Genomic DNA, 57,671 nt, shown 5'->3' on the forward strand with positions numbered 1-57,671 from the left:
CATTGGTCATCGGTTAAGCGTTAGGGAATCACTCTCGCATGTGTTTTTATAATAATAATCTAAATATTAGTGCATCTATGTCTCCTCGTCCCCCACCTACTCTTGAAGACTCTCTTCGGGAAATGTTTCCCGAAGAGTGGTTAAGACAAACTGCCAAAGAAACTGGCCTTATAAAACGTGAACGTAAAATTGATCCTGTTGTCATCTTTTGGGTTTTAACTCTTGGTTTTGGTGTACGCTTGCAGCGTACACTTGCCAGTTTGAAAAGAGGATACGAAAAAGAATCAAATAAGACCCTAAGCGATAGCAGCTGGTACTATAGATTCACTCCTGAACTTGTTGAATTTCTTCATCAGTGTGTTATTCACGGCATAGAAGAGCTTGCAAAAGAACCTGGTAGAAAACTTAGCAAAAAACTCGAAAACTTCCAGGATATTCTCATTCAAGACAGCACAATTGTTCGTCTTAACTCATCTTTAGCAGACAAATTTCCAGCAGCAAGAGCAAGAACAGTAGCTGCTGGGGTAAAAGTGGGAGTTATGGTAAGTGCAGTTGCTAATGGACCTAAAACAGTTGCTCTGTATTCTGAAAAAACAGCTGAGATCAAAACATTGAAAATCGGTCCATGGATCAAAGACCGTATTCTTCTTGTTGATCTTGGTTTTTACAAAACTCAAATGTTTGCAAGAGTTGAGGAAAACGGAGGATATTTTGTCTCAAGAATAAGGAAGAATATGGATCCGATTCTTGTTTCTGTTGAAGAGGGACTTTCTAAGACAAAAAGCAAAGAGTTCGCGGGAGAACCTGTTAGTGAGTGTATTAAACAACTCTCTGGAAAAGATATTGATGCAGTTGTAAAAATATCATTCAAAAGAAGAGCGTATAAAGGCAAACAAAAGCGGGATGAGATGCTTGTACGTCTTGTTGCGGTATATAATGATGAGGATGAAAAGCATCACATATATATCACAAATATTCAGAAAGATGTTTTGAATGCAAAAGACACTGCAAAATTATATGGAGCAAGATGGGACATAGAACTGCTGTTTAAGGAATTGAAAAGTAAATACGCTCTTGACGTTCTTGAAACAAAGAATGTGCAGGTAATTGAGGCTCTAATATGGATAGCAATGTTGACACTAATCGTTAGCAGAAGAATTTATTCTCTTGTAAGAAACTCAACAGCTCATCCTGAAAAAATGGCTCAATATACGCAGTTACGTTGGAGCACAATATTTGCAGAGAATGCATCAGATTTGTTGACCGTAATTCTGAATAGATGTGGAATTCAAAGAACTTTTGAAACGATAATGAGTGTATATGAAAGTCAAGCATTGGATCCGCATGTAAACAGAGAAAGGTTTAGAGAAGAATGGTTTTAATGAGAATGAGACATGAAAAACACTATTGGTAGATGGAAATAAGTTCTTAACCGATGACCAATGAAAATGGTTCTGATTCTCAAAAAGAGTCGGAAAATTCCGGCAATTCTATGTTAATTTGAAAAGAAAATGAATTCTACGTTAATTAGACAAGAAAATGAATTCTACGTTAATTAGACAAGAAAATGAATTCTACGTTAATTAGAAAAGAAAATGTAATGAAGGGAGATTTGAATTATTCTCCCTTTATTATCCTTGCAATGTCGTCTCCGACATCTGAGGTGGTGCTCTTGCCGCCCATGTCGTAGGTTTTGACTTTGCTGTCCAGGATATTTCTCTGGATTGCACTGACTATGTTGTCTGCAGCTTCCTTTTCTCCAAGCTGTTCTATGAGCATTGCGCCTGCCCAGATTGTGGCAATCGGGTTGACTTTGTTCAGGCCTTTGTATTTCGGAGCTGAACCGTGGATTGGCTCAAACATGCTTGTGCCGTTCGGGTTGATGTTTCCGCCCGGGGCAAGGCCGAGGCCGCCCTGGATCATGGCGCCGAGGTCGGTGATGATATCTCCGAACATGTTCGGGGTTACTACCACATCGAACCATTCAGGGTTTTTCACAAACCACATTGTAATAGCGTCAACGAAGTTGAAGTCCGTGGTAACGCCGGGGTGCTTTTCAGCAACCGCGCTGAACTCTTCTCTCCATAGGCCGTAGATGTCGGAAAGAACGTTTGCTTTATCAACAGATGAGACGTGTTTTTTCTGTTTTTCTGCAAGGTCAAAGGCGTACTCGATAACTCTTTTTGTACCTTCTTTGGAGATAAGGCCGATCTGGTACCCAATTTCCTCGCTGTCGGTCTCGATATCAAGGCCGAATTTTGCAGAGTATAGTGTCCTTTTGACTTCAAGGAGGTCTTTACTCTCTCCTTTTTTTGCCCTGCCGCCGATTCCTACGTAAAAGTCCTCGGTGTTTTCCCTGACCACGACAAAGTCGATGTCTTTTGAGGTCTTATCCTTGATTGGGGTCCAGACTCCTTCGAGGAGTTTTATCGGGCGCAGGTTGACGTACTGGTCAAAGTAAAAGCGCGCAGTTAATAAGATTCCCTTTTCAAGAACCCCGGGGGCAATCCTCGGGTCTCCGATGGAGCCAAGGTAAAGGGCAGGGTAGCCGGATAATTCCTTTAAGGTCTCTTCCGAAATCAGCTCTCCCGTTTCCAGGTAGTGATCTGCTCCATGCGGGTATTCAATCCATTCTACATCAAAACCGAATCTCTCGCCTGCGGCATCAATTACTTTTCTGCCTTCAGCGATGATTTCTGGGCCTATCCCGTCTCCGGGAAGGACCGGAATCTTATACTGCGTCATGTTTGTACTCCTTTCAAATTTACAGGCAAAACTGCCTTTTTACTGCGAGATGTCAAACGTGGATCAGGTCTGTCTTTGGACAGGTTTCCTGTTTTTCAGCGCTCAGAGACCAGTTTCCGGGCATACTCTATAAGCCCTCCCCCATCTACGATCTCGCGGACGAAATCCGGGAGGGGGGTTGCCTGGTAGGTCTCTCCTTTTGTTTTGTTTTGAATAACCCCTGTTGCAAGGTCTACTTCAAGTTCATCTCCGTCGTCGATCTTGTCCGTGTCCGGGCATTCAAGGACAGGGACTCCGATATTGATAGCATTCCTGAAAAAGATCCTTGCAAAAGACTTTGCGATTACACATGACACCTTTGACCCTTTAAGGGCAAGAGGGGCGTGTTCGCGCGAGGATCCGCAGCCGAAATTGCTTCCTGCGACCACGATGTCATTTTCATGAACATTTTTTGCAAAATCAGGGCGTACGCCTTCAAATGTATACTTAGCAAGCTCTCCCGGGGTATTGAAAATCAGGTACCTTCCGGGAATTACTGCATCCGTATCCACGTCATTTCCGAATTTCCAGGCTCTTCCTTTCATGAAATCACCGTAATTTGCTGTAATTAAACGCTGTTGATTAAATGTTCACGATCTCTAAGGTAGGATGCCCGTTACTTCAGTGGCGGGAGGTATTCCTTCCACTTCCAGGTATTCCTTCCACTTTGTTGGATTTCTCCACTCTGCTTTGGAAACGAATTTCCTTTGCAGGTAACACGGTTTTGGAAAACCGTCTCCTCTCGCCAATGTTGGACATGCTTGTTGTGTGTAACACATCGCCCCTACCTCTCAGGACTTTTGATGCTACACGATAGGGAAGTGGACTGAGGAAGCATCCAAATGTATCATGACATATCCAACGGAGTCAATTAAGACTTAGGCTGGTCAATCAAGGCTTGCCGAAACAAGCCTCCCACTTTAATGGAGGGTTATTGACTGCCTGTGACTCAGCTAAACTCACAGGGTTGAAGTATCACAGGTAATATTTAAATTATTTTCTGACAGGTTATAAATATGGTTAACAATTCCTACCGTTTTACGGTTACTTTTGCCCGGAAAACTTTAGTAAACAAATACTCTGCCTTAAGCAAATTGCTCCGGGGTTTGAGCTGTTGTTTCTTCTTTTTCCTCTCTTCAGGGCTCAAGAGCACTTGGCTCTCCTCCTCCGTGCCAGCTCCTCCTCGGGTGAATGCGTACCATATGGACAGATTCTGAGTGGTCATCTACTATCAATGCAGCTCCCCTTTCACTCCCCATTTTCTTCAGGTAAGCCCTGAGGCTTTCCTGCATATATAGGGGCCGGGAGGTTTCAAGGGCAAGTATATCATCACTTGAGGTGAGGCGGTGGCAGATCAGAAGGTCGCTCTGTGAGACAACATCAGGGTGAAGGCTTGCAGGTCTCTGGGTTGCCAGTACCAGGGAGAGACCGGGCTGCCTGCCCTGCCTGAGGCAGCGGTTAATAAGCACTTCCGAAGCGAGGCTTTCCCTCCCCGCGGGAACGAAAATATGAGCTTCATCTATGAAAAACCAGACCATGGGGAACTCTTCTCCTTCCGTTTTTTCTCCCATCTGCTTTTTTTCATAGGCCCTTCTTGCCTCAAGTCTCTCTGCATAAAGCCTGCCTGCAAGAATTGATACTGCCGCAGCGCAAACGTTTTCGTTTTCAAGGGCGCTTACATCAAGGACTGTTGTCCTGCCCCCTGATATTAGTTCTGATAGAGGCGTCCCTTCCTTTGAAAACAGACCCCAGGACTTCACAGCCCTGAAATAGTTTTCAGCAGCCCCCTTAGATGCTGAATCCGAACGCGTATCCAGGAAGATCTCACTGATAACGTCTTCAAAAGAATATGGTTCGCCTTTTTCCCGGAGGGATTCAATAGTCCTTACGAGCATAATTCCAAGAGGAGAAACCTCTTCAATCTTGAGGACCCTGCACCACTGGCTTCCGGAGAGCTCCCGGATTGAAATCGAAAAAGGCTTTACCTCTATGTTTCGCCTCTTATAGGCTTCTACCTTTCCTGCCGGCACGAAAACCTCGATTTCGAGTCCTGTGGGTACAATGTCCCAGTTTTTTAGTCTTCCTGCCTCGGAAGCATTCGGATAACTCATTGTCCAGAAAATTCCCATGGTATCGATAATAAGGGATGCAAGTTTTCCCTTAATGGCGGGAGGGAGAAGGGCAAGTTCTTCCAGCATGCACCCCATCGTATAGGATTTCCCGTACCCTCTTTTCCCACAGATCAAAACAGCATGAGGTTTAAGGGCATCCAGATAAACGGCAGCTCCCCTCGAATGGTCAAGTGCCATATAGTTTCCAAGAAACAGGAGCCCTTCTCCATCATTTTCTTCGTTACCAAGAATACGCAATGTCCCGCTGAATTTTCCTCCAAAAGCAGGTCTGAACTCTTTATTTTCCCCTTCAGGCATCCTTGATAGTATCGGACTGATAACTACTTAAAATAATTTGTTTAGATTGGGTAAAATAAAAGTCTCTATCTTTAAGTTTTTCAGGCTTGGATCTCGTTTTGAGGATCCTTTTTAAAGCTCTTCGCTGTTTTGTATGGATTGAAAATAATTGTTCAGTTGGGAAGCAACCACACCAGAAAGATAAACATTTATCTTGAATGTGATTTCCCACTATAAATTTTTTCAAATATTATCTGTGTTGCATCTCCGGATTCAGGAAGTGAATATAAATTATCCACTTGAAATAGTGATGAACCAAAAAATCTTCTATTTGAGAAAAAGGGGTAATCAGGGATTGAAAGACCATTCCAACCCTGAATATCTAATGAAAAATTGAATCATTTGAAAGTTTCTGAAGATTTCAGTAACTTCAAAATACTTCAGTAACTTCAGAATACTTCAGTAGCTTCAGGTTATTATCTTATCCAGCTGGTTTGTCTGGGCTGCCTTTTTGATTTCCTGAGCTATTCTCCGTCCGGTCGAGAGGTCTTCCTGGATCAGGTCTGCGTAAGGGGAACCTGAAACGTAAAGGTTTGTTCCTGCAACAATCCTGGCTGAAATCTCAAATACCTTAATTTCAAGCTCGTCCGTAAACACCGTTTCAAGGCAGAAAGCCCCTATCATCCCGCCGAAAAGGCCAAGGGATTCTTCAACCACTCTTTCTCCAAGAGAGAAGATCAGAGGCAAGAGTGACTCCCTTGCGACGAGGGGTACGTTTCCTGTAACCACATATGTCGGGCGGATACCTGCTTCTATAAGTTCTCTGGGAGAGCCAAGCCTGAAGATCTCATCAGCATTGGATTCTACCCTGCGGTCCATGCTCAGAAGTTCAAGGCTTCCTTCGCTTAAGGTATATCCTTCGTTTCGGATCGGGGAGTAGAAGTAATGCAGGTAATAGCGAGTTCCTGTAATGAACTCCTGGATAGTGTGTTTCTGCGTGTGGTCAACGAGTTCCTCGAATTCCTCGTAGGTTTTTGCAACGAAGAAGCCTTTTCCTCCTCTTGCTCCGTCGTACTTAACCATCACAGGCCCATTGATATCATGAGGATCATCTATTTTTCCGGGCATGTGGATGCCTGCCCCAAGGAGCCATTCCCGTTCTTTATTCCGGTCAGACTCCCACTCCAGTACAGCCCTGTTTCCGAAGGTAGGCACAGCCATCTCTGCAAAATTCTCCGTGCCCAGGTAAGCTACAAATGAACCGTGCGGGATAATGATGGTGTTTCTTTTTCTGAGCTCCTCGGCCTTATTCATGATATCTGCATAACTGTCGACAATAAGGTACTCGTCGGGTTTTGCTTTGGGAAATGCCTCGTAGAATTTGGGCGGTTTGCCAACGCAGATCCCCAGAGTTCTGAAACCTTCTTTTCTAGCTCCATCAAAAATTTGAAGGCTTGAGTGAGAACAGACGGTTGCAATAGTAATGTCTTTTAAATCGTAATTTTTCAGAAATTCAAGAATCTGCTGTTTTGTGATCATAATTGCTACCAGCGGAAAATTTAGATTAGAATATACAATGTTATATTTAAGGTTAAGGGAAGGATTCTATATATAAATATAGTAGTGGATCTATAATAACCCGCGGAAAATAAAACTTTATATCAAGATCGGTGCAAAGTAAAATATAGAGTATAATTTCAAAACTGATAATAAGGTTTATTAACTCAGGAAATACGCATGAACGGGCTTGAAGACAGAGAAGGTTTATCTGAAACCGGCGAGCCTCCCCAGGGGCCTGGATCCGGGGAGCAGGATAACAGGGTGCTTGTTCTCCCTGTAAACGGTGACTCAAGAAAACTTACCCAGATCCTCTCCAACGAAACATCCGTGAAGATCCTTGAACTTCTCGGAAAGAAAAGCATGTCTGCAACCAATATTGCAGAAGAGTTGAACCTCCCCCTTACTACGGTCAAATATAACCTCGATTCTCTGGCCGAATCCGATCTGATTAAAGTCAAACAGATTAAATGGAGCCAGAAGGGGAGGCAGGTCAAAATCTATGAATCAATGGAAAAGCTGATTGTCCTCGTCCCTTCAAGAAATTCTATGGACAAACTTTCCATTATAAGTTTGCTGCAGAAATACATGGGAGTAATAGGGGCAGCTTTCTTTGCAGCTGCAGGAATAGAGTATCTCTCAGTCTACCTGCGGGCAAAAAGTATCATCGATGCCACTGATACTTTGCAGAAGGGGATAACGGGACCCGCAAATGAGGCTTATCCAGAAGCAATGATTATGGGGGACGTTGAAAACGAAAGCTTGAGCCCTAAAGCAGAGGTTTATGAGTCTACTTTTGACCAGGCAGTGCCAGAAGAGGAGGCAATGAACGCAAGCTATGAGCCTTTTGCTGGGCAGCAGGTAATGGAAGGCGGGAACGCTGAAAATCTGTCTTCGGGGGCGGAAGTTCTCCAGGAAGAAGTGGTTGCGGAAGTCTCTGTCCCGGAGACTCTGGACTCAACTCCGGAACTGCCTTCCGTCCCTTCCGAAGGGCTCACACACTTCGGAGGAATCCATGGGCTTTATGATTCCCTTTCTCTTCACCCGGGGGTCTGGTTCCTTTTCGGGTGCATCTTTGTAATATTTTTGGTGATTTTAAGAGAAGTCTATTATAAGAAAAAAACCAAGTAATCAGGGATCGTATGAGAGTCGCTTTAAAGCTTGCATACATAGGCACCGAGTTTCATGGATCCCAGATCCAGCCGAATGTCGAGACCGTGGAGAAAGAACTCTTCAAGGCTCTTCGGAACCTCAGGATTATAGAAAGCCCCAAATCTGCTAATTATACTTGTGCGGGCAGGACTGATGCAGGAGTTCATGCCTTCGGACAGGTCATCGCTTTTGATACGGATAAACCGAACCTGGCAATTCCCAGAGTCGTCAACTCCGAACTTCCTCCAACCATATGGGCATGGGCTCATGCGGAAGTCCCCTGCGACTTTGACGCCAGGAGGAGTGCGGTTTCCAGGCACTACCGCTACGTGATGAGCGGTGAAGAGTTCGATATTTCAAAGATCAGGGAAGCTTCAAAACTGCTGCTCGGAACCCATGATTTTGAAAATTTTTCCCGATCAGACGGAGAAAAAAGTACTGTTCGTACTCTGGAGAGAATCAATGCCCGTGTAGATGGGGAACTTACAACGATTGAAGTCGTTGGCAATAGTTTTCTCTGGAACATGGTCAGAAAAATAGTGACCGCCCTCTCAATGATCGGAAAAGGGGTGCGTGATAATGACTGGTTGCTCCAGATGCTAAATCCCGAGATTTATGAAGAAGGAATTGAACCGGCTCCTCCCTATGGATTAACCCTTATGGGAGTAAACTATGGAGGTAATATAGAATGGATTGAAGATAATTACTCAATCAAGCGGGCAGGTGAGCAGAACCGCAAACGCATTCTCAGGTACAGGGTAATGGCTGAGGTGCTGGAAGAACTGATTTCCCATGAGTGAATAATATTTTAAAGGTGAGAAGTCACCTTTCTATCTTCCCTTCTATTTTCAAACAACTTTTACCTTACTTTATTCTATCTCAATAAGGCGTGAGGACCCCTTCCTCGGCGGCTCTCAAGCCGACAGGGAGGAGTAGTTCACATCCTTCTGGAAAATAGTTATTATCCGTGTGAGACTCCTGTGTACTCTCTGTACATAAATCTCAAGAACCTTAAGTCCTGCCTTCTCTCCGTATTCTAATGATGCCTTGTCCGAGACAACAATCGCGATGCCTCCGGGTTTTAAGACGCGGTGGATTTCTTCAAGGGCGCCGGAATATAGTTCTTCTAAGGATCCGGCAAGGATTGCTGCCGACCTTCCGTAGGGCGGGTCGGTGACGACGGTATCGATTGTAGAGTCCTTTAGCGGGATCCTGCAGGCATCTCCCTCCATCAGGATGTAATCCAGTTCATAGGCTTCCAGGTTCATGTGAGCCCCGAGGACAAGTTTTTCCTGGGCATCTATCCCTATGACCCTTGCACCCACAAGCCCGGCTTCTACAAGTATGCCTGCAGTGCCGCAGAAAGGGTCAAGGAGGAGCTCTCCCGGCTTTATCCCGGAAAGGTTTGTAAGGGCGCGGGCAACTCTTGGCATAAGTACGCCAGGGTGAAAAAAAGGCTTGTTCTGGGGGGTCCTGGCTTCATATGCGCTCCTGTCAACCGAGGACAATAGAGTCCCAAGTACAGCTTTTTCACTCAGGATGAGCCGGAATTCTACATCAGGGCTCTTCAGGTTTGCCCTGAACCCTTTCCTGTAGATGAATCCTCCAATTTTCTGCTCAAGGGACTCGCACGGAAAGTCAACGTGGTGTTTGATCCTTTTTGCCCTGACAACAAAACTTTCTCCTTCCTTGATATATTCTCCAGGTTCAAAGGCTTCCGCAAGCTTCATGACCGCATCAGGATTGTTTTCGGTAATCCCTACAACTTTCAGTATATGGTGGGTCATTGCCAGTCTTTCAGTTACAGGACCTTTAAGGGCTCTTTCAACATCCTCTTCTCTGCCTGCGATATCCACTACAAGACACTGGTCGACTCTTGCATGGGGCCGGAAATCAAGCCTCTCAATTTTGAGGCAGGCAAGGATTTCGGCAGCTGGCAGTTCTTCGTGCTCTCCAGAGAGTTCAAAAGCGTATAACATTGATGATCAGAAATAAGTTGATTAATATAGTTCAAAATGATCTTCAGGCAGATTGAAATAGTCTAACGAAATTCAAAATAATTTCTTGCAGGTTAGGGAACAAAATATAAAATATCATATATTTAAAAGTGTGTTAAGCCTGTGTTTTTATTTAAGTTTGTTTTTTCATTTGTGTTTTAAGAAAAAAGTTTCCTGAACAGGGGGCAGCCTGTAAGAGATCAATATATGATAGGTCCGCGTGTAAGAGATTACATTCAAGAGGTCTGCCTGTGAAGCAGGTTCTATCCTTCAAAATATCCTTCAAAATATCCTTCAAAATATCCTTCAAAATATCCTTCAAAATATCCTTCAAAACATTTTTTCCAGGGCTTCCCTGCCAGTCATTCCTATCTCAATTCCAAGATCTCCGGCAAACTTTGTTACCTCGACAACAGTGGCTTTGAGCATATCTTCAAAACTCTGCACACCTTTCACTTTTGCTGCCGTATCCCCGAGTGTCTCAGCGGCACTGACATTAAGATAGCCGCACATCAGAAAACCCTTCTCTGCCCTTATAACCAGCAGAGGATATTTCTGCATCTCAAATCGGAGGCCAAGTGCGCACCCGTTTTCAAGTGGAATCTGTTCAATGAGCATGTTTTTCTGAATAAGCTTCAAGCCAGATTAACTTTTGGGCTCGGTTCCGGTTCCGGCTCCGGTTCCGGCTCCGGTCAGGCTCCAATTTATTTTTTTGAGGATGTTTTTGAAAAACCCGGAAGGTTGACTGACTTCAGCTTTTTCTCCAGCAGTCAGGGTCTTGTTTTCCCCTGCTCCGTTTTCGTTCTCCACACTTTTATTCTCCGCACTCTTATCCCTATTCATTTCCATAGCCAGCATTTCGGCTTTAAGGCTTTCATTTTCCGAAAGCCATAGTGTAATGTTTTTTTCAGGGCCGAAGTTTCCTCTCAGTAATGTACGGTTATTTTCAAATTCAAGGCTTTTGTTCTCAAGACCTTCCGTTAATTCTGCATCAAGGCCCTGCGGGAGAGTAATCGTAACCTTTGAGTTCGGAGTGCCCATCAGCCATATGTCTGTTCCGGGGCCTGCTTCTTCTTTGAAACTATAGGTTACACTGGCGCGGTTTGTAATTGACGAGGTTTTATCAGTCCTTCCGAGGGTTTCTTTCGAGACCCAGAACTCAACGTCTCTTAACTCAACAGTATCCGAAGTCGAGTTGAGCCTTACATCAGGTTCTTCTTTTATGGCTTTCTCCATTTTGTCCCTTAAAAGAACCTCCATTTTATGGATTTCCCAGGCATTAACAAAATTGTCATTGTTGCCCGTTTCTCTGTCTATGAGATTCCTTAAAAAAATAGCTTCGTTATCTGTAGTTTTCTCGTCGTAATTCCACGTAATCCCGTCCCTTTCCAGTGTGATATTGTTTCCTGGAATAAAAGCAGCAGAGCAGGGTTCTGCAAGAAGGGCAGGGATGAGGAAAGTTGCCAGTAAAAGACTGGCTAAAAGGAGGTGATGCAGTTTCAAGGCTGTCAACTCTTTTTTATTCGTTCTTCATCTTATTCGTTATTCTGTTTTTTCTTTTTCCAGGACTTATTTTGTTGTGACTTCACATCCGTCCTGGGTTATTATTACCGTATGTTCTGCCTGGGACACAAGCCCTCCGGCACTTTCAATAAGTACGGGATAAGAGTGGATAATTCCGGCTTTTTCAAGCTGGATCAATGAAAATTCAAGTTTGTCTGAATTGAGCCAGCGCTTTGCAAAGGGGAGTTCCCTGTACTCTTCTACCTGTTTCAGGACGTTTCTGATTGCTGGCAGACGTACAGGCTTTTTCCTTATAAGGCTGTATATCTCTGCCCAGCTGCCGTCGTGTACAAAGCCTGTTCCGTTAGTTGCAAAAGGTTCGATTGCAAGTACATCACCTTCCTTCAGGACAACTCCACCTTCTACGTGTTTGTTGGGCACTGAGGGGTTGTCATGGGCCTCATACTGAGAAAGCCCATGGCCTGTGAGGTTCATAATAGGATTTAAGCCGTAGCTGCGGATACTCTCCTCTATTGCAGCTCCTATTTCCCCTGTGCCGACCCCCGGCTTCATGAGGTCAATAGCTGCTGCAAGGGCTTCTTCCGAAGCTTTTACGAGATCTGAATTGCCTGAAAGGTCCACAGTTACTGCCGAGTCTGCTATGTATCCGTCCACATGGACTCCGAGGTCCAGCTTCACTATATCTTTTCCAAAGACATCCTTATCCCCTGCTTTGGGAGTTGCATGGGCAGCTTCCTGGTTTCTTGAGATATTGCAGGGGAAGGCAGGCCTGCCTCCAAGCTCTATGGTTTTCTTTTCCACAAATTCAGCAACTTCAAGCAGGCTGTTTCCGACTCTCACCATATCTACGGCTTCGGTCCTGACAATCTTCAGAATCCTGCCTGCTTCTCTGTACTTTTCATGAATATCTTCTCTGTTGTATACATTATCTGTCATGTTGACCTCAAACTGAATGATTTCTCATAAACGTATCCAGGCTATATACTGGCTGTAAGCCTTATTATAGCAATATTATGCCATTAGTCCTGGCTATGAAATCCTATCTGTGCAAACCTGAGTTATAACCCCTTATTTTGGTCGATTTCTGCCGTATTACTTCTTATTTCCTGTAATACTACTTATTTTCTGTAATAATGCTTATTTCCTGTATTTCCGGGCTATATTAGGCAAATTTTGATTACAATCTGGTTGCTTAATTTATATAAATGATTTTAATACAAATTTCTTTTCTAATCCTGTAAGGTTTTCACATCCTGTTTCGGTTACCAGCACCATATCCTCAAGCCGGATTCCCCCAATTCCGGGATAATACAGTCCGGGCTCGATTGTTATCACATTACCTGCTTCCAGAAGCACACCATTTTCTCCTACGCCGGGAAGTTCATGGATGTCAAGCCCGACCCCGTGGCCTGTAGAGTGAGTGAATCCGGCTTTTGCCCCGCTTCTGTAAGTATGATAGCCTCGTGCTTCAAAAAGGTCACAGACGGAACTGTGTATTTCAGCTGCCTTGACTCCGGGTTTAACCATTTCCAGAGCTTTTTGTTGGGCTGCAAGTACAGTTTCATACATTGCCTTTAGTTTTTCCGAAGCCTCACCCCTGATCACGGTACGTGTCATGTCTGCAAAATAGCGCTTCTTTTTGCTCCTTGGGAAAATATCCAGGATGATCGGAGCATTTGCCCTGAGAGGTCCATCCGTAGTTCCGTGAGGGTTTGCAGTATTCTCTCCGCAGGAGACAATTGTCTCTTCGGCTTCACACCCAAAATCCAGCAGAGTATGGTCAATGACTGAATTCACTTTAGCCCCTGTAAGTACCTGCCCTTCAAGGTAGAGAATGCCGTCCCTTTCTTCTGCTCCTGCTATCAGGGCAATTGCTGCCTTCATAGCCATTTCCCCTGCCATCTGGGCGTACCTTATGGCTTCAATCTCTTCCGGTCTCTTCAAGCTCCTCATTTTCCTGAATGGGCTTTTTATAGGCACTACGGTAAAACCTGCTTCTGTAAGATAGTTTGAATAAAAAACCGGAAAATCGTAGGAAACTGCAACTTTTTTTACCTTTTCTCCAAGAAGCAGTTCGGATATGCAGGCTGCATAGGCAATAGATGCATCCTTTTTCTCCTTGATTTTCTCGCGGTACCCAAAGTCCTGAGTGGTTTTTATAGACGAGACCCTTGACTCGATTTCAGCTCTTCCGCGCTCCATTTCCGAAATGAAAAGAACTTCTTTTCCGGCTCCTGTTTGCAGATAAATGAAATCGTCCGATGCCAGGAAGCGGGTTGCATAGTAAATATCGGCATTATGAATACCCCCTGTCATCAGGTAAGCATCTGTTCCTGCTTCCTCAAGGGCTTTTTTTATGCTGAAGTCTGGCTCTGTCATGCAAGGTAATTCTTGCGTTTGTAGATAAAGTTGTTATCGTCGGCTTGCATGCGTGCATGTATATGGATCCTGAGCATGGGATACAAATTTTCAGGGGGCATTGCTCATTTAAGTGTCGGCTTGCTTTCGTTTTTGTATGCTAACTTTTTTATCTTCCCTTTTCATCTCCCCTTTTCATCATCCTTTTTCATCATCCTTTTTCATCATCCTTTTTCATCATCCTTTTTCATCATCCTTTTTCATCTCCCTTTTTCATCTCCCTTTTTCATCTCCCCTTTTCTTTATTCTTCTTTTCTATCTCCTTCAGCCCGTTTCCAAGAACTAAAAGCTCCTCAAGCATCGTGAAATAGCGGTTAAGGGAAGCCGTCATTTCATCCGAAAACCTGAGAATACATACATATTTTCGTTTTCCCCGCTCTTTTACCCACACTCTGTCCTCTGGATTGTCATCTTTCAGGTCGGCGAAAATCTCTGCTGCGCAGCCCAGAATCATTCGAATGTTTGATGTCAGGTCCCTCTTTATTCTATCTTTTTTAAACTCAAGGTAGTCGCGGGATATGTCTGTCTGAAGTAGCTGGTTCCTGTGAACCCAGTACTCATTGCGGTTGATGTGCTCTTCGACAATATCCTGTATGCGGAAGGGCAAGTCCTCAAGGCGTGACAGTTCATTAACCTTTTTTTTGCCAGTTTCTGCTTTTCCTGAGTAATCTTCGCTTTTCAGAGGAGGCACGTTTGCTTCTATTTCCCTTTGAATCCATTCCAGAGCGAAACTTTTGGTGGCTTCGATAAAAATGAGAGTCTCCTCTTCCATTTTTTCTCTGGTACTCTTCATCTTCTTGCAGAGATCGCTAACTCTGCCGGCGCTTTCTTCGGAACAATCTGGAGTATGGGGCCCAATTCCCATTTTTGTAACCTCCTGCTTCAGCTTTATTCCTTTATTCTTCTTTCTTTACATGTTTTTTTCGGGAAAAGTTTCCAGTGCTTCAGATCATGGTTCTGACCGTGAATGTGGAAGTTAAAAGGGTGTTCAGAGAAATCATGAGGGCCAGATTAGGAGATAACAGGTAGAAGTTAAAAGGGTTCAGAGAAATCAGGAGGGTCATAGCAGGAGAATAACATGTAGAAGTAAAACAGGTAGAAGTAAGGTCCTCAGGGTCAGGAATTTCAGGATTGATTAACATAAAAGCTGGATCAACTGATCAAAATTACACATTATGAAAAGCAGGTTTGGAAAAAGTATATTAAAACAAATTATGTAAAAGCAAATTATGTAAAAACAAATTATGTAAAAGCAAATTATGTAATAACAAATTATGTAAAAACAATCTAATTAAAAAAATAAAGAAGCGCCCGGACCGGGATTCGAACCCGAGTCGGAGCCTCGACAGGGCTCCATGATAGGCCTCTACACTATCCGGACACTTCGGTCGTTTTAGTTGCTGTTTTGCCCGCGCTGCGAGCAAACCTTAAATGTCTCTCTAATATATAAATGTTCCCGTTGACTTGAGTCTGTTCTGGATTAAGTTCCAGGTCCCGCCTCCCAGACTCGAACCGGGGACATCGCGGTGCCTGCGCAGAGATGTACGGGGTATTTCCCGCACGAACCGAACTACAGCCGCGCACTCTACCACTGAGTTAAGGCGGGACGATGATACTGATCCAGTGTTGCATTGTGCTACACTGCCTCAGTGCACCATCTCCATATATGGTGATGGTATTTATGTTTTTCGCTGGTGCAGGTGATAATTGCTGACATTTATATCATTTTTCATATTTATCAAAAATACTTTTGTATATTACAGCGAACATAAAGCATAATTACAGTAAGAAAATGAACAGATTTCACAATATGGAAGGGGTAGGGAATATGGTCACCCAAATCTTTACGAACGCCAATAGTTTTGATACGGTCAGCATCAACCTTGGAGACACTTTTGTGGTAAAACTCAGGGATCAACCCGGAGAGCACCTGTACAGTAAGGATAACCCTGTTGCCGAAACTGTATGGAAGATGGAAGCCGAGGAGGGGCTCAGACTGCTCCGGGAACAGTTTACTCCGGATGTCCCGGATACAAAGACTGTTCCAGGGGTTCATGAATGGGAATACGAGGCTGTAAAAACAGGCACCTGGGAAATTGAAGGCAGTTATACTATTTTCCGCTTTGGGGGCGAGGAGAAGTTCAAACTAATTGTTAAGGTTATATAAAAATTTCCTTGAATTAAAATATTTTTATTTTTCGGAGGCTCCCTGAGAATATTAAAAAACTGCCTCGAATGGCTGAAAATATAGTCTTACCAGTTGAGGATTCTTAAAATACTTGAGTTCGGCAAAATACCTGAAAGGTTGAAATACTCCTGAAAAATCCTATCTGCATGGCAAATCCTGTTTAAAAATCCCATTTTAATATCGTGAACTGTTAATGGATTGACTGTTGATGGATTGACTGTTAAGACAGGTACAGTAAAAAAGATGTGAAAAGAACCCGAAGGTCCCCCTCGATATTTTTTTGCCTCAGATATTTTTGGTTTTATTAGAAGGTGTTCAGTTCTCCCTTGATAACCATTTCTGTGATTTTTGTCACATTGGAAAGCCAGTCGTCAATTACAACTTCAGCTTCCGATTTGACCGTTGCAAAGGAGGTGCCTTCTTTTGGAATGATCTGAGCGCTTGCCACAAGCGGCTGGTCAATGGGCTTTCCGATCTGGGAGAGCAGCCTTATATTGACGTCATGTACGTCAGGAACCTGTTTTACTATATCCCGGGCCATCTGTGTCGAGAGGAGGTTGTAGATTTTTCCGATATGGTTAATCGGGTTCTTTCCACTGGTTGCCTCCATACTCATAGGCCTGTTAGGTGTGATCAACCCATTGCAGCGGTTTCCGCGTCCTACAGAACCATCATCTCCCATTTCAGCTGAGGTTCCGGTGACTGTAAGGAAGATACAGCTCGTTTTCAGGTTATCGCCTGTGTTAATCTGGACCTTCACGTCCCGCTCAGTATAGTGCGTTGCAAGCTCTTCCACATAGGTCTTCATTTCTTCAGTCATGCTTATGTAGCTGTCCAGATCGTCAATATACCTCCCTATCATGCCGCTGCATATCGTAAGGGTTATATCTTCCCCATCCCTGAGCCCCATAACCTTCATGTCTTCTCCTATTGCAGGCATGCGGGACTTCAGATCGGTAAGGAGCTGCCTCTCTGTATTGTAGACAATATTTTCAAGTTCTGAAAATGGGGCATGTCCAACTCCGAAAGAAGTATCATTTGCAACCGGTACCCTATCTCTCTTGAAGACATCTCTGAGGTCTGAAGACCCTGTCCCGAGTTTGCAGTCCATGATCACGTCTCTCTCAAGATCCATGTTCACCAGGGTATTTTTCAGGTACTTGCGAGCAGCCTGGAGGGCTACGGACTCGGTGGCAAGCTCGGTGCCTTCGAACTCTTTAGTGGCTCTGCCCACAAGGAGCATATATATGGGCTGCAGTACCTCTCCGCCTCCGAATCTCGGGCTGGATCTTCCGGCTACAATCTGGGTTTCATCAGTGTTGTGGTGGAGTATAGTTCCACATTTGGTTATGTATTCCCTGCATAGCGCTCGGCTTACGGCTTCGGCAAGTCCGTCCGATATGCTGTCAGGGTGCCCTATTCCTTTGCGTTCTACAAGCTCTATCCGCTGCTTTTCAATCGGGGTTTGCAAAAGCTCTTCCACTTTTATATTTCGGGCCATTTGGATCCTCTTTTTTCAAAATGATGGATACTTTTATTACTAGATGTCAATATTACCGCTTTATTAATCTTTAGTCTGTTGGCGTAAGCAATATACTTTCTTAGTGGTAAGTTTCAAATTAAATACTAATGTAATCACAACATTTATAATATTATTTATATGACTCGATAGTCTGTTTCTATTAAATTACTACGGCTATATAATAGTTCCCATGTATTCATTACCTGTAGTAATATTCGCTTTATATAGGCTGTCTTTCGGCTTTAACATCACAAAATTAGTCTATTTTCATCATATTAAAATTTATTTCACTGTTGGCTGAATTATCCTTATCAACAGGGTTTCAAGAAAAAAGGTTTACATTGAGCTTCACCGTGAAGTCTATATTATACAAGAGTATTCTGAATAAATGTTTTATACGGAATGAGCATACCCGGGGTAAGCTTCCCGGCAGATCACTTAGATCACTTAGATCACTTATTAGAGGACAGAGCAGATGATTCGCATTGCAATACCCAATAAAGGGCGCCTTCACGAACCCACAATGTCTCTTTTTAAAGATGCAGGGCTTCCCATTAGCGGAGGAGCCGAAAGCCGAATACTCTTTGCAAAAACTACGGACCCTGAGATTCATATTCTCTTTGCCAGGGCTGCTGATATACCTGAGTATGTACAGGACGGAGCTGCAGATGTAGGTATTACAGGAATGGACCTGATTACGGAAAGAGGGGCAGATGTTGAGGCTCTTCTGGACCTTAAATTCGGGAGGGCAAGCCTTGTTCTGGCGGTCCCTGAGGACTCCACTTTCCAGAAAGCCCAGGATCTTGAAGGCAAAAAAGTGGCAACCGAGTTTCCGGAGATCACGCGCCAGTACTTCAAAAACCTTGGAGTTAACGTTGAAGTTATAAAGGTCAGCGGGGCCTGCGAAATGACTCCTCATGTGGGAATTGCGGATGCCATTGTAGACATTTCAAGCTCAGGGACAACTCTCCTGATAAACCACCTGAAAGCTATCGACACAGTCTTTTCTTCCACTGTCCATCTAATCTCTAACAAAAAAAGCCTCAGGGAAAAGGACAAAATCCTGGATATAAAAACTGCACTAGAAAGTGTGCTCAATGCAAAGAATAAGCGATATTTGATGATGAACGTTCCCGAAGCTTCCCTTCAAGCAGTAAAAGAGGTCCTTCCGGGAATGTCAGGTCCAACAGTCATGAAGGTCGAGTCCAGCAAATCGTCTGCAGAATCGTTCCTTGCTGTTCATTCAGTTGTGGATGCAGACCTGATCTTTACCCTGGTAAACAAGCTCAGGAAGGTCGGTGCAAGGGATATACTTGTTGTTCCCATCGAAAGGATCATGCCCTGAAAGGAAAATTTCCTTGAAAAATTAAAGACATAAAAATAACCGAAACAGAAGGATGGTTTTCTTGCAGATATGCCGGAGATGTGGTTTTCTATGGTTTTTGAAGTGATTCCTGCAGTGGATATGAGGGGAGGAAAGTGCGTTCAGCTGGTGCAGGGTGTGCCTGGCAGTGAGCTCGTATCCCTTGAGGACCCTCTTGCAGTTGCCCTTGACTGGGTCGGAAAAGGGGCAAAGACCCTTCATCTGGTAGACCTTGACGGCGCAATAGAAGGGGAACGAAAAAACGCTCCCATTATCGAAAAGATAGTCAGGATATGCCGGGAGAAAGGCGTGAGTATCCAGGTTGGAGGAGGCATCAGGAGCTTTGAAGATGCAGCTTCCCTTCTTGAGCTTGGGGTTTCAAGGGTAATTCTCGGAACCGCCGCCCTCCAGAATCCTGAACTTGTAAAACAGCTTTCCAGTGCCTTTGGAAACTCATGTGTAAACGTTGCGCTGGATGCAAAGAACGGGAAAATCTCGATCAAAGGCTGGACTGAGGAGTGCGCGCAAACTCCTGTCGAAATGGGCAGGAAGTTTGAAGAGCTTGGAGCTGGAAGTCTTCTTTTTACAAATATCGATTCCGAAGGCCTGATGCAGGGGGTAAATCCCCTCCCGACAAAGGAACTTGTAGAATCGGTCAGCATCCCTGTAATTGCATCCGGAGGGGTAAGCTCTCTGGAAGACCTTCAGGTCCTGAAGAAGACCGGAGCTGCTGGGGTTGTGGTAGGCAGTGCCCTTTATATGGGCAGGTTCACTCTCGAGGATGCGATTAAGGCTGTCCTCGGTGACTGATCAGGCTGCTTGTTTTTACCTCTGAAGAGGCCTTATTCATCAGCCCATTTCCTTCTTTTTTCCGGAGCAAACCGAATAATCAGGGACAGGTAAGCAAGGAACAGGTAAGCAGTTAGATACAAAGTATTTAATTATTTTAAAAGAGAATGTGATGGTGTATGAGAACCGGCAGAATCTCCCGTAAGACAAAGGAAACCGATATCCAGCTTGAGCTTAACCTTGATGGTAATGGCATTGCAGATGTCAGTACAGGGATTGGATTTTTTGATCATATGCTTACTTCTTTTGCAAGGCATGCCGAGTTTGACCTTAAAGTGCGTGCCGAAGGCGACCTTTATGTGGATGAGCATCACCTCATTGAGGATACGGGAATAGTCCTTGGAAAGGCTCTTGCCGAAGCTCTCGGGGATATGGCAGGAATAGCCCGTTTCGGGGAAGCCAGAATCCCAATGGATGAAGCTCTTGCCGAAGTTGCCCTGGATGTCGGTGGGCGCAGCTATCTTGTCCTGAAAGCCGATTTTGTTGCCCCGCAGGTAGGGCAGTTCAGTACCCAGCTGGTGCGGCACTTCTTCGAGACGCTCGCCTCAAATGCGAAAATTACCATACACGCCAGTGTCTACGGAGATAACGACCACCACAAGATCGAGGCTCTCTTCAAGGCTTTTGCCTATGCCATGAAACGGGCTGTAAAAATCGAAGGCAACGAGGTAAAAAGCACGAAAGGAACTCTCTAACACCCGAATTGCGCTACCTGAGTTGCGCCACCCGAATTGCGCCTCGGGAGTACGCAGTCCTTTTCACTCGCTTCGCTCGCTCAAGAGGACTAACTTGGCTTAGTTTGGCGGCAATTTTCTTAACGTTTAACTCGTTTCACTTTTTGATTTGTTCGTTTTGACCCGCCACTCATTTGCAAATACCAGCATTGATTCCGGCCTTAGCTGGCCAACAAGGCAAATGTTCGCTGTTTTTGCAGCCTCGACTCCGGAGTCAAAGGGCATGGCTTTGGTGGCGACAAGGGGGATTCCTGCACGTGCTGCTTTTGTAATCATGTAGGCAGGCTGCCTGCCTGTGGAGAGCATATAGAGCTGTGACAGGTCAAGCCCTTTCAGGAATGCGGTTCCTACCACCTTGTCCGCGGCGTTGTGTCTTCCGATATCGACAATCTGCGCTGCAAGCTTTCCTTTTCTGTCTATAAGGGCTGCAAGATGAGTTCCTCTGGTTAGCTTGTATGTCTCAGATTCGAGATGATCCGTACCAGCAAAAAGGGCTTCTGGATCAAAAACAGCATCCGAATCTACGAAAATCTGTGCCCTGGCTGCTTTGTCTCGCGGGGTTCGGCTTTCCTTTTGAGTCAGGATATGGACCTCATTACCTTCCATCCCAATTCCCGCAATCTCTCCGTAACTGATAGCCCCCTCTGTTATCAGGTGTCCGACTGCGAGTTCTTTTAGCTCAAAAGGAGAGGAAAAAAGGGTCGTAAATGGTTTCCCGTCCAGAAAAAGTTTAACAGGGACTTCCCTTGCAAGCAATACTTTAGTGTCTTCGGCCCTGCCGTCGGAATGGATTCTTCTGGCAGGGTAAGGAGTGGTGTATCTCTCAGGCATTTTCTTTCTAATATTCCGATACGTTTTCCAGACTTATTATTTCATTGATAGGAATCCATTGTTTATTGCCTGTTTACCCTTTAGAATGCCCCTGCAATTTCTTCTTTTTCTCTTAATTGCTTATTATTTCATAATCTCCACTGCAGTCAAAGTACGTTTCATCAGTATCGAATGTCATTGTTAGGAAGTTATTATTGGTAGGCGATGGTCCTATATTGTAAAGGTTTACTGCTGAGTCGTTATATGGCCACCAGCTAATCAGGGTATTTCCGTCAACCTGTAATTGAGTGCCGGATAAGTATGATGGAAGTTTGTAAGTTAAAGTTGATTCATAGCCTGAATAATCTTTTACCCATATTCCTGTGACTTTCCCTTCATCCTCTAATTTCTCATTAATATACATTTTAACATTAAATCTGAAGTTTGTGATCTGGTTAGCGCTCATATCTGCAGTTCCGGACGTCTGGTCTCCATCTATTACAAGCTTTACAATGTCATTCTTTTTAAGTTTCGTTTCCGAATCATCAATTTTAATCCAGTAATAGTTATTATTTCCACTATTTCCATTATTTTTAAATTGAATGTAAGTTCCCGAGGAAATAACTCCCCCCTTCTCATTTTTGTTTAATATTATTCGTCTTCCATGAATCCGTTCACTCCCTGATTCATCCTCATCTTCATCGGATTCAGAATCGTCAGCCTCTCCAATGTCCAGACTGCCTCCAGCTCCAAGTTCCGCACAGAGTACAGTTTTATTGACGTAGATGCTGTAATTATTGCCTGTGGGGAAGAAAGAAAGGCACACGTAGTCATCCGTGGAGTTTATGGTGTAATCAATGCCATATTCAAGTTCTTTTTTTGCCGTATTGTTAAGGTAAGTGGCCCAGGCATCCGTATAGTGGGTACAAATGGTCAGGTTGAAAGAGTCTATGGGTCCGTCAGCTACGGTGTACACGTCACTGTTGAGGACAGTGTCTATTGAGTATCCGGTAAGGCGCAGGGCAGTGGGGGTGCTGGATGATATTGATTCAGGTTCTCCTGTAAGGTTTATGGCATTAATGGTAACTGTATAATTATCGTTCGTTTCATTTTTCTGTATCTCGAAGGAAGGTTTTCTTTTCATCTGAGAATTCTCTCCCTGAGCGAGAATAAGGGCCCCGTTCTCATATCTGAAAACCTGATCTGGGTATTGCCTGTTTTCTGAATAATAGGTAACGCCCCCACAGTCAACTGTGTGGGGGTCATCAGGATGCTTGGCAAGAGTTATATTCATTGTACACTCTTCGGTGTTTACTGCAAGCTTACCGTTAGATTTAGAGGGTTCGAATACCGGGACATCTCCCCCTCCCATGCTGAAAGGAACAGTTGCGGAAAGACCATATGGATAATTGATGTCCGAACTCATGAACCGGGTGAATATGTCTGCCCTGGTTTTCACGTCCTCCATATTGCTCCATGCATCATAACTATAGTCTCTTTCCGCATCAATTTTCCATTCCGGGACATGGCTTAGTTTGACCACAGAGATTATAGTGAATGCAAGCCCCAAAAGCAGCACAGCTGCAATAGCAATTGCAGCTGCGGATTCGGATTTCAATAGGCTTTTCCGAGACATTTCTTCCTTTCCCCTTGTTTCCTGGTTCAATATCAGCTTAGATTCCTATTCCCGGTTCTACATTTACGATTGTCTTACTCACATAGAGCCTGTTCAGGTTCTTTCCACCTGACTCGGAAGGGAAGGTTAAACTCACGCTGTTATTTGTTGGTCGTTTAAGGTCATAGTTTTTTATCCTTGCATCTATTATTGTTTCATTGAGATACAGCTCCCAGGCATCAGGGTGGTCAGTATTAATCGTCAAAGTGAAGGAGCTTATGTTGCCTAAACTGTCCTTATCGCTGTCATAGAGGGGCTTAAACTTTTTGCCAGTGAGGCGCAGAAAGCATCCTGTATTCGAGGATATGACGTCGGCTGGTGAATTTATACTTTTAGCGATCTCCACAAAGTGTATCGACACATTATATCCATTTGCCGGCGCTCTGGAGAAGCGAATCGAAGGGTAAAGCATCATCGAAGACCTTTCCCCCTGGGAAAGGATCAGAGCTCCTCCTTCGTAAGTAAAGTCCTGGTCTACATAATACCTGTTTTGTGAAGAGTAGCTTACAGTACCGTATTGGGTTGTATTGCTCCAATTCCCCGATTCGGATACTGCAGTTACCTTCATTTTGCATTCTTCCTTGTTTACTACCGAAAGAGTCCCGCTGGACTTTATAGTCCCGATAAGCGGGACATCTCCCCCTCCCATATGGAAAGGTACGTTCATAGTAATAGTGTTCGAGGAATCTGGGTCTGATGCCAGGACTATGGTCATTAAGTCAATTTTTGATTTGAGATCTGCCATGTCCTCCCAGACATCGTTCATATGGGAATACTCTGCATCGTTCTTCCATTCCGGGATGTATCCAATCCTGACTACCGAGAATACGCTAACTATGATTGCCAGTAGCAACACTGCCCCCACAACGGTTGATGATGCAGATTCCGAACGGAGAAAAACGGGATTGCTTACCTGTGAATTTTTTGAATTTTTTTCTTTCATATGACTTCAAACCCCCTGATTCGGATGCCCTTCTTCATGAATTAATACTCTAGGTGGATACCTATGAAATCAATCCAGCCCTCTTTATCAGCTTGATTAGCCGCATTCGGTGTAGTTGATATCTTTACTACGAGATTTTCTAGATCCGTGGCGTTTTTCACGTATGGAGTTATGTCGAATTCTTTTTCTACAAATTCGCCGTAATCGAGAGATACGTCGCCCTTTTTAGTGAGATTAAAAGTGACCGCTGGAGATCCATTATTAATTTCCATTTCCAGTTTCGCACTCTGGTCATGTATTCTATAGACAATTTTCAGGAGAACTTTGGAAAATAATGTGTTTTCTGGAATGTATAGATCATCTAAACTTCCAAATGTAAAATTTTCATATATATATTGCTTTTGTGGAAAGTCGTTCACTGTAAACTGTCCATCACCGGTTTTATCAACTAATTCCTGATCCAGCCATTTCCCCGTGTAACTATCATATACACTTCCATAAGGATAAGGGGTTATCCAATCGGGGAGATCCCCGAAATCTCTCCAGAGTATTGTCTTCTGAATCGCCTGGCCGGATGCCGTGTGCACGAAGTAGAGGTCGATGGCATCTGCATCTGTAATCTCAACCTTACTGCTGGTGTCGATTACAATGCAATCCCTGAGAGATAAGACGGTATCAGAGGAGTTTTTGCCTTCGGGGTCAAGGACTTGGAATTCAGACATATTGAATTCTACATGCTGTCCGTCAACGTTGAGTATTATCTTGATGTCTTCAAGATCAATTGGCTCGCCCCCACTGTGGAAGATCTGTATGGTGTCTTTTGATCTGTCGATGCTTTCCTGTAGGTTGGTATGTGGAGTATGCGGGGGGTCCATTGATCCCTCATCCGAAAACACTGTAAGAGCGACTGCAGAAAAAGCTAGCACAACAATAGCTATCATTAACACCGCTCCCATTACCTCTGAGACTGCCCGGCAGTCCTGACCAAGTGCCCTGCACTTTTTATTCCCCCCCGCGATAAAAGTCACCCTCTTCAAAATTATACACTGTCTCCTGCATTGTTATTTATTGGATATTAACTTGTCTCTTAAATGACCTCTTAAAAATAGCAAGAAATTTTTAACAATCCCCTAACTTTCTTCAGAGTATTGCCTTCTTAATCACCTGTCTGGACTCCGTGTGCACGAAGTAGAGATCGATGTCATCCCCACTTTTGAGATCTATTTTACTGCTGGTATTGATTTCGATGTAATCCCCGAGCGTAAAAACATCTTTAGAAGACAGCCTGTTGCCTTTGTGGTCAAAGACTTCGACAATGGGGTCAGACATATTGAACTCAGCCTGCGTTCCATTGACGCTGATTATGACCTTGATGTCTTCAAGATCAATGGCTTCCCCTCCGCTGTGAAAGATCTGCACCGTATCTGCACTTGTATTGATCCTCTCCTGCAAATCAGTACGAGGAACATGCGGGGGATTCATTGCCCCATCATCTGAAAACACTGTAAGAGCTATTGAAGAAAAAGCCAGCACAACTACAGCTACCATGAGCACCTGCCCTATTACCTCTGAAACTGCCCGGCAGTCCTGACCAAGTGCCCTGTATTTTTTACCCTCCACGATAAAAATCACCTTCTATAAATTTCTTGCCTAACTTCCTATAATGTTGTTGATTGAATATTAATCTGACTGTCTTAAAATAATTATTTTTGCCCGTTGAGCTCTTCAGGAAACATTTATAAAAAACAAGTAACATAGTTACTGAATAATATATGACAGTCTCGGAAAAAAATTTATATACGAATGAAGAATATCTTTGAGTGCAGTTATAAAAAGTATTAATTGTAAATATGTGTATTAAAGTGTTAAAATTCAGACAGGCTGTCCTGTCTGGATGTCTTTAATTCAGGAGGGAGTAACATATGGATCTCAAAAAAATATTTAGGAACGATAGGGCAGTGTCCCCGGTAATCGGTGTCGTGCTGATGGTTGCAATCACCGTCATCCTCGCCGCCGCAATCGGCTCATCTGTCTTTGGCCAGGGACCTGCCAAATCAGCACCACAGGCGAACATAGATATTAAGGCAATAAACGCCACAAGCAATGGGTGGATAAAATTCGAACACCTTGGTGGCGATCCAATTCATTTCGAGAGTGGTAACTCTACAACAAAGGTCATGGTGTCTGTTAATGGAGGGAACTCTATTGACTTGAATGCTACCGCCATTGGTACTTTTGATGTCGGTGACATACATGTGATGAATCTCAATACGAACACTTCTGTGAAGTCGGGTGAAAGTCTCAACGTCAAGATCATCGATGTACAGACCAAGCAGCTGATCTGCGACAAGACTGTAAGGTTCTAAACTCAAATGGAAAGCACCTTCTTCAGGTGCTATCCTTTCTCTTTTCTTTTGTTATTTTTTCTGGATTAAGCTTCCTTTTGTGCCTCATCAGATTTTTGAAGGTCTGATTGACGGCCTCTGGGAAAATATTGTGAAACATCATATTGTGATGGCTGAAAGCCTTTGTTTTCAGAATTACAGACTGCCGCAGAATGTATGAAGATTATTTTTGGTTCTTCGTGGGATCTCAGATCTTTGATTGTGATAATAAAATGTTTAATCCTGTGTAGCTGCCCGTTTTAAAATCACTTTCCTGAGCACAGGGGCACTTTCTTTGGTGCAACAGTATTCTAAACTTCTTTTGTAGAGAACAAATGGCGGGTTAAAATACTCAAATCCAAATAAAATTAAAATCGCGCATATATTTTGTTAATAAGTGAGTGTTCTTTTTATACTCCTAAGTAAAGCCTCGTTAGTCTATCTATCAATTTTTCACATGTTTACTTATATTATATATTAATCCAAAAATACTCCTTCTTTCAGTAACTTCTAGCGAATGATACATAATATTGGATCTTCAATATATAACGTTTACAAAAAACATTCTAAAAATATAAATAATAATTTTCTTTTTTTAACTGAAAATTTTTAAGTATGTTCTCAACTTATTAAATCCCGGATTCGATTTTTATCATGGCATTATAGGCTTTAAAATTGATAGTTCTATTATTTTTCGGGGGGAGTGAAAAGGTGACCATGTGGGGGTCGGTGCTGAGGTCGTAGTCCGTGCCTTTCTGGAGGGTATTCTCTTTGGCTAAATCTTCAAAATACTTTTCCCAGGCTTCTGTGTTTTCTGTGTAGATTGTAAGGTTCACGGAGGTGACGTTAGCTTTTAAAGTTTCGTTTCCATTAGTAAATAAGTCGTCAGAGTCATGGAGGTTTACGAAGTCTTCGGAAGTCAGCCTTATGTCCTCTATGGTGTTACTGGCCATTACACCGCGTTTTCCTTCGAGGGTCACAGCCCGTACTGAAAGATTTACGGAGGAGATGCCGGTTCCATTTTCGAGCACAATTCCCGGAGAAAGTTTCATCATGGACCTGTTGTCTCTGGCGACGATCAGGGCTCCATTTTCGTAGCAGTAAGTTTCGTCCACGTAATGGATGTTAGTCGGATGGTATGAGACCGAGCCGGTATAAGATAGAGTATTATTGCTGTTGTATCCCACCTGATCATCAGTCACGACTATCCACATGCCTGACACGTCGTTGTTTACGGCAAGGGTCCCGCCTGTTTTCATGCCTCCTATAAACGGCACATCAGCCCCTCCCAGCTGGACAGGGTTGTTCAGCACGATCCTGGCATTAGGGTTCATCTCGAGCCCTGCTGCCAGAATGTCAACGTTAGACTTGAACCTGGTCATATCCTGCCAGACGTCGGACATGTGGGCGTATTCTGCGTCCTCTTTCCAGACGGGCACATAGTGGAGCTGGATTGTTGTCATAGCGGCAACTATAATCCCGAGCAGCAGGGCTGCGGCAACAGCGGCTGCAATTCCTGATTCGGACTTTTTAAATGCTTCAAAACCCCTCGTTTTCATTCTTTCCCCTTCTCCAGTTTATTTTTTAATTTACATACAACGCCATGTAGTCTACGTTAAGGTCATTTCCGGAATTTTCAGTTCCTGTAGTCACCAGTTTTACCTTGAAAATTGCCCGGTCTGTGGTGTTATTTATACATGCAGATATGTCGGTTTAATAAGCCTTGATTGAATCATGCTTCGAAAGGCTCTCTTCATACCATTTTTCTGAGTTTTTCTCAGGGCGATAGCTGCAAGTTCTGGATAACTTCTTTTGAAGGAGTATCGATAAGGTACACATTTATTTCATCTCCTTCTTTGATGTCGACTCCCCATTCTCCCGATGTGTTAATCTCTATTTCGTCTCCCAGCTCCCATATGCTCCGGTTTCCCAGATTCGCATATATCTGGGACGAGTTGTAAGTGTGCCGACTCCCATTGATGTTTACCGCTATTTCAAGAGATTCAGTATCGATAAACTCTCCTCCGTTGTGTTCCAGGTAGATTGTATCGGCCTGTGCATCCATCCATTCTTTAACCTGAGTGTGGGGGACGTCAGCCGGGCCGTCGTATGAAAAAATGGACACGGCAATTGAACTGAGAAGGATAACTGCTATTGTCGTCATCAGCACCTCCCCCAGAACATCCGAAACAGCACTGGAGTTTTCAAAGAGTTTTTTTACATCTGACAAGCCGATTCCACCATCCCATATTTTTTAATTTTTTTAAATCGTAATAAGTCTCTTTTTTCAAAGCCCCGTTTAAATCCGGTCTCGAAATTCTGTCAAGAATCTTACTCACTTTCTTTGTTATCTTCTTCTACCCATAACCCCATGTAATCGATCATTATTTCTTTCTCCGAATTTGCCTGGTTATCATCTCTTACGGCTTCAATCCGTACCTTGAAATTAGCCAGGTCGGTTGGGGTGTAGATATAATCTGTCAGGTTGATAAGCTCGGGCTCAAAGATAGAATTGTGTTCTGGAAGATCTTCTTTGTAGTATACCCATTCCCCATGTCCATGCTCGTCGGTGTCATAGAATTTGAGTTTAAAATTTGAATAGGAGGCGTCATGTGTATAGTAAACGATAATAAGGGTCACGTTTACGAAAGTGTCCCCTGGCCTTATCCCATAGGCAGTGGGCTTGATCCCGAAATCAAATTCTTGATATATGCTGGTGTTTATCTCTCCCTCCATAGGAGGATAATAAGTTGTGCAATTTCTGTTTTCTTTGTCTTTTTGTATCTCTTTATTTGGGTTACTCTCGCCATCTGGAATACGACTCTGCCATTTTTTGCCATACCCTTTCTTTGATTCGTCTTTTGCTGATGAGGATGTATCCGTTATTTCTCCCATCGGGGTGAGTGTCATTGCGAATTTTGGCTCTTTTTGAAACCTTGTCGTAAGCCTGCTTTTCTGGATCAACTCATTTGATGGGGTATCGACCAGAAATAACTCTACCCGGTCGTTATTTTGTAGGTTAACTGTCCATGTGCTCATCGTATTGATTTCGATAGTGTCCCCAATTTTCCAGACGCTGTTGTTTCCCAGGTTTTCGTAAATTTGTGAGGAGTTGTATTCATACTTCCTGCCGTTAATATTTACTATTATCTCGGCATCCTTAGTGCTTATGGGTTCTCCTCCACTGTGTTTCAGGTAGATCGTGTCAGTGGAAATGTCCATAATTTCCTGTACATTCGTATGGGGGACATCGTCAGGCCCATCCTGTGCAAAAACAGAAACACCCAATACGCTGAGCATGATCACTACTATGCCTACGAGAAGGACCCCCCCCATTACTTCCGAAACCGCCTGCTCGTCAGATGTCATCTTTTTTTCAGTTAGGTTAAGCACAGAAATCCCCCTTCCCTTTATACCATGAATGTAAAGACCGCGTAGGTAATTATCATCATACTGACACTGTACTTCAGGCCCATGTATACTGAACCCTGCCCCATTTTTCCGGCAATAAGCCCGGAAGCAAAAGCCTGGACAAGAGCTGAGTGGTACATGAGCATCGTGTACTCCTCTATGTTGAAGTAGCCGTTTCCTATTCCTCCGTATCCCACTCCCTGAGATGAACTTTTGAATGATGCACTTTCCGGGAAGAAGTATACAGCCAGGACGTAAACGATGAAAAGGAAGACGAAAAAGGCTACGTAGATGGTGACGACGTAGACCACCATTTCCGAAGAGCGCTCTTTTTTCAGCCTCTCATCACCTTTTACCTGTTCTGCGGTAATGGAGAGCACACTTTTAAGGTCGCTTGTAGATTCGTTTGCTTTTATAAGAGTATGGAGAACCCTGGTAGATGTAGCGGTCCTGATGCTGTTTTCCAGCTTCATGAGGGCTCTTGATGTAGAAGTTCCCCAGGCGAGGTCTTCCTTCAATTTTTTAAGCTCCTTGCTAAGGATGCCCATCTTGGATTCTGCCATTATTTTTAAGGAATTTGAGAGCAAGATTCCCGATTCGTTCATGCTTGAAAGGTTCCTCAGTAAATCAGGCATTCTCTCGTCAATCTTACGCATCCTCCAGGCCCTTATCTCATAAAAGATGATAAAGGGAATCAGGGCAATGACAATAAAGATAATAATGTAATCATCAATTCCGGTAATTAGCTGGATGCTGGTGTCGCTGATATGGGAAAAATTCGGATTAAAGTGGAAGTTAAAACTTAGTTTGTCCTTTATTGTCTCCGGCAGATGGGCAAGATAGTAAAGTCCAAAAGGAACTCCAAAGAAAAATGTGTATCTGGGTTCTTCCCGGATAGTCCTGTAAGGGTTGAACACCAGGTCTCTGATATTGTAAAGTTGTCTGTATAACTGGAATTTTTTGTTCCTTTCTTTCTCTTCTTCGACGCTGAGCCCGGAGTCTATCTCTGGAATATCGGATATGTTCATGGAAAATCCGGATGTGCCGGACTTTTCCGGGCTCATGGAGAGTTCTCCCACGGTATCAAGGAGCACCACAAAAAGCAGACTTGAAAGAGGTATTATCACGTAAATAAGCATGTAAAGGATCTGAGCTGAAGCCGGCCGGAAAAACTGCAGCACTACAAGGGTTGTCATTATGAATAATGGGCCTGCGACAAGCACGGTCACATAGACTTCTGCAAGGACATCCAGCCTCTTTAACAGGTTACGGTTTGCCAGTTCCGCCATATCCTGGTACTGCTCGGACTTATTTCTTATGTATTCGGTTATGATCCCGCTGCTTGAAACAAGGATCAAGCCGTCAATAAAATCCTTGAAACGGTCCGAAGGGGTGCGTTCCTTTGCTTCCTTAAGGGCACTTATAAAATCCTTTCCCAGGTAGTCCATATCCCGCACAATGTAGGAGATTTCTTCCGCGCTTGTGCCAAATATATGGGTATACTTACTCAGAGACCTGAAAACATCATAGATTGACATTCCGCCCCTTGTCAGGGCGTACATGTAAGTTACCGCCGGCAGCATGGACTTATCTATACAGGCGTTCCGGATATCTGCCTGAAAATAAGGATATATGTATGCCACACCAAAGACTGTAAGACAACTTATAATAAATACCAAAATAGCGACTAAAATCGCAAGTAAATAAATGTACTCTTCTGCAAATCCTGCCCTTGTAGAATCCACAAAAAGGCTGAGTCGAGAAATAGGGTCCCCAAAGGTTTTCAGCCCGAGCCATAACCCGAAGATTCCTCCGATTATGCCTGCAAATATCGAATACATGAAGGCGGATGCCAGGTACTGGTCCACTGATATTGGAATATGAGATTGGCGTATCTTTGCTTTGAGCTCCCGGAAGCTTTCCTTATTTTTGTAAAAGAAGTTCCCAAAAGTTCTGTATGCCAGTTCGTCCACAGAAGTGTAAGTCATGTTCCCCCTCTTAAGCAACCATATCCTGTATCATACATTGCAGGGTGTCGTTTTCTATACCTTCCATGACCATTTTCGGATAACTCTGATATGCCTGCACTACAAGGGATACCTGGATGTAACTCCTCATATTTTTCTCATACAGGTAGGTAAGGATCTTTCTCCGACTCTCGATCTCGTTTCTCAACTGGCTTGTATCCCATCCTCTTACGTGCATGATGTCCTGCATGAGATAGGAGTCCCCAACTTTCAGGAAGCAGTCTTCAGAAGGTTCCCAGTTGAAAAGCTCGTTTATGCCAAGGTCTCCTGTCTCAGTGTCAACGTTAAGGACTTCGACAAGGCTCCTTGTTCTCCTTACCCTTTTCTCTTCTATGTACACCTGTTCCTGGATACAGAGCACATCAAGTGACTGCAGCATAATCTGAGGCACATTTATGGGTTCGTGGGTAAGCCTGTTTATAACAGTCTGCACATCTCCTGCGTGCATTGTCGAGCTTGTTGCATGCCCTGTTGACATTGCCTGGAACAGAGTAAGAGCTTCACTGCCTCTTACTTCACCCACAATGATGAAATCCGGACGCTGTCTCAGGGAAGCCCTTAAAAGGTCGTACATGGAAACTTCTCCCGTAGCATCTGCGGCAAAGCTTTCCCTTGAAATACCCGAGACCCAGTTGTTGTGGTAGAGTAAGAGTTCCCTTGTATCCTCTATAGAGACTATCTTGGCTGTGGAAGGCATGAAAAGGGACGTGGCGTTAAGCATTGAGGTTTTTCCTGAAGCCGTCCCTCCTGCAAAAAGCATATTGTAGCCGTTTTCAATGACCAGCCAGAGGTATACCAGCATTTCCATATCGCACGTCTTAAAGCCGAGCAGGTCGATAGGCGTTATCGGATCTTTTCTGAACTTACGGATGGTAAACGAACTGCCGCGGGGAGTGATTTCTCTCCCTAACATAGCCTGAAGTCTTGATCCATCATGGATTGTTGCATCAACGATTGGCTGGCTGACAGAGATGTGCTTGTTATTCAGCTGGCACATCTTGATTACAAGGGAGTCAAGTTCTTCCTCTTCAAAAGAAATATTACTTTCAATATTGAGATATCTTGTATGATAAATATAGAGCGGAACTCCTACACCGTCACATGATATGTCTTCTATATAAGGATCATAAAGAAAAGGATTTATTTTTTCATAACCAAGCAGGTTTCTTCTGAGGTAATACATTATCCTGTGAATGGTTGAGGCTGAAATTTCAGCTTTATAACGTTCAAGAAGGAAAAGGGTTTTGTCCACAAGGAGTGCGTCTTTTTCTATTTTAGAGGTTGTAGGGTTCAAAACCAGAATATCCTGAAAATCCTCATAAAGTCTTTCGAGCAGATCTTTTTCAAACTTTGTGAGGGCAGGTTCAACCAGCCTGTAGTATCTTGTTTTGCGGTCTTCCAGAATCGATACCAGAGCATAAGGTTCTTGAAGCCAGTACCTTTCTATTTCCTTAAATCCTTCAGGCACTTCAAACACTACAAGAGGTCCGTCTTTTTCCTGGTCGTACGTCGGCATGCTTCTCAAAGGCTTATCAAAATGACTTTTAGCCCTTTTTAATATCTCTGAGATGGAGTTACTATCGCCTGTTTTCCCGAACAACCCCGAAATAAAACTTTTCTTTTCCGAGATTTCTATTGCTTCATCCATACTCTCGCCTTCAGATTTCTCCTTATGCTATGTATGACTCAACATCTTATAAAATCTTCCTATCATGCCTCTATCTCTTTCTAAATTTTCATCTTTTACTTTCTCTATATATATCTCTATTTTCCAATTTTAACCAATTTTTTAGATCTTTTAGTAATCTTCTGATAAATTTATTTGGTATGTATATACTAAACTTTTTTACCAATGTATTGGGTTACTTTAAAATAGGGGAAAGTTGGGAGAAGGTTAAAATCCTATACTATCAGAGTCCGAAAATAATTCTAAAATTAGATCTTGCAGGGCTGTGAAATCTGATCTGTAAAATCTGATCTATAAAATCTGATATAAACTCCTGAACTGCCACAACTCTTTACAAAGGTTATAAATTCAAGAAAAAGATTTTTTGAGAAAAGGTTTTTAGCTCTTTAAATAGTTCTCAAAAACTTATTTACCTCTTATCCCTGAAAGAGTAAGCCCAAAGAAGAGCTTTTCGCCGGAGAGATCCGTACCCCTCATTTTTGTCACTGAAAGCATATGTGATAGTTTTCCGTTTGCAGTTTCTTCTTTTATTTTCAGTTCTATTTTTCCGAACACAAGATAATCTGCAAAACCTTGATGCTGGTTATGGGCGCGGTCGTCCATGAGAAAAAGAGATGTGCAGCCATGTTTTGCCAGGATGCTGTAGATGGCATCAAACTTACTGAGGGCTTCATTACCCACACAATTACGTGTTCTGGTAAGAGCTCCAAGGCTGTCCAGGACCACAATGTCTACATTTTCAGCTAGATCTTTGACCCTCCCAACCCGGTCCTTTTCTGCTACTTCAAGCCCTTTTCCCAGGCGGGAAGAAAAGAGCGTCTCCTGAATCCTGCTTTGAAATACATCTTCTACCACGAGCAACCCGGAATCAATAAAAGGTTCAAGGTCCATTCCCAGCGATTTTGACTGAAGGATGACATCTTCCAGAAGTGCTCTTGTAAGGATCAAAAGCCCCCTCTTTCCTGCGGAGCAGTTGCTGTACAGGAAATGTGTACCCATTATTGTTTTTCCTGAACCTGTAGGTCCTGTGATAAGGATGCCTTTTCCCCTGGGATAGCCCCCTCCAAGGAGTGAATCAAGGCACTCTATTCCGCTCGTTATTCGTTCCATTTATCTTGCTCCTGAAAATAGTTCGATTAAAGCAACTTATTTATATTTCGTATTATGTACTGATATTCTCCAGTACCTGTATTAAAAACAATCTCTTAAAATTAAGGAACATACGCCAGAATGTAGCGTATCTTCTAATTAAATGCCTGATGAAGTTTTCAGGATGCGGCTTTCAGAATACGGTTTTCTGGATACGGTTTTCCGGATACGGTTTTCAGATACCCTTTCAGAAGAAACCTTTTTTCAGGATACAGGTCTTTTTCAGGATACAAGGGCTTTGAGCGCGTTGACTGCATTTACAAGTATATCTACTTCTTCTTCTGTGTTGTAGAGTGCAAAGGAGGCCCTCACAGTGCTGTCAACTTCGAGGAAGCGGGTAATCGGGATTGCACAGTGGTGTCCACTGCGGACGCAAATTTTTTTTGTCTGGTCAAGGATCAGGGCAACATCGTGAGCATGAAGCCCTTTCACATTAAAAGGCACAATCCCTGCCCGGTTTTCAGGCCCATAAACCTCCACGTGCTCGAGTTCCGAGAGCCTCTTTGCAGCTTCCCCGGAAAGTTTCGCTTCATGCTTTTCTATCTCGGAAACCCCTATTTTTTCCACATACTCTACTGCTCTCCCAAGCCCGATAACCCCTGGAATATTCGGAGTGCCGGCTTCAAAACAGGCCGGAGACGGCTCAAGTGTGTATGCAAGCCCGCTGACGTCCGAAACCGTACCTCCTCCTACTGAGGCGCTTTCCAGCATATCAGGTTGTCTTATATAAAGTACACCAGTTCCCTGCGGGCCAAGCAGCCCTTTGTGTCCTGCGGTTGCAAAAAAGTCACATTCAAGGTCTTTTAGATCCACTGGCATATGTCCTGCAGACTGGGCGCCGTCAATAAGTGTTTTTACCCCGTTTCTGCGGGCAATTTTCGTAATCCTGTTAACATTCTGAATAGAGCCGAAAACGTTTGAGACCTGAGTTACAGCGATGAGTTTTGTCCTGTCAGTGAGGGCATTTTCTATCATCTGAGGATCAATTATGCCTTTGCGGTCCGGGCTTACAACTGTTACGTTTACCCCTTTCTTCTGCAGGCGCAGCCAGGGCAGGAGGTTTGAATGGTGCTCGAGCATGGTTGTAATGATGTGGTCTCCTGCCTCCCAGGGATAACTGGTTGCAACAAGGTTGACCCCTTCGGTTGTATTTTTTGTAAACACGGTCTTTGAAGGATCTGCATTCAGAAAACGGGCAACAGTCTCCCGTGCATCTTCATAGTGATTTGTGGTCTCCCTGGCAAGGCGGTGCGCTCCTCTCCCGTGGTTGCCTGCATACCTGTAAAAGTATTCAACCATGGCTTCAACTGCAGGTATCGGGGTCTGCGTAGTCGCTGTGCTGTCCAGGTACACAACTTCTTTTAAAACAGGAAAATCTTCACGGACCGCATATACATCGTACATGCTTCTTTTCTAGGAATGAGAACTAAAAAAAGCTTATGCAGGTTATTTACCCTGCACGCCGCCTATCATAAAGCGGTAAAGGTCTAATTCATCTGAGTCAAGGCTATCTGTACAGCCTTTTACTACAGTGTGGTAACCGTTTTTATGGTTTTTGTATCTATATTCACTTCTCTTTCTGTCTTCGTGATTCGTTTCACTCATAAATTTTCCTCCTGTCTCTTCAATGCTTGCGCTTATCTCAGGGCTAAAATTTTGTTCCTTCCGGATGCAAGCTTCCAGGTTAAGGTAGATCTTCCAGTATTCCTGAATTAAAACTCCTCCCGAATGGATTCAAGCTCCGCGCTTCTGAATATCAGCCCTTTTAATGCAGGTTAGAATTCCAGTTCTTCCGGCTCTAAACCCCACGGCAGCGCAGCAAGTGTCGTTCTTACCCACAACATACTATTAATTGTAATTCGTAATATATATCTATTCCGGAATTTTTTTAGATTGCTTTAAATTTTTTTTTAGGTCATTCAAATTTCAGAGCGGCTGCTCCAGCGATGATTTTTATCCCCCCTACTCCGGAATTTAAACCCAAAGATTACTTCTTTGTTTCCAGGTTTTCCATGAGCCCTGAAAGATGGGCAGGTATAGCCCCTATTGCAGTGCACGTCTCAAGGGAAAGCCCTTTAGAGGTAATATCAAGATGGTATTTTCCTCTCTCTAAGAGTTCTTTTGGAAGTCCCTTATGCCCGAGGCCCACAAGAAATAGAAATGAATGGTTGCGTAACGCTTCTTCAGCGATTCTTACGGGCATAACCTGTTTTTTTGGGTCTGGCTTTGAAGTGGTAATAACTATCTCTCCAAAGTGAGACGGAAAGCCTTTCTTTGGAAGATCGGACACTGAAAGATGGTTTTTTTCGTAAAGGATCCTGAGATAACTCCCCGATTCTCCTATAGTGGTTTTATCCATTACGAATGCGACCAGCTCTTCTGCGGTCATTTTGAACGGGAAATCATAAAGGGCAAGGTGGAATCCAAAAGCATGGCAGATTGGTGCGGCTCTGGCAATTGCACGGTAATGCGCATCGAGAACTTTGATCTTGTCGTAGGTATTGACGATTCCAAGGGTGAGCATAAGCTGCTTCATTGTGCTTTTTTGTAAAATAATGTTTCGTTAACCTTTATCAGGTCTGTTTCTTCAGGAAACTCGAAAATACCTCATGGCGTGCTGTGCACACTTCTCAAAATGCTCGCACTTTCTGCAGTCTTCCCAGAGAAGTAATTTTTCTGCGTCCTGCAGTTTTATAAAACCAAGCTTTTCAAAAAAGCCCGGAGCAGTCGTCCGTACATATAATTCACAGGCAGAGGTTCCAGGAGGCTCCGGAAAATCAATAGTATTTATCAGGTACTCCATAAGCCTGGTTCCGATTCCTTTTCCCCGAAGGTTTGGATGCACGGCAATGGAGTGGAGCTCCAGAAAAGTCTTCTCACTTGACGTATCCCTGATAAGGGCAGCACACCCGACCACTTTTCCTTCTTTTTCAGCCAGCACAAAGTCCTCTGGCTCAAGTTCTTCCATATCCAGAAAATAAGTGGATAGGAGCCTCTGGATTGCAGGCAGGTCTTTTTTTTCGGCTTTTCGGATTAAAATTTCGGTCATAAACCCTCAGCAGGAAACCCCTGCGTCTTTAGCTCAGGGGTAGTTCACATTTCTTCCGCATTCATTCTTTTTATTTCAGTCGAATACCCTGCTAGCTTGCTGCGGGGTGCGCCAGCGCAACTTTGATTTTTTTGAGCTCATTCTCCTTCGGTTTCATTCTTCTTTTTCTTCAGCTTTTTTCCGCATGTGGGGTTCATCCATACTCCCTGAACGGAAGCCCTCAAGATCGAGGGTTACATAGTCAAAACCAAGAGCTTTAAGATGCCTGGATATTTTTTCTTTTTTGCGGAATGCGTCCTCAAACTCCTTGTCAGTAACCTCTATCCTGGCAAGGTTGGAATGCATCCTGACCCTGAATTGTGTAAAACCCAGAGATAATAGATAATCTTCAGCTTTTTCTATTTTCTCAAGAGCTTCGGTGGTAATAGGCTGTCCGTAAGCAATACGTGTGGCAAGGCAAGCTGCGGACGGCCGGTTGGCTGCGGAAAGGGAGAGATTCGTGGCAATCTCCCTGATCTCTTCTTTTGTAATGTTAAACTCCACAAAGGGGGACAAAATCTTTTCACCTGCTTCCTCAATTGCTCTGTACCCGGGACGGTTTTCCCCTTTTATTTCAGAAGCATTTGTCCCTTCAAGCACGACATTATATCCGGCTTTCTCCGCGAACTCCACCAGGGTTTCAAGAAGGGCTTTTTTACAGAAGTAGCACCTGTTAATTGTATTTGCGGAAAAATAGGGCACGCTGGTAAGGGAGAACGGGAGGATTTTATGCTGAATACCTATTTCACAGGCTGTCTGGGCAGCTGTTTCGAGCTGCTGCCTGGGAAAAAGTGGAGAATCTATAGTTACGGCAAGGGCTTTTTCCCCAAGTACCTCAAATGCAAGGGCTGCAAGAGTTGAACTGTCCACTCCCCCTGAAAATGCAATGACTGCACTTTCTCTGGCTCTTATGGTCTCTCTTATCATCTCGATCTTTGCAATGTCCATTAATAACCAGTTTTCAGCTAATAAGATATATGTATTTTCCAGCCCAATAGCCAGTTGCCTTACGGCAGTCATAGTAAAGGGATATGGTGCGCTTAATCGGTGTTTTTTCCTGAGTTATATATCTTGAAATAACATCATTTCAAAAGCTGCTTGCTTTACTTCAAAAATGCTTTAATTTCTCTGTACCGAAACTTTGTTTTCCTATCAGGGCTCTGGTTACAATAATAAATCTAATTAGAACCTAATTTCCTTATAATAGTATAATTTTGAAGTAAATGATAAGATGGAGATCTTAGATGGAATTATTCGGAACTAATGGTGTGCGTGGTATTGCCAATGAATATGTAACCCCTGAACTGGCAGTCAATTTAGCCAAAAGCCTTGGAACATACATGGGCTCAAAAGGTACGGTTGCAATAGGTTGCGATACCCGGATTTCGGGCCAGATGCTGAAATCTGCAGCAATTGCCGGAGCTCTTGCAACAGGCCTGAATGTTATTGATGTAGGGATTGTCCCTACTCCCTCCATTCAATACTATGTGCGCGACTATGCTGATGCCGGGATCGTTATTACGGCATCTCACAACCCCAGGGAATACAATGGGATCAAGCTCATTGCAGGAGATGGCTCAGAGTTCCCGAGGGACGGGGAAAGGGAAATTGAAAAAATTTATTTTTCAGGCAAATTTTCAACGGTTTCATGGGAAAAAACTGGAAATTTCAGGGCTGATCCTTCAGTTAATGATTATTATATACAAAGTATAATCCGGGCAGTTGATGCCGAAGCCATACGTAGCCGGAAATTTAAGGTAGTTGTGGATATGGGCTGCGGGGCAGGTTCCCTTACTCTTCCTTTCCTGCTCAGGGACCTTGGCTGTGAGGTACTTACTCTTGGGGCTCAACCTGACGGGACTTTTCCATGGAGAAATCCCGAACCCACGCCTGAAGTCCTGACTGAACTTTCGGACCTTGTTAAAAAGACAGGTGCAGCCTTCGGGGCAGCGCATGACGGGGATGCGGACAGAATCGTCTTTATGGATGAAAACGGGGAATTCGTAAATGAAGAAGTTCTGCTTGCCATGATGGCGAAATATATGCTTGAGCGTGAAAAAGGGCCTATAGTTACTCCGGTCAGTTCTTCCCAGCGCATGGCTGATGTCGCAAAGGAAGAAGGGGTTGAACTTCACTGGACCGCGGTCGGTTCAATCAATGTTGCCCGAAAGATGATGGACGTAGGTGCCGTTTTCGGAGGAGAAGGCAATGGAGGCCTTATTTTCCCTAAACACCAGTACTGCCGGGATGGAGCAATGGCATGTGCCAAAATCCTTGAGATCCTTGCCGGGGGAAAAAAGTTTTCCGAGTTAACTAAAAGCGTGCCTGTGTACTTCAATGCAAAGACCAAAACACCTTCTAGGGATGTTATGGGCACTATGGGGAAAATCCGAAATGAAACTTCAAACCTGGGACTCATAACAGATACCATTGATGGGGTCAAGATCTGGTATGACGATGGTTGGGTCCTTATACGTCCTTCGGGTACCGAACCAATTTTCCGGGTCTTTGCCGAGGCAAAAAAACAGGAGAGGGCAGAAGAGTTAATGCAGGCAGGGCTGGAAATGGTCTTAAAGGCAGAAAAGGCCTGAAAAGTAATTTTAGCCAGCAGTATCTTTTCGGAATGCAGGCGAGGCTCAAGTTGAATTGAGCCTTGATCTTCCCCTCTTAATTTTACCGTCTCTGACCTGAAGCCGGAGCCAAAAAAGATGAACTGGTTATGAGTTTCTAATAGAATTTTAGTTTTCCATTTAGTGGAATTAGTGATTTGTGATTAGCTTTTGTATAAACTTCATTTCTGTAAATTGCTCTTCTGGAAAACTTACTTCTACACATTTTGTTTTTATGGTCTACATTTGCCCTATTATTATTTATTATGTATTAATATAACATAAGTAACAACAAATTATAAATACATTAAAGCATTTCTTACATATGGGGATGAAAACAAAATTTATCTCCCTGCCATAAATGTGTTAGTATGAGAGCCTCCTAATCTGAAAAACATACGCCTCCTAAACCGTAAAAAAGTATCAGAAGGTTCTAAATAACCTGCTAAGATAAATGACACAACAATGCAAGATCGATAAGCATATCTCAAAACGAGAACTAAATAAGGGATCAACAGACGTCCTTTAAAATATACGAGCCATTAAAGCTAAGAAATCAGTAAAGTAACAGGATCAAAAACAAAGGTCTCCTTGTGCGATTAAATTCAAAAACAGCCTGTTAGATCAAAACGCAGGATCGGGGTTTAAAAGCCGGAACCGGAATTAATGCCGGCTTTCCTTTACCCTTTTCTCCTTCTTTTTTTAGGTTTTCTTTCAGGTCTTCCTGTATTTTTCCCAGTAACCTGTTAGTTTTCCCCCATAGGCAAGTTTTCCAAGCTCCCGCCTTACATGGTCGCTCACTTTCGAGGGGACTGCTGATGCGTACGGAGTGTCCGGAAGTGGGCTCAGGTAATGGGCCCTAACAGTCCCACCTTTTCCGCAGATCCAGCTGACGAGGTCAAGGCTTTTTTCCTGATCTTCTTCGGTTTCGGTGGGAAGCCCGAAAATGAAATCAACTGCCGGGATAATCTCATGTTCCAGGCAGCATTCAACAGCTGAAATTGTGTCATCAACTGTATGCCCTCTCCTTATTTCTTTAAGGACGCGGTCACTTCCGGACTGAGCACCAAGGCTAAGGCTGTCGTTTGTACAGTATTTTCTCACAAGTTCGGCAGATTCTTCGGTCACGAACTCAGGGCGGACCTCGGAGGGGAAAGTTCCGAAAAAGATTTTCTTATCGGGAAGTTCATGCAGGGCAGAGAGCAGTTTTTCTACCTTATCGAACCTCGGGTGAACTCCATCGCTTCCGTATGCGAAAGCATTTGAAGCTATGAAACGGAGGTCATTATAGTGCTGTGCATTCTTCAGGATGCAATCAATGCTTCTGTGCCTGACCTCCCTTCCAAAAAGCCTGGGAGTTTGGCAGTACTTACAGCCCCAGGGGCATCCGCGGCTTATTTCAATGGGGGAGCGAAGTTTTTTCGGGTCAAAACAGGGATATGCATCCAGGTTCACATGAGGCCTTTCAGGAGTTCTGATGACCTTGCCGGTATCTGAGTTTTTGTAAGCAATTCCCTTTACCTCTCCCGGATCTCTCCCTTCCTTCAGAACCTTTACAAGTTCCGGAAGCGTTTCTTCACCTTCGCCAATCACCACGTAATCAAAATACTCAAGTGTCTCTTCGGGGGATCCGGAAGGGTGAGGCCCTCCTGCAATGAAGATTGAGTCAGTCCCTGCATTTTCAACTTCACTGAATATCTTCGCTGCCTGACGTGTGGTTAAACTATAGATCATGATCCCGTTCAGGGGGATGTCAGTAAATCCGGCTTCAGGAAGTAAAGGTGAAAGAACTGCAAAGCTGTAAGAGTTCTTTTTGCTATACCGGAAATGCACGTCCATTATTTTTTCTCCTTTTTTCAGTGCTTTTTTCAGGTGTCGGTTCTCTTCAGATTTTCCAGTTTTTTCAGGTTATGGGGTTAAAAGGAATAAGGGTAAAGCAAAGCAGCCCAAGGATAAAGGTAATTATTCCTATAAGGATACGCTTTTTATCCAGCTTCACTTTATCCTGAAGAGGGGATGGATGTCCGGCCGCTGCAAAAACCCATAGAAAGAGAGCCCAGAATATCCAGATAAACCCGTCTCCCTTTAACCCGTAAACCACATAAAAACCTGTCAGGAAAAGGATACGAGGCATCATCGAAGAGACCCTATCCGCTTTTTTGCCGAGCATTGCCCTGAGCACGTGCCCTCCGTCAAGCTGCCCTGCCGGAAGGAGATTTAGAAGGGTTACAAACATCCCCACCCAGCCTGCAAAAGCCACGGGGTGCAGGTTGCTCCCTGTAACACCGACAAGCTTCTGGATCATTACAAAAAGAGGCGGGAGGCCAAGCTCGAACATCAGGGCATCGGGCAATGGTTTGACTGTAGGCGCATTAAGATGTAACCCTATTATGGTGACTGCAATCGAAACCAGGAGTCCTACCAGAGGCCCTGCAATCCCCACATCAAAGAGAACTTTCCGGTTAGGAATAGGTCCCCTGTAACGGATTACCGCTCCCATTGTGCCTATGAAAGTCGGAAACGGAATAAAGTAAGGGAGGGACGTTTTCATCCCATGGTACCTTGCCATTGCATAATGAGCCATCTCATGAGAGCCGAGAACAGCCATTATTGCAAAGGTGAAGGGCAAACCCTGGAAAACCTGCAAGGGATCGCTCCAGAGGTCAACCCCGAACATCCAGGCCCCACAGAGCATAGTTGTAAACACTGTTGCTATGAAAAGTACGAGGTTTACCCAGACTTTTTCCTTTGTCTTCTTTACAGGAGCGACAATAAGAACGTGCTCCCCAAGCTCGTACTTCAGGGTACCTACAAGTCCTCGCTGTTCGAGGGGAGCCCAGAGTTCTCCCATTACATTTTCAGCATCCGTTTTAGGGGTGCCGAAGAAATAGAAAATCTCTCCGGACTTCTGGATTTCATATACATCAAATACCCTGATTACGGAAGGGTATATGCGGGAAATCATCTCTTCAGTCTCTGACTTACCATTGCCTTTTCTCTGGTCTTCTCGTCCCTGTTTCATTTTTAGTTTCACGTCTTTGAAGCTTGAGGTTTTTTAGCGTTTACATTTAAGCAATTTTCACGTTTTAAGCTTAAACGGCACGGTATGCAGGTTTAAAGTTTGATTTGCATCATTAATGTTTACTTTGCATCATTATTTTTTCTTACTGTCTTCAGGTTTTATAAATTCGATATATCCCTCACTACCGTTTACCCGGACAATGTCTCCATCGTTTAAATACTCGTATGGGTTTTTTTCCAGCATATCAACTAAAGGAATTTCAGATAGAATTGCTCCTACCGCTACAATCGGTTCGGTTTCCAGATTGATAATCGCTACCGGTCCAGCCTCATTTTTCTTCAGCTGGTACATTACATAGGAGCCAACAGTCGATCCCTTCCCATGGGGAAAAACAAGGACCTTCCCTTTGATTGATTTTCCTGCGAGAGAGTGTTTTTCTTCGACAACAATTCCTGTTTTAGGGTCCACACTGCCAAGGAAGGATATGGGGTCTCTGGAAAGCAAAACTTCCCCTTCTGCACATCCCCTGGAAATTGTCCGGCCTTTGAGTTTAATAGGAACCACCTGCCTTTTTTTCCTTTCTTCCGGTTGCCTCCTCGATGCAGGCTTCCATATTCCCGTATACACTTTCAGCCCCGCACATCCCGGGCACGTAGGCAAAGGCTTTTCCAGAATTCACCATGACGCAGGAGTAGTTGTTGGTTGCCGGAGAGACTACCATACAGGTATCGCAGACAACCTTAGCTCCACTTTCTTCAATGGTCCGGATATAGTCGGGGTAGCGTTTTGCAAGTTCCCGCGAGGTAAAGATCCAGGTTTCCTTTGAAACGGTTTTTCCTTTCAGGAGTTCAGCCGCTTTCTTAAGTTCGGCTGCAGAGCAGTGAGGGCAGCCGATAGTAATCAGTTCCGGCTCTTTTCCAGCTCTTTCTCTGCTCTCATAAACTTCATCCAGCTGGCTTCTCTCGATAATTATTTTTTCTTCCGGCTCTTCAAAGCCCAGCCTGCAGGCTTCAGGGGTCACTCCTTCGACGTGATAAAGAGCCACTGCTCCGGATGCCGCCATTGCAGCTCCAAGAGCTTTAAGTTCATCATTTTCCGGAGTATCCTTCAGACGAAAAATAGGTACTCGGCTCCCAATGATTTTGCCTGCTACATATCCAAGTGCTCCATAATCAGAATCTTTAAGTGTGCACTCCACACTGACCGAGACTTCAGGAATGCGGTTTTCCTCAAGATGGAGCCCATAGTTTGCCGTTTTTCCCAGAAGAGCTGCCGAAAGGGCGGACGGCCCTCCCTCCCTGTTTGTCCGGGCTCCTATTACGGAGTTGGCATATGAGATGGCTGAGGATTCACTCCATGCCAGATGGTCGCCGTAGCCCACGGAAAAGCCTTCGAGGTTATAAGGAGTGCAGGTACATTCACAGCGGATTCCAAGTTTTTTGTAAGCCTGAATAATCGCTTTCTGCTTTTCTGCAAATTCAGGAGAAATTCTCAGCCTTTTCCAGTCTTCCAGATCCATTCCAGCCGGGTTCAGGATTGCGGGAACCTTTACCTGCCCCTCAAGGTCTGAGATCCATTCAAGTCCGGCATCACCTATAGTTTTATAAGAGACACCTGCAATCTGGGCGCTTTTGATGGGGATCAATCTGTCCGCACCATAGATATCCCCTAAAGCCACGAGGATCTCAATTGCCTTCCTGAGAGTCTCTCCAGCTTCTCCGTTAAGGATTTGTTCTTCTTCTTTTGTGAGGTACATGAAAATTCACTCTTTAACTGCCAGATAGTAAATACAGGGTGTAAAATATTAGAGCAAGCATATATTGAGGCAGATATAATAATTGATGTACAAACTATTAAACTAAGTGCAAAACCCTGAGACACGTATAAAATATTAAAGCAGGGTCCGGGTATTTTCTATCCCGGTTTGCAGTCTCTTAAAGTCTCCTGCTTTTTAAAAGTTCTGTATTTTTAAAAGTCTCATCTCAGTTATTCTTCAGGAATCCTCAGTTATTCTTCAGGAATCACTGCCCTTTCAAAGTTCTCTTTTTCAATAAGGACCTTTGTAGCATCGATTCCTACTTTAGTAGTCGTTCCGTCAGGGGCTCCTCTGGGATCAAGGGAACTGCCGCGGACGTTAGGAATAATCATAATATCCATATCCCCTTTTACCCTTGTAGCAATTGCAAATTCTACATCATTCGGGTCAAAGAGATTTATATCCTCATCCACAACCACTACATGCTTCAGGCTTGTATGGGCTGCAAATGCTGCCATAATAGCGTTTTTAGCATCTCCTTCAGTCTGCTTTTCTATCTGCACAACTGCATGAAGGTAACAGCATCCTCCCTCTGTTAATACCACGTTTTTGACGGTTGTAACTTCCCCTACAGCCCTGTATATCCTTGGTTCATAAGGTACCCCCATCATCAGGAGGTGTTCGGGGCCAGCCGGCAGAATTCCATGATAGATCGGGTCTTTTCTGTGTATCACGCGGGTGATGCGGATTACAGGTTCTTTCCTTACTACATCGTATGTTCCCGTAATGTCCACAAACGGTCCTTCATCCACTCTTTCCACAGGGTCAATATACCCTTCAAGCACGATTTCGGAGTGTGGTACTTTTATCCCATTTGAGCACTCAAAGAGTTCTACCGGAGCTCCCCGCAGGGCAGCTGCGTATTCAAACTCCTTTCCGACAGGGACCCTTGTAGAGGTTGCGTAAATAATCGTAGGATCGCAGCCAATAACAATTGCAACAGGCAGAGGCTCGCCTTTTTCTGCAGCTTTTTTATGCAGGATGTAGGTATGCCTCGGGGGAACAAGGCGGGCTGCAAGCCTGTCTTTACCAACAAGCATAAGGCGGTGGATCGAAGCATTCATAACGCCTCCGTGCTCGGAAACTATAATCCCTGCAGTTATGTAGGGGGCTCCGTCTTTTTCAAAATGGGTAAGGATAGGAAGTTTCGTGAGGTCAACCTCGTTTTCTATGACCTCAAGAGTAGGAGATTCTGAAACTATCCGGACTTCGCCTTCAGGAGATACTTCAGAAAGCTTCCTTATGATTTCTTCTTTAGGAACTCCGAGCATGGAAGCAAGTTCGTCCCTTGACCCAAGAAGGTTCATAATGACCTTTGAGCCTGAAATGTCGTGGAAAAGAACAGGAGCTTTTGTTTTTTTCGCAATTCTTGAAGCTTCGAATCTCGGAGAAACAGGCTGCTGAACTTCTACCAGTTTTCCGTTTTCTTTTAACAGGTCTATGAAATCTCTATAACTCATGGGTATCTGGATATCAAAAAGCTGTCAGATGATAAAAAGATTCTCTGATCCAAGGGCTTAATAGCTTCATGCCATTTTAACCAATATCAATGGATATATTTCTTAAAATATAAAGAAAGAGGGATGCTGTTTCTGAAAACCCAGTTTTCTCTTGAATCCGCGTTCTGCCTATGGGCCTGTTTTGCCTGAAAATCCAGCTTGATCTCTGTTTCTCAATTTCGATTTGTCAGATCTGACTCTTATTCTTCTGCCTCTTCTATTTCTTTCCTGCCAGTTTTCAGGCGTAACCAGGTTTTTCCGATAATCAGGTTTTCAAAGAGTTCAACATTCATCAAGCATGAAAGCTCTTGGCCTTATGATCTTTTTCTTCTCATACTGGTCAAAGCAATGGGCTATCCAGCCTGAGACTCTCCCTATTGCAAAGATCGAGGTTGCAAGCTGCGGGGGGATTTCCATATATTTGTAGATGACTCCTGAATAGAAATCAACGTTCGGATAAATCGGCTTCCCTCTTTTTTCCACAAGCTCGCGGACAACAGTATTTTCGATTGCTTCGGCTGTCACGTACCAGTGCATATCTCCCTTGGATTCAGCCAGCTTCTTTGAGAGCTGCTTGAATATTGTACCCCTGGGGTCATATGTCTTGTACACTCTGTGCCCGAAACCCATTATTTTTTCTCTCTTTTCGATTTTGTCAAGGACAAATTTCTCGGCATTTTCAGGGCTGTCAATTTCTTCTAGCATATTCATAACCTCTGCCCTTGCTCCTCCGTGAAGGGGACCTTTAAGAGTGCAGAGCCCTGAAACAACTGCTGAATAGAGGTCGGACAGGGTTGAAGCTGTAACTCTGGATGAGAAGGTGGAAGCATTCAACTCATGCTCGGCACTGAGAATAAAGTCTTTTTCCATGACTTCAGCTTCCAGTGGGTCTGGCTTGCTTCCTTTTATCATGTACAGGAAATTGGCTCCGTGAGAGAGGGAGGGGTCAGGGGGCACAGGTTCCTTTCCATTTGACACTCTATAATAAGCAGCAACAATGGTTGGGATTATGGCAATTAGCCGTGTGGCTTTTCTCATATTTCCTTCCGGAGAGCTGTCATTCAGGTTCGGATCGAATTGAGATATGAAAGAAATGACTGTGCGCAACACTTCCATAGCATCGATATTGAAATTGCACATGCGGATAATGGCCATTACCTCCCTGTTAATTTCACGCTCCGCATGCAGGCGGGCTGAGTACTCGGCAAGTTCTTGTTCTCCAGGGAGCTCTCCCCGTATTAGCAGATAGGAAACTGCATCATAAGGAAGTTTCACCAGTTCGTTGATGTCTACTTCCCTGTATTTCAGAACGCCCTCCAGCCCGTCTATGAAACATATATTTTTACTCATTTTCTACCTCACAGTTATGCCTCGAGGATTTTCAAAAAACTTTGAAATTGGGGAATCCTCTGATTATACGTGAAAGATTTAACACGAAGGACCTTTTGGGTCCAAAAATAGGGTGACAATGCAATTGTATTATCAGCGAATAAGTATATTAAATTTGTTGAAATTGTAAATTTAAATCGTTTTAAATATATTTCCCTATGTTAAAACTCCTGCCTCCTCAATTTCTTCACCTATTTTAAGTATGGGGTCTAATATTTTTCTTAATGTATCCCTCTTCAAAATACCTATTTGAGCTAAAATAACCCCATATCCAATAAGGATAAAAAGAAAGGTTCCGGAAAAAAGAAGACACCTTATTAAGGCCAACGGAACCTTTTGAAGAAACCTTCTTGTGCTATTCTGGATAAGTGACCTATTATTTTTTCTTCACCGAATCCCGCAGGAACTTATGCAAAATTCCGCCGTTCCTGTAGTACTCTATCTCCACAGCAGAGTCCAGCCTCAATGCTACCTTGAACTCTGTTTCTCCTCCGTTATCGTCCTTTGCCCTTACGATAAGCTCTCCGTGGGGTTCCATTTTCTCAATGCCAAGGATATCGTAGCTTTCCTTTCCTGTGAGGTCAAGGGTATCTGCGTTTTCTCCGTCTTTAAATTGCAGGGGAAGAACTCCCATGCCCACAAGGTTGCTTCTGTGGATGCGCTCAAAGGACTCGGCAATAACTGCCTTTACCCCAAGGAGGAATGTTCCTTTTGCTGCCCAGTCGCGGGAACTGCCGGTCCCGTACTCTTTTCCTGCGAGTACAATCAGGGGGATATCGTTTTCCGCATAAAGCAGAGCGGCATCATAGATCGGGATTCCCTCGCAGGCTTCAGGCGGGAAATCTTCCCCTTTAAGGTGAGAGACAGTCCAGCCTCCTTCCCTGCTTACAAGCCTGTTCCTGAGTCTGATGTTCGCGAAAGTCCCGCGCATCATCACTTCATGGTTGCCCCGGCGCGAGCCGTAGGAATTGAAATCTTTCCGGTCTACACCCCAGGATATCAGGTATCTGCCTGCCGGGCCGTCTGCCGGGATATCTCCTGCGGGGGAGATGTGGTCTGTAGTGATGCTGTCCCCGAAAAGAGCAAGAACCCTGGCATTTTGTATATCTCCCGGCAGAGGCAAAGTAAGCGGGAAATCCACAAAATAGGGCGGTTCCTGAATGTAGGTGGATGTCGGGCTCCAGTCATAGAGGGTACCCTCAGGCACATCCAGCTCTTTCCAGAGGCTTGCGCCTTCCAGAACACCTGAGTACTCTTTTTTGAACATCGAAGGCGTTACGCTGGTCTTTTCTGTCTCCCTGATCTCTTCGTTTCCAGGCCAGATATCTCTTAGATAAACAGGGAGCCCGTTCGGGTCATAAGCAAGGGGATCAGTTTCGAAGTTTATGTTCACCGTACCCGCGATTGCATATGCAACAACAAGCGGAGGGGATGCAAGGTAGTTTGCTTTTACAAGCGGATTGATTCTGCCTTCAAAGTTCCTGTTTCCACTGAGTACGGCTGCAACTGTAAGGTCTTTTTCTCCAATTTCTTTTGCAACATGTTCGGGCAGAGGCCCGCTGTTCCCTATACAGGTCGTACAGCCATACCCGACCTGGTGGAAACCCAGAGCTTCCAGATAGGGCAGAAGGCCTGCGGCTCCAAGGTACTCAGTAGCCACTCTTGAGCCCGGAGACAGGCTCGTTTTCACAAAAGGTTTAACCTTCAGTCCCCTTTCAACAGCCTTTTTTGCGAGCAGCCCGGCTCCTATGAGCACCGACGGATTGGAGGTATTGGTACAGGAAGTAATAGACGCGATCACTACGGAACCATGGGTGACCCTGAAGTTTCTCTCATGGGAGTCAACCTTTTTTGTCTCTTCCATGCCCGATGCTTCGGATTCTTCTACAGGTGCTCCCCCTTCTCCCAGCCAGCGCAGATAGGCAGAGTCTCTGGCAAGCTCAACGCCTCCTTCCTTCTTTCTTATAAAGGTCTGCCTCATTGTTTCACGGAAATTTTCAGAGACCTCGTTCAGGAAGAGCTGGTCCTGCGGGCGTTTTGGTCCTGCGAGGCAGGGCTTTACAGTACCCATATCAAGATCGAGAGTGCTGCTGAAAAGAGGTTCAGGTTTGTGGATAGAGTAAAGAAGGTCCTGTGCTTCCAGGTACTTTTTCACAAGGTCAACCTGCTCGTCGCTCCTGCCTGTTCTCTTCAGGTAATTTAAGGTCTCCACGTCAGGCGGGAAAATCCCGAGAGTTGCCCCGTATTCCGGAGCCATATTTGAAATCGTTGCCCTGTCAGGGAGGCTTAAGGAAGCCAGGCCGGGCCCGTAGAATTCGACAAATTTGCCGACTACGCCGTGCTTTCTTAACATTTTGGTGATCGTAAGAACGAGATCTGTGGCGGTAACTCCGGGTCCCGGTTTTCCATAGAGTTTGAAGCCCACAACTTCAGGAACGGGCATATAGTAAGGTTGCCCGAGCATTACAGCTTCGGCTTCTATGCCGCCTACTCCCCAGCCAAGCACGCCTATCCCGTTGATCATTGTGGTATGGGAGTCAGTCCCGACAAGGGTGTCAGGGAACGCAAATAACTCGCCTTCCTTCTCTTTCAGGTGCACGAGTGGGGTCAGGTACTCAAGGTTTACCTGGTGGATGATCCCTCTTCCGGGGGGCACGACCCTGAAATTGTCAAAGGCTTTCTGTGCCCAGCGGAGGACGGTATAACGCTCCCCGTTGCGTTCAAACTCTTTTTTCTCATTTTCCTCAAGGGCATATGCTGTCCCGTAGGAATCCACCTGAACCGAGTGGTCAATGACCAGATCAGCAGGAATTACAGGGTTGATTTTAGCAGGGTCTCCTCCAAGGCGCTCCATTGCCGAGCGGAGGGCTGCCAGATCAACTACCGCAGGAACACCTGTGAAGTCCTGCATGATTACCCTTGAAGGAATAAACGGAATGTCCCTTTCGTTTATATTTTCAGGGCTCCAGCGGGCAAGGGCCTCTATATCTTCTGCAGTTATTATCTGCTTTTCAGTATCCGCATGCCGGAGCAGGGATTCCAGCAGGATCCGTATAGAGTAGGGGAGCAGGGAAATCCCTTCAAAGCCCTTTTCTTCCAGTTTGCCCAATCTGTAAATCGTAGCTTTTCCGGCAGTTGTTTCGATGCTATCTCTTACCCCAAAGGGGTCCAGACCTTCTCTCATTGTATTTTCTACCTCCGGCAAAAATATGAAGTAAAGATAATTATGGGTTAAAGATAATTATGGGTTAAAGGTAATTGTGGATTAAAGATAATCATGGATTAAAGATAATCGTGAATAATGTTCTCTCATTAACTCTTTATCTTATGAAACTTCCTCTCTTTTATCCCTGAGACTATTTTATTCCTTCGGGCTTGTTATCTTCCTGTTTTTGGAGGCCGGAAGTTTATCACCCCTTCCCCCACCTGATGTCCGGTTCTCGGCATTCTATTTCATTTATATATTCAGGATATCTTTTCCAGCGCTCCTTCGTTTTCAAGCACGTGCAGAACAAAAGGCAAGTTTTAAAGACAAATTTTAAAGACAAGTTTTTTTCTTATTTTTCCTGGAATTATGCTCAATTTATTTATATGCTATTCAATAATTCCCAATTTAATTATATGCTATCCAATATTATATGTTATCATCTATAATAATGATTGACCGTTTCAGCTTTCAAAAACTTGTCCGTCAGGGTTCTGGGATATGAAGGTCCGGAATTATGTACCCTCTCATACTGTTGTAGCAGGGGCAGGGGGTGAGATGGGCAGGAAGGGGATTGAAATCCAGGCAGAGATATATTAAAAAGTTTCTTCAAAATCCCTGAAATAGCCTTTTCTGTATTTTCAGGAGCTGGTCAACAGATTCCGGGCTTTCACAGCGTTCTGACTCTCTGATGAAGAGGAAAATGAATCTGAAAAAGAATGGGGACCCTTTATAATCTGGGGCATCAAAAAAAGAACGGGCGCCTTTTATAAGGAAATGCCCCAAAAAAGAATGAATGGGGGCTGTTTATTATCAGTCGAATACCCCGCTAGCTTGCTGCTGGGTGCGCCAGCGCAACTTTGATTAAAGGAAAAAGCCCGTTTTATCCTTTTTCAATGTTGCTTTTTCTTTCTCAATACGACGTTTCGTTACTATCAGCGGTTAGGTATGACAGTTCAGGATTTGCAATATTCCGCAATCTTCCGGCACGATAATTCGGGTTTAGCAGCAATGTGAACAGAAAAAGATATTAAACCCCGGCATGAAACCTGTTTATGTAATTACGAACCATATGTGTGGTAAATATGATACTGAAACCACTTCAGGCTATGAATGGTTTTGGTAGATGTTAGGTAATTCTTTCTTCATATCAGGCATGGATGTGATTTTCTTGCTCAAAAACAAACAGGACATATTCAGGAGATTCTCAAGCTCCGGCTGCAGGCTCAGGAAAACCCCGGGGTCCGGGAAGGATTCCTTACGCGACTCTCTCATAGGGTTCTGTCCTGTAATTGATGCCGACTTTGTCGAGGTCCGCGAAGACCCTGCCTCTATCGAAGACGATTCTGTTGAAGATGATTCTGCTGGACTGGACTCCGAACTGATTGAAAATCTCAGAGAATACCTTAGAATGAGATCTAAGGAGGAAATCACTGAAATCTTTGAAGAAATTCGCAAAATCCTGGAAAGCCGGACTTCCGAAGGCAGATTTTCTAAAGACCCAATGGAAGGGTCGCCTGCTTCTGAAAAAGTGCGGATGAAGGATATCCCGGGAAGAGCTTTCAGGACATTTACGAAAACTGCCTCCTTCGGAAAGGACCGGGTAATAAAAATTTCAAAAACCGTTTCTTCAAAAGCCTCAACAATAGCTTCCGAGGGGAAGGAGTCAGTAAAGGTCTCTTCGAAAAAACTCAATGACAGGTGGAGTAATCTAAGTCCCGGCGACCGCAAAATGATTTCTGAGGTCCTGATCACAGTGATCGAGATCGGGCTGCTCAGGAATTCCACCAAAGGCAGAAAGGCGGCATTTGTTGTTTTGTCAAGCATCTACAGGCATCAGACGCCAGGTAAGAAAGATCTGGAAGAGTTCATAGACGAGGTGAGCAGGCGTTTTAAGCGCAGGCATTAACTGTACATCTGCCCCTTTTTATAATGAAGCTGGAGATCTCGGAAATTCCGATCTGTATGGAATTATCCTTTCAATTTACCCAACCAGTTAAAACATCCTCACAGGTCTGCTGATTGCTTTTATAAATCTTGCAGGACTTTCCTCAACCTGCCAGTTTCCGGCATCAGGAATAATATAGGTATGGTCTGAGACCTGGTCCAGCCCTCCTGCATCATAGTTTCCTATTATCAGGGAAAAGATGCGGGCTTTTCTTTCTACTTTTATTTCATTCCATTCCCGGATAAGGGGTTTTTCTGAGAGTTCGGAGGCACCGTCGGTCAGGAATAGGAGGTCTGCTCCCTGAAAGGTTTTTTCCTCTTTTACTGCTTTGAGCCCTGCCCGAAGAGCTGTGTTGAAGTCCGTGCCGCCCCCAAAAGTATATTTGAGAAACTCCAGAAACTCTTTGCCCATGCGTTTTTTATCCGTAAGCCCGATCTCAACTGTCTGCCATTTCGATGAAAACAGAATTACTTTTACACCCCTGTTTTCTCTTAACATCCTCCTTGCAATTGCCAGGACCACGGCTTTTGCAAGAATCTCAGGGGCTCCCCGCATGGAAGCAGAGGTATCAACCAGGGCGACAACAGGCCCTTTTCTCTTTTTTCCTGCAGAGTTCGAGTTCCAGTTTTTCCCTCTGAGCTGGTATGTAAGGAGCTTTTCTTCGAGCATGTCAGCATAGAACTTGAGTTTCAGGACCGGGCTTTTGAGTTTTACGGCTTCTATCGGAAGCAGGGTCCGGATTTCACCTGAAAAGGTAATTGAGTGCACTTCACTTTTGCTGTGCGGCGACAATTGCAGTTTCTTTGAGCCGTACTCAAGCTCAATTCTGCCAACCTGTTCGAGAATCTCATTCAGGTCATAACTTTTCCTGAGGATTGCCGCATACTTTTCAAGGTTTTCAAAGTATTCCCTGTGCAGAGCCTGTAAGGAGTAGTCCCACATTCTTCCCGGAAAGAGCATGGAGAGGATCTCAAGCATTTCTAAGTGGTCTTTAAGGGCGGGGATAAGCTCCTCAAGCTTTGCAGCTATCTTTTCTCCTATTACAGAGTCAATCGCTTTTCCAGCTTTTTCGTTGAACATGAATTCCCGGGTAATTGAGGCAAGTCTTTCCGAAGCCGCCGTGTTTTCAGGCTCCTGGGCATGGTCCTGGTTATCATCTGCCCGGTTTCCAGCATTTCTAAGATAATTTCCCTTATTCTCTTCTGTTTCCTGGTTGTTCTTGCCTTCTCTCTTTCTGTCCGGCAATTCGTTCGCATTTCTCTGCCAGTCAGAGTATTTAGGGCTTTCAGCCTTTTCCAGCCTGCTCCTTTCCCATACAGCCTGAGTTTCAATGATCAGCTCTTTCAGGGCTTTCAGACTCTTTTCCAGTCCTTTCTGGGATTTCCTTAACAAATCCGGTTCTACTTTTTTGTAATCATCAAGAAGCGTAAAAAGTTCTTCCAGCAGACTTTTCAGGATAAAAATCCCTGCCATCCGGTTGGTTCCTGCAAGGGTTTTTATTTCTTCCCATGCCTGCTGGTTTCTCATGCTAAGGAAGATCGGATAAAAAACCCCGAATTTTTCCATAAAGCGTTTTTCGTCCTTTATTTCGTAGTCTTTTCCTGAGAGGAGTTCATAAATAAGTACTTCTGCAATCTCTTCTCTGAGCCCGTGAGGCACTTTTCGGGGAGTTGCCAGGAATTCCCGCAGTTCAATATTCAATATCGTAGAGGGGTTAAACGCCTGATCAAAAGATAATGCCCGTTTTGATCCGGAAAGATCTTCGAAATCTCTTCTCGAGCTTTTCAGGTTCTGCATATTTTTTGTTTCCTGCCTTTTTCGGGTTTTCAGGAACCACCTTTTCAGGCTACTTCTGCTTTTTCGAGTTCTACATCGAATATTTTCGGTTTTTCTAGCAGGGTCCGGATTTCGTTCAGATGGCTTGCAATCTCGTAAATATCCGTGTTTTTTGAGCGGTATTTCATCAGGATTTCCTTGCTGTCCTGTCCGGAAACCCAGATATTTTCCCTGAGGGTTTCCTCAAGGGCTTTTTCTTCTTCCTGCACCTGCTTTCTAAAGTAGTTCAGCCTTTCCTCAAGGTTTTCGTACTCTTTTTCGTAGAGCTTCTTGTCTCCGTAGTCCAGGCTGAGCTTGAACTCAAAACCGTTCCTCCGGCGGAACTGTTCTGCCACGGCTTCGAAGCTCAGCGCCCCGTTAATGTTGCTGTACTCAAGCCCGAAACTGTAGGTGTGGGTCGGAAATTCGGTATGGTGTTTTAAAAAATCAAGGGCATTATTGAATGTGAGATTCTTCGGGGCTTTAGCCCCCGTAAACCTGGAAGTCCTCATACCGCCGGTAGTCTTTTTCTCTTCTTCAAAGCACTTATTGCAGGACACAGGGTCCGGAAGTTCCTGCTGCAGGCAGATGTAAACAGAATTTCTAAGGTCAAGCACATTCTGTTTGAGCTTTCCGGTATCAGTGCCTCCGTAGACAACTCTATCCAGGATAAGTTTCCTGATAGTTTCCTTCTGTTCGGGGAGGTCCCAGAGCATGTGCTGGAGCAGGACAACAGTCATCCTGTTTACGCTTGTGTGCCCGTTTACGGCGGAAGCGACCCTGAGCACATTTATAATCTTCTTCCAGCGCCTGTCCGAAACGAAGATATTGGAATTCTTAAGCTCTCTTCTCAGTCCTCTTATAATTGCCCGGACCTCAGGGTCTACACTCATATCCCTTGCTTTTTTCCGGATTTCCCTTATATCTTCAATTGAGAGTTTTGTTGAAGGCAGGAAATCCTCTGTGTTTTCAAAAATGAGGGCTTCAAGGTTTTCTTCATGCTGAATATAGTCCACGCTATACCTGAAAAGGAACCTGTCGTAAAGGGCTTCAAGGCTTTCGTCTTCTTCGGGCAGTTCGTTGGAAGCCCCAAATACGGAAAAGAGAGGGACATCCATAACCTCCTTGCCGTTATGGTATTTCCTCTCGTTCAGAACTGTCAGGAGGCTGTTTAAGATAGAGCTGTTCGCCTTGAAAATTTCGTCAAGAAGGGCGATATGTGCAGTTGGCAGGTAGCCTTCTACCCTCCGGCTGAATTCGTCCTTCTCAAGCGCCTTTAGAGAAAGTGGTCCAAATACTTCTTCCGGAGTGGAAAAACGAGTAAGGAGATAATGGAAAAAGTTCCCTCCTTCGATAGTTTCGCAGATTTTGTTTGCAAGCAGGGTTTTTGCAGTTCCCGGAGGACCCAGCAAAAGAATGTGTTCTCCCGAGAGCAGGGCAAGAAGAGAACCATTGATTTCAGCATCTCGTTCTTTAAAGTAGCCAGAGAATTCCTGTTTTATATTGAGGATATTATTTTTCAAATCCCGAATTTTCATAAATTTCAAAACCTTTATAAATATCTCTTTTCCAGCATCTTATCTATAAGCCTGTAAAAGGGCTTTGCAATAATAAGCAGCAGTACCCGGGTCCAGTAATCTTAAAAATGATCTAACTATTTTTATGGGCCTTGCCTTAATTAATTTTTCCAAAACAAATTTTGATTAGTGACCTCTTATCATTCCTGCGTTTTATCCCTTCCTTTCAGTGATATATCTTTTTGCCTTAAACACTGGAATCTGGAGCACTCTCTTTAATCAAAGTTTAATCAACTTCAAGGTTTAATCAAAGCTTCCATTCCTTGCCTTTCCTCGGCTGTCCGAAGAGGTTATGCATTAAGAAGTCAATCACTACTGGAATGGTTTCACCTTCTCTGGAGAATCTCATTTTCGGAGACTGACCAGCAAAATCAATATTTGAGAAGAATATTCTGGAAGATTTTACATGAATGATTTTGAGCGTGAAAAATATAGCCGACAGATCCTCCTTTTCGGGGAAGAGGGACAGGAAAAGTTGAAGAATGCGAAAGTACTGGTTGTCGGTGCAGGTGGACTCGGAAGCCCTATTTCCACATATCTCGCAATAGCCGGAGTCGGGAAAATAATTCTTGCAGATTTTGATTCTGTGGATCTCAGTAACCTGAACAGGCAGTTTCTCCACCATGAGAAGGATATTGGGAGGGCAAAGGTTGAATCCGCAAAGGAAAAGCTTCTTTCCATGAATCCCGGAATTGAGGTTGAAACCATTGGAGAAATGCTTGCCGAATCAAACATCGAATCCCTGATTCCTGAATGTGATATTATTGTCGATGCCCTTGATAACCTCGAAACGAGACATCTGCTTAACAGGCTTGCCGTAAAAAGGAGAATTCCATTTATTCATGGGGCAGTTACAGGGTATGATGGTCAGGTCACTACGATAATTCCTGGAAAAACCCCTTGCTTTTACTGTATTTTTCCGCGAGTTTCCAAAAAAGAAGTTTTTCCGATTTTGGGTGCAACTCCGGGTATTATAGGCTCTATTCAGGCAAATGAAGTAATTAAGTTTCTGACTGGAAAAGGAAAGCTTCTGGAAGGCCGCCTTTTGTTCTGGAATGGGCTTTCAGGACATTTCAGTGAAATCTCTCTCTCGAAGTTAAATAATTGTCCGGTTTGTGGAT

49 protein-coding genes and 2 tRNA genes (1 of these 51 running past the window's edge) are annotated in these 57,671 nt (G+C 44.1%); 11 read left to right on the top strand and 40 right to left on the bottom strand.

Annotated elements, in window-relative coordinates:
* Window positions 1–77 precede the first annotated feature (77 nt).
* Window positions 78–1,382 (top strand): IS4 family transposase, encoded by a 1,305-nt coding sequence (locus EO98_RS05025; protein ID WP_048140102.1) that lies wholly within the window; start codon window positions 78–80, stop codon window positions 1,380–1,382.
* Between the two features lie 235 nt (window positions 1,383–1,617).
* Here the strand turns inward: EO98_RS05025 and EO98_RS05030 are convergent, their stop codons facing one another.
* The 4 genes from EO98_RS05030 to EO98_RS05050 all read right to left on the bottom strand — a co-directional run bounded on the left by EO98_RS05030 (window position 1,618) and on the right by EO98_RS05050 (window position 6,731).
* Window positions 1,618–2,745, bottom strand: a complete 1,128-nt coding sequence (locus EO98_RS05030) for an isocitrate/isopropylmalate dehydrogenase family protein (RefSeq protein WP_048134900.1) — start codon at window positions 2,743–2,745, stop codon at window positions 1,618–1,620.
* A gap of 95 nt (window positions 2,746–2,840) precedes the next feature.
* On the bottom strand, window positions 2,841–3,329 hold the full coding sequence (locus EO98_RS05035; protein WP_048134901.1) for a 3-isopropylmalate dehydratase small subunit: 489 nt from the start codon (window positions 3,327–3,329) through the stop codon (window positions 2,841–2,843).
* A gap of 591 nt (window positions 3,330–3,920) precedes the next feature.
* Window positions 3,921–5,213 carry an ATP-binding protein gene (locus EO98_RS05040; RefSeq protein WP_048140048.1) on the bottom strand — a complete coding sequence of 431 codons (1,293 nt, stop codon included), beginning with the start codon at window positions 5,211–5,213 and terminating at the stop codon, window positions 3,921–3,923.
* Between the two features lie 447 nt (window positions 5,214–5,660).
* Window positions 5,661–6,731 (bottom strand): formate--phosphoribosylaminoimidazolecarboxamide ligase, encoded by a 1,071-nt coding sequence (locus tag EO98_RS05050; RefSeq protein WP_048140044.1) that lies wholly within the window; start codon window positions 6,729–6,731, stop codon window positions 5,661–5,663.
* A gap of 198 nt (window positions 6,732–6,929) precedes the next feature.
* Between EO98_RS05050 and EO98_RS05055 the strand changes: the two genes are divergently transcribed.
* Window positions 6,930–7,880: a transcriptional regulator gene (locus EO98_RS05055; protein WP_048140042.1), complete on the top strand. Its 951-nt coding sequence runs from the start codon at window positions 6,930–6,932 to the stop codon at window positions 7,878–7,880.
* Between the two features lie 11 nt (window positions 7,881–7,891).
* Window positions 7,892–8,701, top strand: a complete 810-nt coding sequence (truA, locus tag EO98_RS05060) for a tRNA pseudouridine(38-40) synthase TruA (RefSeq protein WP_048140040.1) — start codon at window positions 7,892–7,894, stop codon at window positions 8,699–8,701.
* Window positions 8,702–8,815: 114 nt separating this feature from the next.
* Here truA and EO98_RS05065 read toward each other — a convergent pair whose 3' ends face one another.
* From EO98_RS05065 to EO98_RS05110, 9 genes are all read right to left on the bottom strand, one after another.
* The gene (locus tag EO98_RS05065; RefSeq protein ID WP_048140038.1) at window positions 8,816–9,880 is read right to left on the bottom strand and encodes a TRM11 family methyltransferase; all 1,065 of its coding nucleotides are present in this window, start codon (window positions 9,878–9,880) and stop codon (window positions 8,816–8,818) included.
* 348 nt (window positions 9,881–10,228) lie between these two features.
* Entirely contained in the window at window positions 10,229–10,516 is a 288-nt protein-coding gene (locus tag EO98_RS05075) for a YunC family protein (protein WP_048140101.1), read from the bottom strand.
* A 27-nt stretch (window positions 10,517–10,543) separates the two neighbouring features.
* Window positions 10,544–11,401, bottom strand: a complete 858-nt coding sequence (locus EO98_RS05080) for a hypothetical protein (RefSeq protein ID WP_082098479.1) — start codon at window positions 11,399–11,401, stop codon at window positions 10,544–10,546.
* 66 nt (window positions 11,402–11,467) lie between these two features.
* Window positions 11,468–12,358: a type II methionyl aminopeptidase gene (gene map / locus EO98_RS05085; protein ID WP_048140032.1), complete on the bottom strand. Its 891-nt coding sequence runs from the start codon at window positions 12,356–12,358 to the stop codon at window positions 11,468–11,470.
* Between the two features lie 261 nt (window positions 12,359–12,619).
* Window positions 12,620–13,801 carry a Xaa-Pro peptidase family protein gene (locus EO98_RS05090; protein WP_048140029.1) on the bottom strand — a complete coding sequence of 394 codons (1,182 nt, stop codon included), beginning with the start codon at window positions 13,799–13,801 and terminating at the stop codon, window positions 12,620–12,622.
* Between the two features lie 265 nt (window positions 13,802–14,066).
* Window positions 14,067–14,705 (bottom strand): hypothetical protein, encoded by a 639-nt coding sequence (locus EO98_RS05095; protein WP_048140026.1) that lies wholly within the window; start codon window positions 14,703–14,705, stop codon window positions 14,067–14,069.
* A 79-nt stretch (window positions 14,706–14,784) separates the two neighbouring features.
* Window positions 14,785–14,982, bottom strand: coding sequence for a hypothetical protein (locus tag EO98_RS05100; protein WP_048140024.1), 198 nt, complete (start codon window positions 14,980–14,982; stop codon window positions 14,785–14,787).
* 166 nt (window positions 14,983–15,148) lie between these two features.
* Window positions 15,149–15,221, bottom strand: a tRNA-Asp gene (locus EO98_RS05105).
* Window positions 15,222–15,332: 111 nt separating this feature from the next.
* Window positions 15,333–15,446, bottom strand: a tRNA-Tyr gene (locus EO98_RS05110).
* 222 nt (window positions 15,447–15,668) lie between these two features.
* On the opposite strand from EO98_RS05110, the gene EO98_RS05115 reads away from it, so the two are divergent.
* Window positions 15,669–16,007: a protease inhibitor I42 family protein gene (locus EO98_RS05115; protein ID WP_048140022.1), complete on the top strand. Its 339-nt coding sequence runs from the start codon at window positions 15,669–15,671 to the stop codon at window positions 16,005–16,007.
* 325 nt (window positions 16,008–16,332) lie between these two features.
* Here the strand turns inward: EO98_RS05115 and EO98_RS05120 are convergent, their stop codons facing one another.
* Window positions 16,333–17,529: a methionine adenosyltransferase gene (locus EO98_RS05120; RefSeq protein WP_048140020.1), complete on the bottom strand. Its 1,197-nt coding sequence runs from the start codon at window positions 17,527–17,529 to the stop codon at window positions 16,333–16,335.
* A 496-nt stretch (window positions 17,530–18,025) separates the two neighbouring features.
* Here EO98_RS05120 and hisG point away from each other — a divergent pair, with 496 nt between their 5' ends.
* From hisG to hisB, 3 genes are all read left to right on the top strand, one after another.
* Window positions 18,026–18,895 carry an ATP phosphoribosyltransferase gene (hisG, locus tag EO98_RS05125; RefSeq protein WP_048140018.1) on the top strand — a complete coding sequence of 290 codons (870 nt, stop codon included), beginning with the start codon at window positions 18,026–18,028 and terminating at the stop codon, window positions 18,893–18,895.
* Window positions 18,896–18,985: 90 nt separating this feature from the next.
* The gene (hisA, locus tag EO98_RS05130; RefSeq protein WP_048140016.1) at window positions 18,986–19,723 is read left to right on the top strand and encodes a 1-(5-phosphoribosyl)-5-[(5-phosphoribosylamino)methylideneamino]imidazole-4-carboxamide isomerase; all 738 of its coding nucleotides are present in this window, start codon (window positions 18,986–18,988) and stop codon (window positions 19,721–19,723) included.
* 158 nt (window positions 19,724–19,881) lie between these two features.
* Window positions 19,882–20,457, top strand: coding sequence for an imidazoleglycerol-phosphate dehydratase HisB (hisB, locus tag EO98_RS05135; protein ID WP_048135366.1), 576 nt, complete (start codon window positions 19,882–19,884; stop codon window positions 20,455–20,457).
* Between the two features lie 126 nt (window positions 20,458–20,583).
* Here the strand turns inward: hisB and EO98_RS05140 are convergent, their stop codons facing one another.
* The 5 genes from EO98_RS05140 to EO98_RS05160 all read right to left on the bottom strand — a co-directional run bounded on the left by EO98_RS05140 (window position 20,584) and on the right by EO98_RS05160 (window position 25,544).
* Window positions 20,584–21,327, bottom strand: coding sequence for a formate dehydrogenase accessory sulfurtransferase FdhD (locus EO98_RS05140; RefSeq protein WP_048140014.1), 744 nt, complete (start codon window positions 21,325–21,327; stop codon window positions 20,584–20,586).
* A 112-nt stretch (window positions 21,328–21,439) separates the two neighbouring features.
* A complete protein-coding gene (locus EO98_RS19095) occupies window positions 21,440–22,942 on the bottom strand; it encodes a hypothetical protein (RefSeq protein ID WP_235283575.1) in 1,503 nt (500 codons plus the stop codon).
* Between the two features lie 37 nt (window positions 22,943–22,979).
* The gene (locus tag EO98_RS05150; protein ID WP_048140012.1) at window positions 22,980–23,924 is read right to left on the bottom strand and encodes a hypothetical protein; all 945 of its coding nucleotides are present in this window, start codon (window positions 23,922–23,924) and stop codon (window positions 22,980–22,982) included.
* Between the two features lie 41 nt (window positions 23,925–23,965).
* Window positions 23,966–24,952, bottom strand: a complete 987-nt coding sequence (locus EO98_RS05155; protein ID WP_235283579.1) for a type IV pilin N-terminal domain-containing protein — start codon at window positions 24,950–24,952, stop codon at window positions 23,966–23,968.
* Between the two features lie 112 nt (window positions 24,953–25,064).
* Window positions 25,065–25,544 carry a type IV pilin N-terminal domain-containing protein gene (locus EO98_RS05160; RefSeq protein WP_048140095.1) on the bottom strand — a complete coding sequence of 160 codons (480 nt, stop codon included), beginning with the start codon at window positions 25,542–25,544 and terminating at the stop codon, window positions 25,065–25,067.
* Between the two features lie 302 nt (window positions 25,545–25,846).
* Here EO98_RS05160 and EO98_RS05165 point away from each other — a divergent pair, with 302 nt between their 5' ends.
* Window positions 25,847–26,290 (top strand): type IV pilin, encoded by a 444-nt coding sequence (locus EO98_RS05165; protein ID WP_048140010.1) that lies wholly within the window; start codon window positions 25,847–25,849, stop codon window positions 26,288–26,290.
* Window positions 26,291–26,937: 647 nt separating this feature from the next.
* Here the strand turns inward: EO98_RS05165 and EO98_RS05170 are convergent.
* The 11 genes from EO98_RS05170 to larE form a co-directional block, all read right to left on the bottom strand.
* Window positions 26,938–27,867: a hypothetical protein gene (locus tag EO98_RS05170; RefSeq protein WP_048140009.1), complete on the bottom strand. Its 930-nt coding sequence runs from the start codon at window positions 27,865–27,867 to the stop codon at window positions 26,938–26,940.
* Window positions 27,868–28,085: 218 nt separating this feature from the next.
* Entirely contained in the window at window positions 28,086–28,538 is a 453-nt protein-coding gene (locus tag EO98_RS05175; RefSeq protein WP_048140007.1) for a type IV pilin N-terminal domain-containing protein, read from the bottom strand.
* Window positions 28,539–28,639: 101 nt separating this feature from the next.
* Complete coding sequence (locus EO98_RS17740; RefSeq protein WP_235283574.1) at window positions 28,640–29,701, bottom strand: type IV pilin N-terminal domain-containing protein; 1,062 nt, start codon at window positions 29,699–29,701, stop codon at window positions 28,640–28,642.
* Between the two features lie 17 nt (window positions 29,702–29,718).
* The gene (locus tag EO98_RS05185; RefSeq protein WP_048140091.1) at window positions 29,719–31,707 is read right to left on the bottom strand and encodes a type II secretion system F family protein; all 1,989 of its coding nucleotides are present in this window, start codon (window positions 31,705–31,707) and stop codon (window positions 29,719–29,721) included.
* A 10-nt stretch (window positions 31,708–31,717) separates the two neighbouring features.
* Window positions 31,718–33,394: a type II/IV secretion system ATPase subunit gene (locus EO98_RS05190; RefSeq protein ID WP_048140005.1), complete on the bottom strand. Its 1,677-nt coding sequence runs from the start codon at window positions 33,392–33,394 to the stop codon at window positions 31,718–31,720.
* A gap of 444 nt (window positions 33,395–33,838) precedes the next feature.
* A complete protein-coding gene (locus EO98_RS05195) occupies window positions 33,839–34,543 on the bottom strand; it encodes an RAD55 family ATPase (RefSeq protein WP_048140002.1) in 705 nt (234 codons plus the stop codon).
* 261 nt (window positions 34,544–34,804) lie between these two features.
* A complete protein-coding gene (locus tag EO98_RS05200; RefSeq protein WP_048140000.1) occupies window positions 34,805–35,986 on the bottom strand; it encodes a cysteine desulfurase in 1,182 nt (393 codons plus the stop codon).
* Between the two features lie 42 nt (window positions 35,987–36,028).
* A complete protein-coding gene (locus tag EO98_RS18275) occupies window positions 36,029–36,187 on the bottom strand; it encodes a hypothetical protein (protein ID WP_156161028.1) in 159 nt (52 codons plus the stop codon).
* A gap of 382 nt (window positions 36,188–36,569) precedes the next feature.
* On the bottom strand, window positions 36,570–37,118 hold the full coding sequence (locus EO98_RS05205; RefSeq protein ID WP_082098481.1) for a DUF531 domain-containing protein: 549 nt from the start codon (window positions 37,116–37,118) through the stop codon (window positions 36,570–36,572).
* 51 nt (window positions 37,119–37,169) lie between these two features.
* Complete coding sequence (locus EO98_RS05210; protein ID WP_048139998.1) at window positions 37,170–37,631, bottom strand: GNAT family N-acetyltransferase; 462 nt, start codon at window positions 37,629–37,631, stop codon at window positions 37,170–37,172.
* Window positions 37,632–37,784: 153 nt separating this feature from the next.
* Window positions 37,785–38,618 carry an ATP-dependent sacrificial sulfur transferase LarE gene (larE, locus tag EO98_RS05215; RefSeq protein WP_048140087.1) on the bottom strand — a complete coding sequence of 278 codons (834 nt, stop codon included), beginning with the start codon at window positions 38,616–38,618 and terminating at the stop codon, window positions 37,785–37,787.
* Between the two features lie 296 nt (window positions 38,619–38,914).
* On the opposite strand from larE, the gene glmM reads away from it, so the two are divergent.
* Window positions 38,915–40,261, top strand: coding sequence for a phosphoglucosamine mutase (glmM, locus tag EO98_RS05220; RefSeq protein WP_048139996.1), 1,347 nt, complete (start codon window positions 38,915–38,917; stop codon window positions 40,259–40,261).
* 732 nt (window positions 40,262–40,993) lie between these two features.
* On the opposite strand, the gene EO98_RS05225 is transcribed toward glmM, so the two are convergent.
* The 8 genes from EO98_RS05225 to acnA form a co-directional block, all read right to left on the bottom strand.
* The gene (locus EO98_RS05225; protein ID WP_048139994.1) at window positions 40,994–42,118 is read right to left on the bottom strand and encodes a TIGR04013 family B12-binding domain/radical SAM domain-containing protein; all 1,125 of its coding nucleotides are present in this window, start codon (window positions 42,116–42,118) and stop codon (window positions 40,994–40,996) included.
* A 64-nt stretch (window positions 42,119–42,182) separates the two neighbouring features.
* Window positions 42,183–43,301 (bottom strand): site-2 protease family protein, encoded by a 1,119-nt coding sequence (locus EO98_RS05230; protein WP_048139992.1) that lies wholly within the window; start codon window positions 43,299–43,301, stop codon window positions 42,183–42,185.
* 132 nt (window positions 43,302–43,433) lie between these two features.
* A complete protein-coding gene (locus EO98_RS05235; RefSeq protein ID WP_048139990.1) occupies window positions 43,434–43,865 on the bottom strand; it encodes a DUF126 domain-containing protein in 432 nt (143 codons plus the stop codon).
* Window positions 43,852–45,057 carry an aconitase X gene (locus tag EO98_RS05240; RefSeq protein WP_048139988.1) on the bottom strand — a complete coding sequence of 402 codons (1,206 nt, stop codon included), beginning with the start codon at window positions 45,055–45,057 and terminating at the stop codon, window positions 43,852–43,854. The genes EO98_RS05235 and EO98_RS05240 overlap by 14 nt, the downstream gene beginning before the upstream one ends.
* Window positions 45,058–45,308: 251 nt before the next feature.
* Window positions 45,309–46,577 (bottom strand): UbiD family decarboxylase, encoded by a 1,269-nt coding sequence (locus EO98_RS05245; protein ID WP_048139986.1) that lies wholly within the window; start codon window positions 46,575–46,577, stop codon window positions 45,309–45,311.
* A gap of 321 nt (window positions 46,578–46,898) precedes the next feature.
* Entirely contained in the window at window positions 46,899–47,966 is a 1,068-nt protein-coding gene (locus EO98_RS05250) for a citrate/2-methylcitrate synthase (protein WP_048139983.1), read from the bottom strand.
* A gap of 195 nt (window positions 47,967–48,161) precedes the next feature.
* The gene (locus EO98_RS18280; protein ID WP_156161029.1) at window positions 48,162–48,332 is read right to left on the bottom strand and encodes a hypothetical protein; all 171 of its coding nucleotides are present in this window, start codon (window positions 48,330–48,332) and stop codon (window positions 48,162–48,164) included.
* Window positions 48,333–48,381: 49 nt separating this feature from the next.
* Window positions 48,382–51,189, bottom strand: coding sequence for an aconitate hydratase AcnA (gene acnA, locus EO98_RS05255; protein ID WP_048139981.1), 2,808 nt, complete (start codon window positions 51,187–51,189; stop codon window positions 48,382–48,384).
* Between the two features lie 1,147 nt (window positions 51,190–52,336).
* Between acnA and EO98_RS05260 the strand changes: the two genes are divergently transcribed.
* Complete coding sequence (locus tag EO98_RS05260) at window positions 52,337–53,119, top strand: hypothetical protein (RefSeq protein WP_235283951.1); 783 nt, start codon at window positions 52,337–52,339, stop codon at window positions 53,117–53,119.
* A gap of 87 nt (window positions 53,120–53,206) precedes the next feature.
* Here EO98_RS05260 and EO98_RS05265 read toward each other — a convergent pair whose 3' ends face one another.
* The gene (locus tag EO98_RS05265) at window positions 53,207–54,955 is read right to left on the bottom strand and encodes a VWA domain-containing protein (RefSeq protein WP_048139979.1); all 1,749 of its coding nucleotides are present in this window, start codon (window positions 54,953–54,955) and stop codon (window positions 53,207–53,209) included.
* 44 nt (window positions 54,956–54,999) lie between these two features.
* Window positions 55,000–56,511 (bottom strand): AAA family ATPase, encoded by a 1,512-nt coding sequence (locus tag EO98_RS05270; protein WP_048139977.1) that lies wholly within the window; start codon window positions 56,509–56,511, stop codon window positions 55,000–55,002.
* Between the two features lie 445 nt (window positions 56,512–56,956).
* On the opposite strand from EO98_RS05270, the gene EO98_RS05275 reads away from it, so the two are divergent.
* Window positions 56,957–57,671, top strand: partial view of a HesA/MoeB/ThiF family protein gene (locus tag EO98_RS05275; RefSeq protein ID WP_048139975.1) — the 5' portion only. The gene runs 29 nt beyond the window's last position; 715 of the gene's 744 nt are visible here — the first part of the coding sequence; its start codon is at window positions 56,957–56,959; its stop codon lies beyond the right edge, outside the window.

Origin of the sequence: Methanosarcina sp. 2.H.T.1A.6 (assembly GCF_000979455.1) — an archaeon.
GTDB lineage: Archaea > Halobacteriota > Methanosarcinia > Methanosarcinales > Methanosarcinaceae > Methanosarcina.

Coding starts and splice junctions, on each gene's coding strand:
- EO98_RS18275 (WP_156161028.1), bottom strand. CDS start 36,187: ATGAGTGAAACGAATCACGAAGACAGAAAGAGAAGTGAATATAGATAC.
- EO98_RS05040 (WP_048140048.1), bottom strand. CDS start 5,213: ATGCCTGAAGGGGAAAATAAAGAGTTCAGACCTGCTTTTGGAGGAAAA.
- EO98_RS05100 (WP_048140024.1), bottom strand. CDS start 14,982: ATGTTAATCAATCCTGAAATTCCTGACCCTGAGGACCTTACTTCTACC.
- EO98_RS05185 (WP_048140091.1), bottom strand. CDS start 31,707: ATGACTTACACTTCTGTGGACGAACTGGCATACAGAACTTTTGGGAAC.
- larE (WP_048140087.1), bottom strand. CDS start 38,618: ATGGACATTGCAAAGATCGAGATGATAAGAGAGACCATAAGAGCCAGA.
- EO98_RS05250 (WP_048139983.1), bottom strand. CDS start 47,966: ATGAGTAAAAATATATGTTTCATAGACGGGCTGGAGGGCGTTCTGAAA.
- EO98_RS05245 (WP_048139986.1), bottom strand. CDS start 46,577: ATGAGTTATAGAGATTTCATAGACCTGTTAAAAGAAAACGGAAAACTG.
- hisA (WP_048140016.1), top strand. CDS start 18,986: ATGGTTTTTGAAGTGATTCCTGCAGTGGATATGAGGGGAGGAAAGTGC.
- EO98_RS05025 (WP_048140102.1), top strand. CDS start 78: ATGTCTCCTCGTCCCCCACCTACTCTTGAAGACTCTCTTCGGGAAATG.
- EO98_RS19095 (WP_235283575.1), bottom strand. CDS start 22,942: ATGTCTCGGAAAAGCCTATTGAAATCCGAATCCGCAGCTGCAATTGCT.
- EO98_RS05210 (WP_048139998.1), bottom strand. CDS start 37,631: ATGACCGAAATTTTAATCCGAAAAGCCGAAAAAAAAGACCTGCCTGCA.
- truA (WP_048140040.1), top strand. CDS start 7,892: ATGAGAGTCGCTTTAAAGCTTGCATACATAGGCACCGAGTTTCATGGA.
- EO98_RS05075 (WP_048140101.1), bottom strand. CDS start 10,516: ATGCTCATTGAACAGATTCCACTTGAAAACGGGTGCGCACTTGGCCTC.
- EO98_RS05240 (WP_048139988.1), bottom strand. CDS start 45,057: ATGTACCTCACAAAAGAAGAAGAACAAATCCTTAACGGAGAAGCTGGA.
- acnA (WP_048139981.1), bottom strand. CDS start 51,189: ATGAGAGAAGGTCTGGACCCCTTTGGGGTAAGAGATAGCATCGAAACA.
- EO98_RS05265 (WP_048139979.1), bottom strand. CDS start 54,955: ATGCAGAACCTGAAAAGCTCGAGAAGAGATTTCGAAGATCTTTCCGGA.
- EO98_RS05035 (WP_048134901.1), bottom strand. CDS start 3,329: ATGAAAGGAAGAGCCTGGAAATTCGGAAATGACGTGGATACGGATGCA.
- map (WP_048140032.1), bottom strand. CDS start 12,358: ATGACAGATAATGTATACAACAGAGAAGATATTCATGAAAAGTACAGA.
- EO98_RS05165 (WP_048140010.1), top strand. CDS start 25,847: ATGGATCTCAAAAAAATATTTAGGAACGATAGGGCAGTGTCCCCGGTA.
- glmM (WP_048139996.1), top strand. CDS start 38,915: ATGGAATTATTCGGAACTAATGGTGTGCGTGGTATTGCCAATGAATAT.
- EO98_RS05090 (WP_048140029.1), bottom strand. CDS start 13,801: ATGACAGAGCCAGACTTCAGCATAAAAAAAGCCCTTGAGGAAGCAGGA.
- EO98_RS05225 (WP_048139994.1), bottom strand. CDS start 42,118: ATGGACGTGCATTTCCGGTATAGCAAAAAGAACTCTTACAGCTTTGCA.
- EO98_RS05195 (WP_048140002.1), bottom strand. CDS start 34,543: ATGGAACGAATAACGAGCGGAATAGAGTGCCTTGATTCACTCCTTGGA.
- EO98_RS05230 (WP_048139992.1), bottom strand. CDS start 43,301: ATGAAACAGGGACGAGAAGACCAGAGAAAAGGCAATGGTAAGTCAGAG.
- EO98_RS05260 (WP_235283951.1), top strand. CDS start 52,337: ATGTTAGGTAATTCTTTCTTCATATCAGGCATGGATGTGATTTTCTTG.
- EO98_RS05050 (WP_048140044.1), bottom strand. CDS start 6,731: ATGATCACAAAACAGCAGATTCTTGAATTTCTGAAAAATTACGATTTA.
- EO98_RS05095 (WP_048140026.1), bottom strand. CDS start 14,705: ATGGGAATTGGGCCCCATACTCCAGATTGTTCCGAAGAAAGCGCCGGC.
- hisB (WP_048135366.1), top strand. CDS start 19,882: ATGAGAACCGGCAGAATCTCCCGTAAGACAAAGGAAACCGATATCCAG.
- EO98_RS05270 (WP_048139977.1), bottom strand. CDS start 56,511: ATGAAAATTCGGGATTTGAAAAATAATATCCTCAATATAAAACAGGAA.
- EO98_RS05205 (WP_082098481.1), bottom strand. CDS start 37,118: ATGAAGCAGCTTATGCTCACCCTTGGAATCGTCAATACCTACGACAAG.
- EO98_RS05115 (WP_048140022.1), top strand. CDS start 15,669: ATGGTCACCCAAATCTTTACGAACGCCAATAGTTTTGATACGGTCAGC.
- EO98_RS05150 (WP_048140012.1), bottom strand. CDS start 23,924: ATGAAAGAAAAAAATTCAAAAAATTCACAGGTAAGCAATCCCGTTTTT.
- EO98_RS05055 (WP_048140042.1), top strand. CDS start 6,930: ATGAACGGGCTTGAAGACAGAGAAGGTTTATCTGAAACCGGCGAGCCT.
- EO98_RS05120 (WP_048140020.1), bottom strand. CDS start 17,529: ATGGCCCGAAATATAAAAGTGGAAGAGCTTTTGCAAACCCCGATTGAA.
- EO98_RS05170 (WP_048140009.1), bottom strand. CDS start 27,867: ATGAAAACGAGGGGTTTTGAAGCATTTAAAAAGTCCGAATCAGGAATT.
- EO98_RS05200 (WP_048140000.1), bottom strand. CDS start 35,986: ATGTACGATGTATATGCGGTCCGTGAAGATTTTCCTGTTTTAAAAGAA.
- hisG (WP_048140018.1), top strand. CDS start 18,026: ATGATTCGCATTGCAATACCCAATAAAGGGCGCCTTCACGAACCCACA.
- EO98_RS05030 (WP_048134900.1), bottom strand. CDS start 2,745: ATGACGCAGTATAAGATTCCGGTCCTTCCCGGAGACGGGATAGGCCCA.
- EO98_RS05065 (WP_048140038.1), bottom strand. CDS start 9,880: ATGTTATACGCTTTTGAACTCTCTGGAGAGCACGAAGAACTGCCAGCT.
- EO98_RS05140 (WP_048140014.1), bottom strand. CDS start 21,327: ATGCCTGAGAGATACACCACTCCTTACCCTGCCAGAAGAATCCATTCC.
- EO98_RS05190 (WP_048140005.1), bottom strand. CDS start 33,394: ATGGATGAAGCAATAGAAATCTCGGAAAAGAAAAGTTTTATTTCGGGG.